Annotated in this window: 61 protein-coding genes and 1 rRNA gene (2 of these 62 running past the window's edge); 15 read left to right on the top strand and 47 right to left on the bottom strand. The window is 42.7% G+C overall.

The window, feature by feature from the left end:
- A 16S ribosomal RNA gene (locus tag CWC29_RS14935) occupies positions 1-68 on the bottom strand; it reaches 1,465 nt to the left of the window's first position.
- A 611-nt stretch (positions 69-679) separates the two neighbouring features.
- Here CWC29_RS14935 and CWC29_RS14940 point away from each other — a divergent pair.
- Positions 680-1,147 carry an RNA recognition motif domain-containing protein gene (locus tag CWC29_RS14940; protein ID WP_128725435.1) on the top strand — a complete coding sequence of 156 codons (468 nt, stop codon included), beginning with the start codon at positions 680-682 and terminating at the stop codon, positions 1,145-1,147.
- Here the strand turns inward: CWC29_RS14940 and murI are convergent, their stop codons facing one another.
- Together murI and CWC29_RS14950 are read right to left on the bottom strand one after the other, a co-directional pair.
- Positions 1,148-1,924, bottom strand: a complete 777-nt coding sequence (murI, locus tag CWC29_RS14945; RefSeq protein ID WP_138522160.1) for a glutamate racemase — start codon at positions 1,922-1,924, stop codon at positions 1,148-1,150.
- Between the two features lie 63 nt (positions 1,925-1,987).
- Complete coding sequence (locus tag CWC29_RS14950; protein WP_138522158.1) at positions 1,988-3,115, bottom strand: DUF5610 domain-containing protein; 1,128 nt, start codon at positions 3,113-3,115, stop codon at positions 1,988-1,990.
- Between the two features lie 164 nt (positions 3,116-3,279).
- On the opposite strand from CWC29_RS14950, the gene trmA reads away from it, so the two are divergent.
- Positions 3,280-4,374 carry a tRNA (uridine(54)-C5)-methyltransferase TrmA gene (gene trmA, locus CWC29_RS14955; protein ID WP_128725432.1) on the top strand — a complete coding sequence of 365 codons (1,095 nt, stop codon included), beginning with the start codon at positions 3,280-3,282 and terminating at the stop codon, positions 4,372-4,374.
- A gap of 10 nt (positions 4,375-4,384) precedes the next feature.
- On the opposite strand, the gene CWC29_RS14960 is transcribed toward trmA, so the two are convergent.
- From CWC29_RS14960 to ccoG, 5 genes are read right to left on the bottom strand one after another with little or no spacing between them, the layout of a single operon-like run.
- Entirely contained in the window at positions 4,385-4,843 is a 459-nt protein-coding gene (locus tag CWC29_RS14960) for a DUF523 domain-containing protein (RefSeq protein ID WP_128725431.1), read from the bottom strand.
- 48 nt (positions 4,844-4,891) lie between these two features.
- On the bottom strand, positions 4,892-5,521 hold the full coding sequence (locus tag CWC29_RS14965; RefSeq protein WP_010604382.1) for a thiol:disulfide interchange protein DsbA/DsbL: 630 nt from the start codon (positions 5,519-5,521) through the stop codon (positions 4,892-4,894).
- Between the two features lie 18 nt (positions 5,522-5,539).
- Positions 5,540-6,163: a thiol:disulfide interchange protein DsbA/DsbL gene (locus CWC29_RS14970; RefSeq protein ID WP_128725430.1), complete on the bottom strand. Its 624-nt coding sequence runs from the start codon at positions 6,161-6,163 to the stop codon at positions 5,540-5,542.
- Positions 6,164-6,179: 16 nt separating this feature from the next.
- On the bottom strand, positions 6,180-7,154 hold the full coding sequence (locus CWC29_RS14975; RefSeq protein ID WP_138522156.1) for a serine/threonine protein kinase: 975 nt from the start codon (positions 7,152-7,154) through the stop codon (positions 6,180-6,182).
- 44 nt (positions 7,155-7,198) lie between these two features.
- Positions 7,199-8,656 carry a cytochrome c oxidase accessory protein CcoG gene (gene ccoG, locus CWC29_RS14980; protein ID WP_138522154.1) on the bottom strand — a complete coding sequence of 486 codons (1,458 nt, stop codon included), beginning with the start codon at positions 8,654-8,656 and terminating at the stop codon, positions 7,199-7,201.
- A gap of 249 nt (positions 8,657-8,905) precedes the next feature.
- Between ccoG and CWC29_RS14985 the strand changes: the two genes are divergently transcribed.
- Positions 8,906-9,265: a hypothetical protein gene (locus CWC29_RS14985; RefSeq protein ID WP_235956582.1), complete on the top strand. Its 360-nt coding sequence runs from the start codon at positions 8,906-8,908 to the stop codon at positions 9,263-9,265.
- On the top strand, positions 9,265-9,468 hold the full coding sequence (locus CWC29_RS14990; protein WP_128725426.1) for a hypothetical protein: 204 nt from the start codon (positions 9,265-9,267) through the stop codon (positions 9,466-9,468). Before CWC29_RS14985 ends, CWC29_RS14990 begins: the two co-directional genes overlap by 1 nt.
- A 3-nt stretch (positions 9,469-9,471) precedes the next feature.
- Here CWC29_RS14990 and CWC29_RS14995 read toward each other — a convergent pair whose 3' ends face one another.
- From CWC29_RS14995 to gspC, 13 genes are all read right to left on the bottom strand, one after another.
- Positions 9,472-10,041: a UPF0149 family protein gene (locus CWC29_RS14995; protein ID WP_017219430.1), complete on the bottom strand. Its 570-nt coding sequence runs from the start codon at positions 10,039-10,041 to the stop codon at positions 9,472-9,474.
- A 106-nt stretch (positions 10,042-10,147) separates the two neighbouring features.
- A complete protein-coding gene (locus CWC29_RS15000; RefSeq protein ID WP_138522152.1) occupies positions 10,148-10,906 on the bottom strand; it encodes a type II secretion system protein N in 759 nt (252 codons plus the stop codon).
- 2 nt (positions 10,907-10,908) lie between these two features.
- Positions 10,909-11,382: a type II secretion system protein GspM gene (gene gspM / locus CWC29_RS15005; RefSeq protein WP_138522150.1), complete on the bottom strand. Its 474-nt coding sequence runs from the start codon at positions 11,380-11,382 to the stop codon at positions 10,909-10,911.
- Positions 11,379-12,584, bottom strand: coding sequence for a type II secretion system protein GspL (gspL, locus tag CWC29_RS15010; protein ID WP_138522148.1), 1,206 nt, complete (start codon positions 12,582-12,584; stop codon positions 11,379-11,381). The genes gspM and gspL overlap by 4 nt, the downstream gene beginning before the upstream one ends.
- The gene (gene gspK, locus CWC29_RS15015; RefSeq protein ID WP_138522146.1) at positions 12,581-13,582 is read right to left on the bottom strand and encodes a type II secretion system minor pseudopilin GspK; all 1,002 of its coding nucleotides are present in this window, start codon (positions 13,580-13,582) and stop codon (positions 12,581-12,583) included. The genes gspL and gspK overlap by 4 nt, the downstream gene beginning before the upstream one ends.
- Positions 13,579-14,217, bottom strand: coding sequence for a type II secretion system minor pseudopilin GspJ (gspJ, locus tag CWC29_RS15020; RefSeq protein ID WP_128725420.1), 639 nt, complete (start codon positions 14,215-14,217; stop codon positions 13,579-13,581). The genes gspK and gspJ overlap by 4 nt, the downstream gene beginning before the upstream one ends.
- Positions 14,217-14,594 (bottom strand): type II secretion system minor pseudopilin GspI, encoded by a 378-nt coding sequence (gspI, locus tag CWC29_RS15025; RefSeq protein ID WP_128725419.1) that lies wholly within the window; start codon positions 14,592-14,594, stop codon positions 14,217-14,219. Before gspI ends, gspJ begins: the two co-directional genes overlap by 1 nt.
- A complete protein-coding gene (locus CWC29_RS15030) occupies positions 14,591-15,184 on the bottom strand; it encodes a prepilin-type N-terminal cleavage/methylation domain-containing protein (RefSeq protein WP_128725418.1) in 594 nt (197 codons plus the stop codon). Before CWC29_RS15030 ends, gspI begins: the two co-directional genes overlap by 4 nt.
- Positions 15,185-15,187: 3 nt before the next feature.
- Positions 15,188-15,613 (bottom strand): type II secretion system major pseudopilin GspG, encoded by a 426-nt coding sequence (gene gspG, locus CWC29_RS15035; RefSeq protein ID WP_275669069.1) that lies wholly within the window; start codon positions 15,611-15,613, stop codon positions 15,188-15,190.
- Positions 15,614-15,677: 64 nt separating this feature from the next.
- Positions 15,678-16,904 carry a type II secretion system inner membrane protein GspF gene (gspF, locus tag CWC29_RS15040; protein ID WP_010378505.1) on the bottom strand — a complete coding sequence of 409 codons (1,227 nt, stop codon included), beginning with the start codon at positions 16,902-16,904 and terminating at the stop codon, positions 15,678-15,680.
- Positions 16,904-18,391 carry a type II secretion system ATPase GspE gene (gspE, locus tag CWC29_RS15045; RefSeq protein WP_174171065.1) on the bottom strand — a complete coding sequence of 496 codons (1,488 nt, stop codon included), beginning with the start codon at positions 18,389-18,391 and terminating at the stop codon, positions 16,904-16,906. The genes gspF and gspE overlap by 1 nt, the downstream gene beginning before the upstream one ends.
- 91 nt (positions 18,392-18,482) lie before the next feature.
- Complete coding sequence (gspD, locus tag CWC29_RS15050) at positions 18,483-20,549, bottom strand: type II secretion system secretin GspD (protein WP_128725415.1); 2,067 nt, start codon at positions 20,547-20,549, stop codon at positions 18,483-18,485.
- Between the two features lie 27 nt (positions 20,550-20,576).
- Complete coding sequence (gene gspC / locus CWC29_RS15055) at positions 20,577-21,461, bottom strand: type II secretion system protein GspC (protein WP_128725414.1); 885 nt, start codon at positions 21,459-21,461, stop codon at positions 20,577-20,579.
- A gap of 275 nt (positions 21,462-21,736) precedes the next feature.
- Here gspC and hslR point away from each other — a divergent pair, with 275 nt between their 5' ends.
- From hslR to CWC29_RS15075, 4 genes are all read left to right on the top strand, one after another.
- A complete protein-coding gene (gene hslR / locus CWC29_RS15060) occupies positions 21,737-22,147 on the top strand; it encodes a ribosome-associated heat shock protein Hsp15 (RefSeq protein ID WP_010378496.1) in 411 nt (136 codons plus the stop codon).
- An 11-nt stretch (positions 22,148-22,158) separates the two neighbouring features.
- On the top strand, positions 22,159-23,004 hold the full coding sequence (gene hslO, locus CWC29_RS15065) for an Hsp33 family molecular chaperone HslO (RefSeq protein WP_128725413.1): 846 nt from the start codon (positions 22,159-22,161) through the stop codon (positions 23,002-23,004).
- A gap of 263 nt (positions 23,005-23,267) precedes the next feature.
- A complete protein-coding gene (locus tag CWC29_RS15070; protein ID WP_128725412.1) occupies positions 23,268-24,806 on the top strand; it encodes a phosphoenolpyruvate carboxykinase in 1,539 nt (512 codons plus the stop codon).
- 158 nt (positions 24,807-24,964) lie between these two features.
- On the top strand, positions 24,965-25,159 hold the full coding sequence (locus CWC29_RS15075) for a hypothetical protein (protein WP_128725411.1): 195 nt from the start codon (positions 24,965-24,967) through the stop codon (positions 25,157-25,159).
- Between the two features lie 36 nt (positions 25,160-25,195).
- Here the strand turns inward: CWC29_RS15075 and CWC29_RS15080 are convergent, their stop codons facing one another.
- The 3 genes from CWC29_RS15080 to ompR are packed head-to-tail and all read right to left on the bottom strand — an operon-like array spanning position 25,196 to position 27,984.
- Positions 25,196-25,921 carry a hypothetical protein gene (locus tag CWC29_RS15080; RefSeq protein ID WP_235956583.1) on the bottom strand — a complete coding sequence of 242 codons (726 nt, stop codon included), beginning with the start codon at positions 25,919-25,921 and terminating at the stop codon, positions 25,196-25,198.
- A 24-nt stretch (positions 25,922-25,945) separates the two neighbouring features.
- Positions 25,946-27,259, bottom strand: coding sequence for a two-component system sensor histidine kinase EnvZ (gene envZ, locus CWC29_RS15085; protein WP_128725410.1), 1,314 nt, complete (start codon positions 27,257-27,259; stop codon positions 25,946-25,948).
- 5 nt (positions 27,260-27,264) lie between these two features.
- Positions 27,265-27,984: an osmolarity response regulator transcription factor OmpR gene (gene ompR / locus CWC29_RS15090; RefSeq protein WP_010378483.1), complete on the bottom strand. Its 720-nt coding sequence runs from the start codon at positions 27,982-27,984 to the stop codon at positions 27,265-27,267.
- A gap of 214 nt (positions 27,985-28,198) precedes the next feature.
- On the opposite strand from ompR, the gene greB reads away from it, so the two are divergent.
- Both greB and CWC29_RS15100 read left to right on the top strand, forming a co-directional pair.
- Positions 28,199-28,684 carry a transcription elongation factor GreB gene (greB, locus tag CWC29_RS15095; RefSeq protein ID WP_128725409.1) on the top strand — a complete coding sequence of 162 codons (486 nt, stop codon included), beginning with the start codon at positions 28,199-28,201 and terminating at the stop codon, positions 28,682-28,684.
- 83 nt (positions 28,685-28,767) lie between these two features.
- Positions 28,768-31,080, top strand: a complete 2,313-nt coding sequence (locus CWC29_RS15100) for a Tex family protein (protein WP_128725408.1) — start codon at positions 28,768-28,770, stop codon at positions 31,078-31,080.
- A gap of 116 nt (positions 31,081-31,196) precedes the next feature.
- On the opposite strand, the gene CWC29_RS15105 is transcribed toward CWC29_RS15100, so the two are convergent.
- The 3 genes from CWC29_RS15105 to bioH form a co-directional block, all read right to left on the bottom strand.
- Entirely contained in the window at positions 31,197-32,081 is an 885-nt protein-coding gene (locus tag CWC29_RS15105; protein ID WP_138522144.1) for a putative metalloprotease CJM1_0395 family protein, read from the bottom strand.
- Positions 32,081-32,389 carry a hypothetical protein gene (locus tag CWC29_RS15110; protein WP_010378475.1) on the bottom strand — a complete coding sequence of 103 codons (309 nt, stop codon included), beginning with the start codon at positions 32,387-32,389 and terminating at the stop codon, positions 32,081-32,083. Before CWC29_RS15110 ends, CWC29_RS15105 begins: the two co-directional genes overlap by 1 nt.
- A gap of 104 nt (positions 32,390-32,493) precedes the next feature.
- Positions 32,494-33,225, bottom strand: coding sequence for a pimeloyl-ACP methyl ester esterase BioH (gene bioH, locus CWC29_RS15115; protein WP_138522142.1), 732 nt, complete (start codon positions 33,223-33,225; stop codon positions 32,494-32,496).
- A gap of 57 nt (positions 33,226-33,282) precedes the next feature.
- Here bioH and CWC29_RS15120 point away from each other — a divergent pair, with 57 nt between their 5' ends.
- Positions 33,283-33,954 (top strand): ComF family protein, encoded by a 672-nt coding sequence (locus CWC29_RS15120; RefSeq protein ID WP_138522140.1) that lies wholly within the window; start codon positions 33,283-33,285, stop codon positions 33,952-33,954.
- An 86-nt stretch (positions 33,955-34,040) separates the two neighbouring features.
- On the opposite strand, the gene CWC29_RS15125 is transcribed toward CWC29_RS15120, so the two are convergent.
- Positions 34,041-36,563 (bottom strand): M14 metallopeptidase family protein, encoded by a 2,523-nt coding sequence (locus CWC29_RS15125; RefSeq protein WP_138522138.1) that lies wholly within the window; start codon positions 36,561-36,563, stop codon positions 34,041-34,043.
- Between the two features lie 145 nt (positions 36,564-36,708).
- Between CWC29_RS15125 and nfuA the strand changes: the two genes are divergently transcribed.
- Complete coding sequence (gene nfuA / locus CWC29_RS15130) at positions 36,709-37,284, top strand: Fe-S biogenesis protein NfuA (protein WP_138522136.1); 576 nt, start codon at positions 36,709-36,711, stop codon at positions 37,282-37,284.
- Positions 37,284-37,562 (top strand): hypothetical protein, encoded by a 279-nt coding sequence (locus CWC29_RS15135; RefSeq protein WP_138522134.1) that lies wholly within the window; start codon positions 37,284-37,286, stop codon positions 37,560-37,562. Before nfuA ends, CWC29_RS15135 begins: the two co-directional genes overlap by 1 nt.
- A gap of 10 nt (positions 37,563-37,572) precedes the next feature.
- Here the strand turns inward: CWC29_RS15135 and CWC29_RS15140 are convergent, their stop codons facing one another.
- The gene (locus CWC29_RS15140; protein ID WP_138522132.1) at positions 37,573-38,841 is read right to left on the bottom strand and encodes an MATE family efflux transporter; all 1,269 of its coding nucleotides are present in this window, start codon (positions 38,839-38,841) and stop codon (positions 37,573-37,575) included.
- Between the two features lie 27 nt (positions 38,842-38,868).
- On the opposite strand from CWC29_RS15140, the gene CWC29_RS15145 reads away from it, so the two are divergent.
- Complete coding sequence (locus tag CWC29_RS15145) at positions 38,869-39,912, top strand: polysaccharide deacetylase family protein (RefSeq protein ID WP_138522130.1); 1,044 nt, start codon at positions 38,869-38,871, stop codon at positions 39,910-39,912.
- A gap of 33 nt (positions 39,913-39,945) precedes the next feature.
- Here CWC29_RS15145 and CWC29_RS15150 read toward each other — a convergent pair whose 3' ends face one another.
- The 13 genes from CWC29_RS15150 to CWC29_RS15210 all read right to left on the bottom strand — a co-directional run bounded on the left by CWC29_RS15150 (position 39,946) and on the right by CWC29_RS15210 (position 52,283).
- Entirely contained in the window at positions 39,946-40,974 is a 1,029-nt protein-coding gene (locus CWC29_RS15150; protein ID WP_128725400.1) for a protein-glutamate methylesterase/protein-glutamine glutaminase, read from the bottom strand.
- A gap of 9 nt (positions 40,975-40,983) precedes the next feature.
- Positions 40,984-41,598, bottom strand: coding sequence for a chemoreceptor glutamine deamidase CheD (gene cheD / locus CWC29_RS15155; RefSeq protein ID WP_010378457.1), 615 nt, complete (start codon positions 41,596-41,598; stop codon positions 40,984-40,986).
- Complete coding sequence (locus CWC29_RS15160; RefSeq protein ID WP_138522128.1) at positions 41,585-42,415, bottom strand: CheR family methyltransferase; 831 nt, start codon at positions 42,413-42,415, stop codon at positions 41,585-41,587. Before CWC29_RS15160 ends, cheD begins: the two co-directional genes overlap by 14 nt.
- 49 nt (positions 42,416-42,464) lie before the next feature.
- The gene (locus CWC29_RS15165; protein WP_138522126.1) at positions 42,465-45,152 is read right to left on the bottom strand and encodes a methyl-accepting chemotaxis protein; all 2,688 of its coding nucleotides are present in this window, start codon (positions 45,150-45,152) and stop codon (positions 42,465-42,467) included.
- Between the two features lies 1 nt (position 45,153).
- Complete coding sequence (locus tag CWC29_RS15170; protein ID WP_128725397.1) at positions 45,154-45,675, bottom strand: chemotaxis protein CheW; 522 nt, start codon at positions 45,673-45,675, stop codon at positions 45,154-45,156.
- On the bottom strand, positions 45,672-47,756 hold the full coding sequence (locus CWC29_RS15175; RefSeq protein ID WP_138522124.1) for a chemotaxis protein CheA: 2,085 nt from the start codon (positions 47,754-47,756) through the stop codon (positions 45,672-45,674). Before CWC29_RS15175 ends, CWC29_RS15170 begins: the two co-directional genes overlap by 4 nt.
- An 18-nt stretch (positions 47,757-47,774) precedes the next feature.
- Positions 47,775-48,137 carry a response regulator gene (locus tag CWC29_RS15180; RefSeq protein ID WP_128725395.1) on the bottom strand — a complete coding sequence of 121 codons (363 nt, stop codon included), beginning with the start codon at positions 48,135-48,137 and terminating at the stop codon, positions 47,775-47,777.
- Between the two features lie 9 nt (positions 48,138-48,146).
- Positions 48,147-48,419, bottom strand: a complete 273-nt coding sequence (locus CWC29_RS15185; RefSeq protein WP_128725394.1) for an STAS domain-containing protein — start codon at positions 48,417-48,419, stop codon at positions 48,147-48,149.
- 155 nt (positions 48,420-48,574) lie between these two features.
- A complete protein-coding gene (locus tag CWC29_RS15190) occupies positions 48,575-49,168 on the bottom strand; it encodes an SCO family protein (RefSeq protein WP_128725393.1) in 594 nt (197 codons plus the stop codon).
- Complete coding sequence (cyoE, locus tag CWC29_RS15195) at positions 49,165-50,064, bottom strand: heme o synthase (RefSeq protein WP_128725392.1); 900 nt, start codon at positions 50,062-50,064, stop codon at positions 49,165-49,167. Before cyoE ends, CWC29_RS15190 begins: the two co-directional genes overlap by 4 nt.
- A complete protein-coding gene (locus CWC29_RS15200; protein WP_128725391.1) occupies positions 50,048-51,061 on the bottom strand; it encodes a COX15/CtaA family protein in 1,014 nt (337 codons plus the stop codon). The genes cyoE and CWC29_RS15200 overlap by 17 nt, the downstream gene beginning before the upstream one ends.
- 9 nt (positions 51,062-51,070) lie before the next feature.
- Positions 51,071-51,562: a transmembrane cytochrome oxidase associated protein gene (locus tag CWC29_RS15205; RefSeq protein ID WP_128725390.1), complete on the bottom strand. Its 492-nt coding sequence runs from the start codon at positions 51,560-51,562 to the stop codon at positions 51,071-51,073.
- Entirely contained in the window at positions 51,555-52,283 is a 729-nt protein-coding gene (locus CWC29_RS15210) for an SURF1 family protein (RefSeq protein WP_128725389.1), read from the bottom strand. Before CWC29_RS15210 ends, CWC29_RS15205 begins: the two co-directional genes overlap by 8 nt.
- 12 nt (positions 52,284-52,295) lie before the next feature.
- Here CWC29_RS15210 and CWC29_RS15215 point away from each other — a divergent pair, with 12 nt between their 5' ends.
- Positions 52,296-52,592: a DUF2909 family protein gene (locus tag CWC29_RS15215; RefSeq protein WP_128725388.1), complete on the top strand. Its 297-nt coding sequence runs from the start codon at positions 52,296-52,298 to the stop codon at positions 52,590-52,592.
- Here the strand turns inward: CWC29_RS15215 and CWC29_RS15220 are convergent.
- The 5 genes from CWC29_RS15220 to lexA all read right to left on the bottom strand — a co-directional run.
- On the bottom strand, positions 52,498-53,373 hold the full coding sequence (locus CWC29_RS15220; RefSeq protein ID WP_128725387.1) for a cytochrome c oxidase subunit 3: 876 nt from the start codon (positions 53,371-53,373) through the stop codon (positions 52,498-52,500). The genes CWC29_RS15215 and CWC29_RS15220 overlap by 95 nt on opposite strands.
- Positions 53,363-53,941 carry a cytochrome c oxidase assembly protein gene (locus CWC29_RS15225; RefSeq protein ID WP_128725386.1) on the bottom strand — a complete coding sequence of 193 codons (579 nt, stop codon included), beginning with the start codon at positions 53,939-53,941 and terminating at the stop codon, positions 53,363-53,365. Before CWC29_RS15225 ends, CWC29_RS15220 begins: the two co-directional genes overlap by 11 nt.
- A complete protein-coding gene (ctaD, locus tag CWC29_RS15230; RefSeq protein WP_128725385.1) occupies positions 53,941-55,515 on the bottom strand; it encodes a cytochrome c oxidase subunit I in 1,575 nt (524 codons plus the stop codon). Before ctaD ends, CWC29_RS15225 begins: the two co-directional genes overlap by 1 nt.
- Complete coding sequence (coxB, locus tag CWC29_RS15235; RefSeq protein ID WP_128725384.1) at positions 55,515-56,657, bottom strand: cytochrome c oxidase subunit II; 1,143 nt, start codon at positions 56,655-56,657, stop codon at positions 55,515-55,517. The genes ctaD and coxB overlap by 1 nt, the downstream gene beginning before the upstream one ends.
- 359 nt (positions 56,658-57,016) lie before the next feature.
- Positions 57,017-57,254, bottom strand: the 3' end of a protein-coding gene (lexA, locus tag CWC29_RS15240) for a transcriptional repressor LexA (RefSeq protein ID WP_128725383.1). It continues 377 nt past the right edge of the window; 238 of the gene's 615 nt are visible here — the last part of the coding sequence; its start codon lies off the right edge, out of view; the stop codon is at positions 57,017-57,019.

The following is a 57,254-nucleotide window of genomic DNA, read 5'->3' on the forward strand; positions in this document are numbered from 1 at the left end:
CGCTCGACTTGCATGTGTTAGGCCTGCCGCCAGCGTTCAATCTGAGCCATGATCAAACTCTTCAATTAAAAGTTTTTTGAAACCTAAGTTTCATGCTCATTGAATTCTGATTTTGATACCTTTCGGTATCGAATTGACTGTGCTGAATAAACTATGTTTATTCTGTTGGTCACTCAGTTCAATTGAGACTCTAAATTTGTTTGCGTCATCTAGCGAACTAGAATCTGCTGTTAGAACTCAATCTGTACGAGTGCCCACACAGATGATTGCTTCATATTTTTAAAGAACGTTTCGAAACATTTCGTTGTTTCGAGGGATGTGCATTCTAAGCATTCCCAATTTTTTGTCAACACTTAATTTTGAATTTCTTTATCAGAAGTTTCGAACTTAAGTTTTACTTGACGCTAACTCGTTGCTGCTTTGCTTTTCAGCGTAGCGCCCCGTGTCAGTGGGGTCGCATTATAGGGCGATCCGATTTTAGTGCAACCCTTTTTTCGATCTTTTTGATCATTCGAACAAGAATCAACCAAAAACCGCTTTTTAGCATAAAAACCATACAAAAAAGGACAAATCTTACTATCAGAACTATATTAATTATTGCGAAGTTTAATTAACTCGTTAAGATAGCTAACTCACTTGTTAAATTAATGTTTAACCTTCTTTCAATTGGTATATTTATATGAAGTCTTTTGATCATAAAGCAATTTTGATCACTTTGGTTATTGCAGTAGCGAGCTTTTTCATTGTTGATCTTGCATTAAGCTCTACTCAGTTCGACGCTGCTCTTATGCTTGCCGTAGGTATTATCATCGGTGGTGTAATAAGCCAGTTTTTAAAAAGTGATACACAACAAGAAAAACAATCAAACTTATCAACCACTACATTATATGTAGGTAATCTACCGTATCGAGCCAACGAACATGTTGTCCGCGAGCTTTTCGAAGAGCAAGGGCAAGTATTTTCAGTTCGTCTACTTAAGGATAAAAATACAGGCAAACGTCGCGGTTTTGGTTTTGTTGAGATGTCTAAGCAAGATGCGGAAAAGGCTATTACTCAACTCAATGAGCGTGAATTTCAACAGCGTACATTAAAAGTAAGAGAAGCAAAGCAAAAGCCTGAAGGTGAGATGGATCACTCACCTGCTTAATTAATCTTTATTTAAATTAATAATAGAGATTGCTTCTTTATTACCTATTACTGGTGCCGTTGCATAGAAACGCACTTCCGATGCACTCGGCACCTTTTCCCCTACTACTATTTGACTTTCCAACAATGACAATGCGCGATTAGCTATTGCCTTGCCTGAATCAACCAGCTCAACATGCTTATGTAAGCAATTCTTGATATCGTGAGCTATCAAAGGAAAATGTGTACATCCTAACACTAACCTATCAACAGTGACTGGAATGTTAAGCCGGACTATTTCCGCGCAAAGTGCCTCTTTATCCAACTCGTTATGCCAATAAAAGTGCTCAGCGATCCTAACAAGCTCCGTGGAATGCAAAGTTTCAACTTTACAACCTGAGGTAAAATCCATGATGAGCTTATGTGTATAAGCATTATTTGACGTTGCCGGTGTTGCCAATAGTGCGATGTGCTTGGTCTTTGAACTAGACGCCGCAGGCTTAACAGCAGGAACAACACCTATAATTGGAATATGGGTATGTTTTCTGGCTTCTTCTAATGCGTATGTTGAAGCGGTATTACAAGCAATAACGATAAGATCAACATTGCCCAAGCATTGCTGTTGCCAACAAATCAGTCCCTTGATACGTGATTTGATTAGCTCTTGAGGCTGAAGGCCATATGGGAGAAAAGCGTTGTCCATAACATAGCTGAATGAACCCCCCTGCAAACATGCCTTTAAGTGCGACAGCACACTGGTGCCACCTATCCCCGAATCGAAAACCAAAATATGCGACAAACTTCATTCCTCAAATCAATGGAGCATGAAGTTTGCCACGAGTCCTCGCGAAAATAAACTCGCTTAGCTTGTTTGTTTTTGCTCTACCTGCTCTTTATTTAATTCATTCAGTTTACTAAAAAAGCTACTTGCATAATCCAAAAACTCATTTAGTCTCGACTGGCCTTCATTCATCCAAGCAAGCAAGTTTGGCAACTCATTATCAGCATTGAGTCCCTTAGCTTGCTCTTGTACATCTGCTAACTGCTTATTCAGTGGCATAAATGCCTTCTCTAACTCTTTCATTGGATTGCCTTGCTGATATTGAGCAATCGCAGCAGACGTTTTACTTTGTCTGAGATCCATCGTGAAATTAGTGATCTGATCTGAATTTAAACTAAGCGACTTTGCTAAATCGAACGCTTCATCGTATTCACCACCGAAAAAAGAGTCACTGACATTACGGATATCTTCCATCATATCGTTAATAGCTTGCTGCTCCTCTTCGTTCAACTCACCATTTACCTTAATTGAGAAACTGACTTCGTGAGAAGACTTAGTGCCATATGCCATGCCATAATCATTACCTTTTTGAGCAACACTCGCAGCGGCTCCCTGAGAATATGCATCGGAGAATGAAATAACGACTTCATCTCCTTCAGCTGTTGTAAATGCATATTCAGCCTGATTAGAGAGGCTCGCAAACTGCGCGGCACTGATCGCTAATGCTTTTGGCGACTTTTCTTCAAACAGCTCTTTTTCAAAATCATCTAAACCTTTAAAAATCCCTTCTCGTGATTTTTCAATACCATCTTCGATGTCGGAATTAAAAGCCCCCATGCCTTTTAACTCTTCGCTGGCTTCATCTATCCCCTGAAGCACGCCCTTACGTGCCCCATCGAGCATGGATTTCAACTCGTCATCATTTTTGCCGTCGACTTTGGCTTTCTTCACTGCACCCTGAACAAAATCGAGTACATTTTTGACAATAGATTCAAAATCAAATAATGGCTTGTCTTTTTTGTCTTGTGTCGGCTTCTCAATCCCCAACGCTTCTGCAAGCTTATCATCAAGAATTTTTGCAGCTAATTTGGATTTATCACCCGCATAGCTGTCTGAATTAATTTGGATATTTGGTCCTATCCCTTTGCTCTTTCCAGGCTTATGCTGCATCGCTGGATTGAGCAACTGATTTAATTGCCCGATTTTCATGGTATGCCCTCCAATATATTAGTTAGATTATCGGCATATTTGCGCAAAGCTAAAGTATAATGATTAAAAAAACAGCAAACCAGATGCATCAGTGATGCTAGACTGGACAAATTAGCAACGCTCCCTAAAATAGCGCCTCTTAATTCAACATAGATGGTTTTAGCATGGCAGTAATAAAAATTGATGATTCAGCATACGAGCAACAGTTAGCGGATAAAGCTGAGCGTATCACAACACAATTTGCACCGTTTAATGCACCTGCACTTGAAGTGTATGAGTCTGCATCTCGCCATTACCGCCAGCGCTGTGAATTTAGAGTATGGCATGATGGTGAAGATCTGTTTCACATCATGTTTGACCAGCAAACAAAAGAAAAGATCCGTGTTGATAGCTTTGATCCTGGTGCGCCGCTTGTCAATGAAATGATGCAAGTGATGATACACCAGCTAAAAGACAACGAAATATTGCGTCGTAAGCTGTTTCAAATCGACTATCTCACGACGCTGAGTGGGGAAGTACTGATCAGCTTGCTTTATCACAAGCAGTTAGATGAAGCGTGGCAGACTGCCATGCAGACATTAAGAACCGAGTTGCAGCAAACCTACAAAGTTGATTTTATCGGTCGTGCTAGAAAACAAAAGGTTGTGTTTGGCAATGACTATGTAACTGAAAAACTAAGCGTTAACGGTAAAGAATATATTTATCAGCAGGTTGAGAACAGCTTTACGCAACCGAATGCGGAAGTGAATCAGAAAATGCTAGCTTGGGCACAGTCTATTAGTGAACCGCTAAGCAACGATCTACTTGAGCTTTATTGTGGTAACGGTAACTTTTCAATTGCATTGGCAGGCTCATTCAATAAAGTGCTGGCTACTGAGATTTCTAAATCATCAGTAAAGTCTGCACAATTTAATATTGCAGCAAATAAAGTCGATAACTTAGATATTATTCGCATGTCGAGTGAAGAGTTTACACAAGCCATGAAAGGGCAAAAGTTTTCTCGATTAGATGGTATCGATTTACAGTCCTATGATTGCCAAACGATTCTCGTCGATCCGCCTCGTGCAGGTATGGATGAATTGACCTGTCGATTAGTTAGCAACTACGACAACATTATTTATATCTCATGTAATCCAGACACGTTAGAACGTGATTTAGCCTTATTATGTGAAACACATAAAATCGCACGTATGGCGATTTTCGATCAGTTCCCTTATACCCATCATATTGAATCTGGCGTTTACTTAGTGAGAAAGTGATCTCTAACGATTAACGACTGGCTGCCATCGCTGTGATAAGTGCTGGCAGTTGAGTTTCGCTAAAGACTTGAATACCGGATTGCCGTAATAAAGACGCAGTCAGCCCCTGCCCTACTATTTTTTTACCTGTATGACTACCATCGTAAATCAGATTGCTGCCGCAAGACGGACTGGACTCTTTTAACAACGCAAACTTTATATCGTGCTGTAGGCAAGCCGCTAGCGCTTTTTTAGCACCGAGTTCAAACGCGGAGGTAAAATCATCGCCATGTTTACTCAAAACTTTACCATCTGCTATTTCAGCCGATGGGCGAGGTGTTGGTAAACCACCAGATACTTCGGGACATAGCGGTAAGACCCAATTTTTTTGCCGCCAATACTGCAAGGTATTGTCTTGAAGGCTTTGTGAAGAAGCGTCATACCTCACTGGATAACCTAATAAGCAGCTAGAAACTAAAATTTTAAACATAAAAAAGCCCCGCAATAATTGCAGGGCTAGTCTAATACAAATTAGATTTTATTTCTTTGCTAAATAATTCACCAAAGCTGCAATTTGCTCTGGCTTAGTCGTACCAGATTCACGAAGTAATAGCTTGTATTTACCGTTTACCACGAACATTGGTACCCCTGTTAGCGCGCCTTTATCAGAAAGAGTCTTCTGCATACGTTGCATTTTTGAAGCTTTAGTACGAACAGAGAAACTGGCATAAAGTTTATCAAACTTCTCTTCTTCAACACCTTGAGCAATAAAGATATCTTTTACATCAGCAAGTTCATTGATTTTTGCACGCTTGCCATGGATATGATTAAACATGGCTGCAACTATCTTGTCTTTTTGTGGCAGCACTTCAGCAGTTGCAAGTGCTTGTGCCAACACCTGTTGGATCTCAGGCTCTCTTGGACCGACAAAATCTATATGGCTTTTTTTAAACTTAACACCCTCATCCAGCTTTGGTTTAACGTCAACGATTAAATTTTCCATTGCGTTACAGGCTGGACAATAAAAAGAAAAATATTCCATTACCTCAGGCTTTTTCGTGCCGCGCTCGGCAATAACTTCATAATGCACACCTTCTTCAAATGGTGCAGCCTGAGCAAGAAGAGGAAGCATTAGTGCAACCGCTAAGCCTTTTAATACTTTCAACATACTAACTTTCTCCAGTCCTTATTTTTTTAATAGATATGCGATCAATTCATCAAGCTGTTCTTGGCTCTTGATACCTTTCATTTCGATTCTGTATTTGTCGTTTACGATAAAAGTTGGAACGCCTGTAAGCGCCCCCGCTTCAGAAAACTTTTCTTGTGCTTTAAGCATGTTATTTTCAGCACTCACGACTGGCATACTCGTGACGGCCTGATCAAACTTTTCAGCAGCAATCCCATTTAGCTCCATTAGCGTTTTTAAATCTTTAATGTCTAACAGTTTGTTTCCTTCAACATGAATAGCATTAAAAATCTTCTCAGCAATCACATCCTCTTTGCCTTCTTGCTCAGCAATAATATAGGCATAGCTAAGATTGCTCTGCGTTTCTGTAGGAATACCACGTAGGAAGTTTACATGGCTTTTTTCAAAGTACGCTCCCTCAGGTAAGTTCTTTTTAATCGCTTTAGCAATTGGCTCAAAGCGGAAACAATGAGGACAGTAAAAAGAGAAAAATTCAGTAACTTTCTCTGATTTACTCTGTTCGGTTGTTAAGGTTGTGTAGTGCTCACCCTCGGTAAAGTCTGAAGCCATCGCAGCAATGGGCAAAAGTAATGCGATAAGTGCGACTTTTAATTTTTTTAGCATGTTACTCTCTCTAATTTTAAGGAAATAGGCTCAAACTTGGTTCATCTAATGCGGCAAATTGCTCTTTTAACGCTAGGATCTGTTGTTCCCAATATTTGTCTGTCGCAAACCAAGAAAAGTTCCGTTCGAATGCAGGATCCTGCCAGCGTTGGGCCACCCAAGCCATATAGTTAACCATTCTCATGGCGCGTAGCGGCTCAATTAACGCAAGCTCTTTTGCATCAAACGGCATAAACTCTTCGTAACCCACAAGCAGGGTATCTAATTGTACTAATTGCTCGTTGCGGTCACCATTTAACATCATCCACAAGTCTTGTACCGCTGGACCTTGCTGACAATCGTCAAGATCCACCAACATCAATTGGTCTCTAGACCACAATAAATTTCCAGCATGACAATCACCATGAAGCCGAAGCGTTTTGGCAACTTGATACTTTGAGGTTGCTTTGTTAATAACTTGCTCAAGAATAGTAACAAATGGAGTATGTAGATGACTAGGCACTAACTGGCTTTTTAGCAGTGTTTGTTGTGCATCAACCAAAAACCGCTGAGTGTTGAGCTGTGGTCTATGTTTGAATGCTCGCTCAGCCGACAGACAATGCAAGCGCCCTAGGTAGCGACCTAAAATTTCTAAGTGATCTAGATTATCGAGCTCGAACTGGCGTCCACCAACACTTGGAAACAACGTGTAGCGATAACCTTCATAAAAATGCAGACTACGCTCGGCAATAAGTAAGGGCGCCACAACTGGCACTTCGGCTTCTTTTGCTGCCAGCGCGAATTCATGCTCTTCAAGAATTTGTTCATCCGTCCAACGCGCTGGGCGGTAAAACTTCACCACATAGCGCTTGCCATCCTCAGCGCCAAATTGATAAACACGGTTTTCATAGCTGTTTAAGGCCAATAATCCCGTTGTCGGATATATCTCAAGTGCCTCAATCGCATCTAAAATAAGATCCGGTGTCAGTGCATTAAAACTAAAATCATTCATAATATTTATAAAAAAGCGAGGTTTTATACCTCGCTTTTACCTTATTATCTTCCTTTGAAGAAATTGGTCGGCTGCGCCAGCCGCTCTTCAGGATCATCTTGGTTAATAAGCACAAACTCAAATTCAGTCACTGGCTTTTTCAAATCATATGGATCAATCACAACAGAGAGTGGCACATCTAATGTCGTGCCTGCAGCTAAGTGTACCTCTTGTTTACCGATCACCTGATAATTACTTAGACCCGTTATTGCAATAGAAAATTTCTGCTCAACTTGCGCTTTGTTTATCACTTTCAGGGTATAGGTATTTTCTACCAACCCTTCAATATTGACACGATAAAGCTGATTTCTATCACGAATAATATCAAGATCCATCGGTTTACGCATCGCAATGTTCGCAACTAATGCTCCCGTGATGACGACTAGAATCATTAAATAACCGATTAATTTACCACGTACTGGTTTAGTCTTTTCGCTAGATGATTCTAAATTGCGCTCTGTAGTGTAAGCAATCAATCCGCGTGGGTAGTTCATCTTATCCATAACACCATCGCAGGCATCGATACACGCACCACAATTGATGCATTCATATTGCAAGCCATTACGAATGTCGATACCGGTAGGACAAACCTGAACGCACAGGTTGCAATCAATACAATCACCTAGACCTAGCGCTTTTGGATCTTGTTTGCGTCCTCGAGGACCTCGACTTTCACCTCGTTCGCTATCATAGGCGACGGTAAACGTGTCCTTATCAAACATGGCTGATTGGAAGCGAGAGTAAGGACAGATGTGTAAACACATGATTTCTCTCATCCAACCGGCATTACCATAAGTGCAAATGGTAAAAACGATGATGCTAATGACGGAATAAAAGCCTGCAGAAAAAGTAAGTAAATCAGGGAGCAAAGAGCGGATTGGGGTAAAGTAACCAACAAAAGTGATTGCGGTATACAGTGAAAAGAGTATCCAGCTGCCGTGTTTTGCAGTTTTCCGCCAAAACTTATCAAAATCCATCGCTCTCTGATCTAGTTTTTTCCGCTGGTTTGCCGTTCCTTCAAACTTTTCTTCAAACCAAATAAAGATAAACGTCCAAACAGTTTGCGGGCAGGTGTAGCCGCACCATACCCGACCATAGAAGGTAGTCACCAAGAACAGAGCAAATGCCGCTATCATTAGAATAAAAGCAAAAATAGTGAGATCTTGTGGCCATAGAGTCATGCCAAAAATATTAAACTTCTGCTCAAAAATATCGAACAACACCGCCTGATGACCGTGAAAGTTTAACCAAGGCAAAGCCATAAATGCCAACATACCAATAAAGCCGATACGCCTTCTTAGCAGTTGGTGTAGGCCTGATACCGCCCGGACATAGATGCGATTGCGAGGATTAAAACGATCGGGCGTAGAGCTATTGAGCGATTTCCCTTCAGTGCCAGCTGTTGGCTTTTGAATTTTTACTTCAGACGGTATATTTTTAACCTTGATTCTTTCGTTCTCCATGGAAGCTCCTTAGTGCTTTGGAACGAGATGCACTTGCTACAGTGACCTTGAAAAATACAGGCTAAACTATTGCAATGTGCCCCATGACATAGTTTAGCGCTTACTATTATACGCTTTGAAACTCTATGATTAATAGTAAGTTGAGCTAAAACCCACCATAAATGATGAGAGACTTGTTGCGACCTGACAGACAAGTTTATTACACTAGGAACAAGATTTTTGTTAGCTAGATCAAATCAGCGTCAGATTATGAAAAAATTCTTAGTATTAGCCATTATAGTCGTTGCTCTGTTTACTGTGGATCATCCATTGATTAAAGAGCCAAGAGATAGATTGCTAGGTCAAGGCGTTGAAGTACTCAGCGAGTCCAGCAAAGTACAACGCAGCACGGCCGCAAGAATCGCCAGAGCCAATGTCGTAAAGACGATTACTATGACAGATGATGAAAAGCGCTATATTGACGAAGCCTTGGCAACAGATGAAAAAGTGAGACTTTTCCATCTCAAGTATTGTAAAGAAAATGACTATAACTTGTATTTTTATGGCCCTGAACTGGTAAAAATCTGTGAAATTGCAGAGCAAGCTATTCAAGAAGCGAAGGGGTTATAATGGATTTTAGTCAATTAAATAAAAAGTCGGCAAAATCCTTTAATGATCAAAAAGCGCTTATCAAAAAGCTTAGCCAAGGACGTGTTGTCAATTGCCCAGACTGTCAGCAACCCATTGTGCTCAGTCTAAGTCAATCGACATCAAATAGAGCTGTGGCTCAATGCCAACAGGGTTGCACATTTATCGAGTTAGATCTCGCATAAAGATTATTCAAATAGTCCGCTATTCACCGCGGCAACTTCGACTAACTCAGCATAAGATGCGGCAAACTCATCAGCTAATTGCGCCTGAGTCAGTTGAAACTCGGTCAGTGACTGTCCTACTTTGTCACAATAAATAGTTAGTTGTTGCTCGCCAAGTGCAAAAAGCCCAAGTTGTTCTGTGCTCACTTGCAAAGCTTGTTTGATATCGTCGGCGAGCGGACTGGACATCAATTGCTCATAAAAGGGCGTCGCCGCCATTAAAAACCCTTCGGCCCAATTAATTTTTTGCTCAAGTGGTGTTTCACCGTTCCAAGGCAATTGAAATTCAGTTTCGTATACCTGCTCTGAAATCTCGTGATGTAAAGCCATCAATGCAAATGCAATACTCTCATCTAGTTCGGGATCTGCATTGGTTAAAGTCTTAAGCCACTTATCTACCTCGATACCGTTTGGGTCTATACAGGTAGCAAATAAATATCCTTGTAAAAAAGCAATATCAATAGAAAGTTTGCGCGCAGAAAAGTAGTTCTCTAGATTCAACTGATCCGCTGCGGTAAAAGAGAAGTCGTGCATAGTGTTGCCTTGAACTTAGGCGCCATATCAGCGCCTATAAAAATGCTTTTATATTAATAACTAACCTGAGATTAGATTAACTAAAGTCTGATATGACAGAAGTATATTATAAATTTACTGGGTAGCGACCTTCGCCATCCGGTCTACCTAAAAACTTAACCGCATCATGTACTTCTTTTGGTAGACTTGCATCTGGCTTAATGTTACCAGAAACGCGAAATTGAAAATTGGCAGCCAGTGTTGCATCGGCCTGTAAACCCAGGCGGTTTTCAGGGTCTACAACCACAGCTATGTCTCCTGACTTACAATCGAGCTGACCACTGAGATCACCAATACTAAACCAACCATTCATGCCTTTCACGTCAATATTTGGACTACTTATCTCACCATTTAGTCCATCACAGTAAGGTGCACCACTTTGGTACTTCTTCACATTGACGATAACACGCCCTTTGGCATCAACCGGTAATGGCAAGGTTACTTGCTCCATAGCTTGTTCAACACTGAAACGAAGTGAGGCATTATTTACCGTCACTGATTTACTTACTAAATTCGATGAGAAGGTGGCTTTGCCCGAGATCTCATTTTTATCTCTCGGATTACCAAACTGTAGGTTGCCTGCAAGATTACCCATTAATAACGATGACGGTTCAAGCTCCCACTTAACCTGATTCAATTGAACGTTATTGAATCTCACACCGCTCACTTGACCATGCCAAACAGAGCCATTTACTGCACCTAGCTGCAAATTAGCTGGCAATTGGCCTTTAAAAACTTGCAGCAATACTGCTGCTGGCATAGTAAACGCACTAAAAATAATAAATGCGAGTAAAAAAATAATGAGTAGAGATAGTGTTTTTTTCATAATTATTTCTCTAAAACCAAGCGACTAACACGCACAAAGCCAGGTAAATTCCCTTGTGTAAGGTCAAGATTTTCTACTTTTACGCCATGCTTATTTGTCAATTCATCTATCCAAGCAACGAGTTTATTAAATTCCACATCATCGATGGTTAAACGCAAACTTTCGCCACTAGGTTGCATTTTGCTGATATCAATTTGAAAACGGCCACGAGTGTTATTGACTATCTGGCTGATATTACCGCCGCTGATCACCTGTGCAGGACTACTAGTTTTCAGCTTATTAACACTTTGACCAACCCAATTTACGAGTTCGTGATTACGTTTTAGCTTAGCTTCGGCATCACTGACAGCCTGATTTAGCGGTTTGAATATGCCCATTATCAGAACAAAAACGACAAAAATAACGCCAGCAACGATCAACAATTTTTGTTCTTGCTCTTTTAAGCCACGCCAGTAATTAACTGCTTGCTGCTTCATGCTGCACCTCGAATACGAATTTCACCCACCACAAAGTCGCCATCATTGTTCAAGGCACCCTGTTCAACGCTCACACCACGTTGCTCTAAAATTGCTTTAACCTGACCAAATACTTGGAACTCTTTTGCGCGCGCTCTAATTCTGAGTTCATTCCTACGTTTGTCATAACGCAGCGTTTCAGGGGCAAAGGCATCAATCTCTTCATAAATCGCCACAAAGTGATTCGTTAATTCGAGCAAACCGCCCTGTTCCGTGCCAGATAACGCATCAAGCTCATTCTGGATCTGCTTTTTCAATAAGTGTGGACGCACTACTTTATTTGGAAATGCCTGTTGATACATAGTGACCGCTTGGGTTTCTAGCTGATTAGCTTGATGACTTATCACATACAGCTGTGTGCCTTTAATTGCGATAAAGCTTACTACTGCCACGCTCGCCGCTATTAGGCCACTGCGCCAATCTCGCCACCACTGCGGCTGCTTTTTCTTGGCAGCAAACCGCCCTTGACGCAAATTAAAGTCAATACTTGATAGTGATTTCGCGAAGATGGCTAAAGGTAAGTCGTAATCTTGCTGTTGCGCAGTAAGCGTTATCGTTTTTGAGAAATCACTTGCTGGGCTAAAATGCGCTAACCGTTCAACACCTGCAATGGCGAGGTACTCATTGACCCAGCTAAGTTCAGCAGTGCCAATTTGCCAAGCGTTGTGTTTGAATAGCCATTGCTGACCCAACTGCACGGCACTAGTCATCTCTTCATGAAGGGGCAAACATAGAGCATCCGGTAATGCTTTATTTATACTTATCCCTGCATCATCGAAAGTACTAAACCAGCTTTGTAGCCAATTGTTATCACAAATCGCGACATCAATTGTATGTGTGTCGGCTCTCATGCCCGGCTTACCAATTGCGATAAACAGCGCATCAATGTCGGTCGCAACGTGTTCCTCAAGCATAAACGGTAAGGCTTGTTCTAGTTTCCTATTCCATTTTGCTGGTAACTCAAGTGTGCGTAACTGCACCGCTGTCGCTGGTAGTAACAAAACAACCGGTCTTGTATGCGCTTTTTCAGCGAGGGTGCCAAGTTGTTCACTCCCTTCAAGTTCACCACTGGCAATAATTTGTTGTTGTTCTGTTGACCACACTAACCAGTGTATTGTCGCCTGGTGTGACTGATCCACACGGATCAATAATTGTTCTGTCACTCTACGCCTCCAAATTTACGAGCAAGCACGTACGCTTTACCATCTTTTGTTTCTATAATTGATGTGAGAGAAAAGCGTCGCTCATCAAACACAGCAGTTGCTCGCAACTGAAAATAATTGCTGTTAATCGTAAAAATTTTGGAAGTCTTGTTAGGGTTTTTGACCCCTTGATTCGCGACTTCCGTGTAAAATTCGTTGATATCTGTAAAACCTTTTTTTGGTCTTGCAGAAATAATAGCTTCAGCACCTGATTTCGATAAACCTGGTATAAGCGCACTGAGTAAAAGTGCTTGCTCTGGCAGTATCGTATTGACGTTTACTGCGAGCTCCTCACTCCCAGGGATCACACAAACGTAAGGCTTAATCTTTTCCATCACCAGCGGATTAAAGCCCTTAATTACTCGTAGCTCACTAACAGACGCCATCAAATTATTAGCCGTTAAATAAGGCGTCTGATTAGACATATATTCGTCTTCCTCTGCCCCGGAGCGGTAAGTAATGCTGTCTTCATCAAGCCAATCGTAGACACTATCAGCAAGGGCTTCCTCGCTTTCGTTACTCGGCAAATCCTCAATATTCTTCAAAAGCTCCAATAGCGCAGCATGGGCTGGGTTAGTATTCTTTCCACCAACCTGCTTACTACCTTGGTCATTTCCATTCGTTTGTGACTTTGCTCTCAAAGCATTTAGGTTTAGGCATGCCTGTAAGTCTGTAACTTTACCGCTCAACGTACCATGGTCAACAGGGTAAGGCACTTCTTCACGGGCCCAAGGCTGGTCTAGATTAACGGTATCAGGATCATCTTTTTTCGCTTGTATCAACGCTCTTTTAACCAACTCCTCAGCGCCATAGCTATACCACTTGGCTTGTTGCTGAGTTTGAATATTCGAGGCCTTTTGTACCTGCACCATTAAACTACTCGCCATTTCAGCTGCAATTGTCGCGGCCAAAGCGACAATAAAAAGCACTATAACGAGCGCCGCACCGTGCTGCTTCATGGCTGTTGTCCCTTGTCGTCAACAACGCCACTACCTGGCGTTAAAAATAAACGGCTAATCGGATCTGAGTCTTTTCTTTGTAATGTCACTCTAACCGCTTTAGGTAACGATTTAGACTTCCAATCAGCTTGCCACTTTTGCTTGTCATCCAAAAATTCAAACTTTAATTCTTCGACGTCTTCCAAAATAACTTGAGCACGAGGCTCTGTCCCATCTAGTTGATCAACGTATATCCGATAAATACGTTCAAGCTTGTCATCGATAACCCGGTAGCCCACAGCCTGGAGTTCGGAGCGTGGTAATAAACTAATAGGGTTAGTCCAACCATCACGAACAAAAGCGATACCATCATATTGGCTCTCAAGCTCATAACGGCCATGGATGATATAAGTTGGGCTAAAATCCCCAGCTTCATTTCTGACTTCTCGCTTAGTGATCTGATTAAAATCCTGATCCATCAAGCGGAAAGTTGTTTGTAAACCTTCAATTTCGGCTATTTTTTCCGCTGAAGCCGCTTGAGCCTTCAGCGTTGAATCTAAAATCTGATGCGTTGCCGTTACCACTACCGCTAGAATAGCCAGTGCCAACAAGACTTCTATAAGCGTGAAACCACGCTGTGGTGTATGCACTGTCACTACTTACTCCGGTACATAAAAGTGGTGATGTCATACACTGAATTTTTAAGTTCTGGCTCACGAAACACATGAACAGTGAGTTTTACAAAGCTGGGATCTGTGGTCTGTTGGATATGCTGTTGCCAATACCATGTAACCCCTGCCATTTCCTCTTCGCCTTTGTTACCATTCTTCCCATGCCAGTCATCGCCTTGTGCACGTAAAAATACCAAGCGATTTTCTGCTACCCATGACGCATAGGTTTGCTCCTCAAGCGAGCTGATATGATTTATATGTTCGCTCGTTGCTTGCATTGCGGCAATACCAGCAACGGCGCAAATACTTAGTGCAACCATGACTTCAAGCAAGGTAAAGCCTACGCTTTTTCTAGCGTTCATTCTTCAGGTTCCCGCTTAAGCCCGACTGGCGCCATAAACTCACCTTCAATGAAAAATATGGGCTCTTGCAGATCTTTATTTTCCACACTTAACCTAAATGCGCTGACTTCACCGGAAGATAAAATAAGTACTTGCGGGATCTTAAGCTTTTTAAGTTCAAGTAAATTGTCGTCGTCACCACCACTCATCAGCTCTCGCCAATTCGCTTGCTCAAGTAAGTTATCTTGAGACCATGGCAGATCTTCTAGGATCAATTCCACTTTGTACTGCTCAGGCAGCTCAATTGGTTTGTAGATATCGTCGGCTTCGAAAGTTCGCCACTTCTCACCGTCAAAAACCAAAAACTCAATCACACCTTTATCTAAGTGAAAACCAAGTTCAACCTGATTAAGTACCGCAAATTCTGAGGCGAGATTAACCGTTCCCTGCACACGCATAGCCATGGTTTCCAGCTCTTCCTCATCACTATCACTGACAGTATAAGTAATGAGGTTTACTGAAAAAGCAATGATCACCAAGACGATAAGGACTTCAAGTAAACTGAAGCCCTTTGCCTTAGCTAATGCCGGTTTGTACAAGGTGGCTAACATAGATTAACGTTCGTCTTCCGAATCCCAGTTACCAATATCATCGTCGGTTCCAACTTCGCCATCAGGGCCCATTGAAAAAATATCGATTTGACTCATTTCGCCTGGGCTTACTAATTGGTAAGGGTTACCCCATGGATCTTCTGGAAGCTTAGAAATGAAGCCACCTTCAGGGAAACGCTTCGGTACAGGGTCAATATTTGTTTGCGTTACTAGAGCTTCTAGACCTTGCTCTGTGGTTGGGTAGCGCTTGTTTTTTAACTTGTACATCTTCATTGCGTCTTCAATCTGACGAATATCTAGACGTGCCTTTTCTTTTGCAGCTTCTTCTTGTTGGCCCATCACGTTAGGCGCAACGATAGATAAGATCATACCGATGATAACAAGTACCACCATCACTTCTAGTAGTGAGAAACCTGATTGTTTTTTCACAATGTTTACCTCAATGCTGTTATTGATGACCATGCAAAAACATGCGATGGCCTTTCCTTTTTGACTACAATCCTACGGCTTTGTTCATCGCCATAATCGGCTGAAGAATCGCCATAACTATAAACAGTACAATAATTGCCATCGTCGCTATCATCGCAGGTTCTAGCAACTTCAGCGAGACATTTACCATACTTTCAAATTCTCTTTCTTGGTTATTCGCTGCACGCTCAAGCATCTGCTCTAATTCACCCGACTTCTCACCGCTGGCAATCATATGCAGCATCATAGGTGGGAACATTTTAGTCTGTTGCAACGACGCTCTAAGGCTTGCACCTTCACTCACCCGAGTCGCTGCTTCTGCAACAGATGCTTTGATTTTTTCGTTCTCAAGTACTTGGCCTGATATCTTCATACCCTCAAGCAGTGGAACAGAACTCGATGAGAGAATACTTAAGGTACGCGCAAATCGTGCAGTATTCACGCTGCGAGTTACCTTACCAAGACCCGGTAAACTCAACAACTTGCTATCATACCAAAAGCGGATCTTAGGTTTTTGTAATGCTTTTTTAATCGCGTAGGTACCAATGACAACCACTGCCAACGTGATCATCCAGTAGTTTTGTACAAAATTACTGGCAGCCATAACCCACTCAGTTGTCCAAGGCAGTGCTTGCTTAGACTTCTCAAAGGTCTTCAAGATCTTTGGTACTACCGTCCCTAATAGAATGGAAACAATCGCGATAGCAAAGATGACCAAAATAATGGGATACACCATCGCTTGCGTAATTTGGCTACGCATATGTTGGCGCTGCTCAGTGTAATCGGCCAAGCGATTTAGTACTTCATCTAAGTGCCCCGACTTTTCTCCAGCGGCAACCATTGAGCGGTACAAGTGATCAAATACGTGAGGAAATTCCGACATTCCATCTGCAAGCGTATAACCCTCAACGACTTTTGATCTTACCGCCATCAGCATACGCTTTAGTCTTGGCTTTTCACATTGCTCCGCTACCGCCATCACTGCTGCTTCAACAGGTAAAGAGGATTGGATCAAGGTCGCCAACTGACGCGTGATCAAGGCAAGATCTGATACCGAAGGACGATAGCCTTTAAAAAGCGTAAAACCACCACTACTTTGGTTTTTATCTTTCTCAGCAGCAGGCAAAACTTCAAGTGGCATCATGGCTTTTTCTCTCAGCATCTGCCTAACTTGCTTTGCCGTATCCGCCTCTAAAATTCCTTTCTTCTCTTTGCCTTTACCATCTAAAGCGCGGTATTCAAACGCTGCCATTAGCCTTCCTCACGCGTTACACGCATTACTTCTTCTAAGGTTGTTTGACCAGCGAGTACTCGCGAACAGCCATCTTGTCGGATGCTTGGTGTACGCTTACGAATATACTTCTCTACCGCTTGCTCACCTTTACCGTTATGAATCAGTTCACGGATAGGCTCATCGACAATGAGAAGCTCATGAATACCTGTCCGACCTTTGTAACCATTGAAGTTGCATTCTTCACAGCCGACCGCACGGAAGATTTGCGTGCCACTGTCTTTGGCCACACCCAGTAGCTCACATTCTCGTTCATCCGCCAAATGCGCTTCTTTACAATTAGGGCAAAGCGTTCTTACCAATCGTTGTGACAGCACGCCTAGTAGTGATGAACTTAACAGGAACGGTTCAACCCCCATGTCTTCCATACGCGTGATAGCACCAGCGGCCGTATTCGTGTGCAGTGTGGATAATACCAAGTGTCCGGTCAAAGAGGCTTGAACACCAATTTGTGCGGTTTCTAAATCTCGGATCTCACCAACCATCACCACGTCTGGATCTTGACGTAGAATCGCACGTAAACCTCGAGCGAATGTCATATCCACTTTTGGATTTACTTGTGTTTGACCAATGCCTGGGATCTCATATTCAATCGGATCTTCAACCGTTAGAATATTGCGGTCCTTAGAATTGATTTGGGTCATGCCTGCGTACAAGGTCGTACTCTTACCTGAACCCGTTGGACCGGTAACCAATATAATACCGTGCGGTTTAGCAATTATCTCTGCAAATGCGTCGCGGTTTGCTTGAGTCATGCCCAGATCTTCGAGATCTAATCGCGCATTATTTTTGTCTAGTAGACGCAGTACCACGCGCTCACCAAAGCTTGATGGCATCGTTGATACACGTACATCTACAGCACGTCCCGCGATCCGCAAACTGATACGGCCATCTTGCGGTACACGTTTTTCTGCGATGTCGAGCTTAGCCATTACTTTGATACGAGACACTAACAATGAAGACAGTTTCCGGTTTGGCTTCAATACTTCTTTCAGTACACCATCAACCCTAAAGCGAATAACCAGTTCTTGCTCGAAGGTTTCGATATGGATATCTGATGCGCCTTCTTTTATCGCTTCACTCAACATAGCGTTGATGAGCTTGATGATAGGCGCGTCATCATCCGCAGCAAGCAGGTCTTCTGTTTGTGGTAATTCTTCAGCAAGCGAGAACAAGTCCATCTCGTTGCCAATGTCTTCCATCATCTGTTGTGTTTCTGAACTGTCTCTTTGATAAGACGCTTCAAGCATATGCTCAAAACGTTCTTCATCTAATGCTTCGAGATGTAATGTTTTGCCTGCAACGCGACGTACTTCCATTAGCGTTTCGAGATCAAGGGTACCTTTATGGAAAAGCTTAGCTTGATCGCCATCTGGACTAAGTAGTACGCCTTTTCGACGTGCAAACGAAAATGGCAAACGTAATGTGATTGCGGGGACAGGCGGCATTTCAGCCACCTCATCTAGTATTGGCTCTGCGCTTTGAAGCTGCGCTGCCATCTCTTCAGCCTCAGCTCCTAAATCCGGCGTGACTTTCTCATCAATCATTTTCACGCTCTTTTTTGTTTTGTTCTTTTAAGAACTCTTCATACGTCGGTGGCAGAGTCAACTTGTCATCCCACTTTGGTAGGATTGGCGTATTTTCAAATGGCATCAACTCGATACCGTCTTCTCTTTTCTTATACTGCTCACCACGAATGAAGTTATATTTGGAATGACTGATCTCATTCATGCTACGGCTATCGCGCACAATAGTTGGGCGAATAAATACCAACAAGTTGCGCTTCTCTTTATTTGAGCTTGTCGATCTAAATAGATGTCCCAGTACTGGAATATCACCCAATAAAGGTACCTTAGATACCCCTTCGTTTACTGTTTCGTCAATTAGGCCGCCTAAAATCACCATACCGCCATCATCTGCAATAACGGTAGTGTTAATGGCACGTTTCGCAACCCGAATATCCACCGATGTTGCACCTTTCACGCTTGATACTTCCTGTTCAATGGTAAGCTGAACCGCAGAACCATCATTGATTTGCGGAGTTACTTTGAGCTTAATCCCTACTTCTTGACGATCAACGGTTTGGAATGGGTTTGAGTTATTATCATTTGCCGTAGAGCCAGTAACGATTGGTACTTCTTCACCGACAATCATGGAAGCTTCTTCATTGTCCATTGTTGTCACAGACGGCGTGGCCAGAATGTTCGAGTTAGAGTCCGTCGTTACAGCTTGAATAATTGCACCCCAATCATTCTTAACAATACCTGCGGCTAAACCATTAATGCCACCAAGTACTTTTGCTAATCCTGTGTAGTCACCTCGCTGAGTCTCAACTGTGTTCGAAACCTTGTTATCATCACTACCAACGATCGTACCTTTCACCTCAATATCTCGAGCTTGTTGCGCTGCGACGGCTAAAGACCCAATTGGCGCTACTTTACCATCGTTAAACTGTAACATACCGCCTTTCTCTGAGATCCACTGTAAACCAAGGTTAATACCGTCAGCTTCTGAAACCTCAACAATAATTGCCTCAACCAACACTTGCGCTCGGCGAATATCCAGTTTTTTTATCACTTGGCTAAGCGAACGCATGGTGTCCGGCTGCGCTGTGATCACCAGTGAATTTGAATCTTCATGCGCCTCAATGCTAGTTTCATTTTTGCTGCTACTGCGAGTTCTCGCCTGCTGACCTGCCGCTTGCTCTTCTTCAATCGATTTACTCACGCCTTGAAGAACTTTAACCAGATCTTCCGCTTTAGCGTAATTAAGGTAAAAAACCTGAGTGTTGCCTTGAGATTGCAACTCATCGTCTAAACGCTTGATAAGCTCTGCAGCTCGGCTACGTGCTTGCGACTCACCGCTAACAATCACACTGTTGGTACGAGTGTCTGATACTATTTTCGGGATAAGGAAATCCGGTACACCACCTTTGCCTGAATCTTGGAAAATCTTTTCAACGACTTTAACTACATCTTCAGCAGTAGCATGCTTCAATTTAACGATATCAACACGCTTATCACCTGCTTGATCAACCGTTTTAATAATATCAACTAGACGGTTCACTGAGGATGCATGACCCGTTAGCATCATCACGTTTGCTGAATTCAGGTTTGTTACATGACCTCCATCTTTTTGGTCACTAAATTGACGAATAAGTGGACCAAGCTCTTGCACGCTGACATTTCTCACACGAACAACACGCGTTACCATAACGTCACCGTTACCTAGCTCCTCACCAGATACCAAAGGCACGTTCGACTTTTTACCATCAGAACTACGAACCACCTTAAGCACACCACTATCCATTTCAATAACTGAATAGCCATACACTTCAAGCACGTTTAAAAAGAATTGATAATACAGTTTTTCATCCATCAACTCATAACTGCGGACATTGATATTACCGCGTACGTTAGGATCTATGATGATGGTTTTATTCAGCTTATCACTGACGATATTAATGAATTCATTAATATCTGTACCTTTGAAGTTCGCGGCATATTCAACCGCAGAAACAGAAAGTGAAATACCAGCAGCAATCAAGAGCGTTGCATACTTAGCTAACCCTTTTTTGGTTTTTGTGAGGTGTAGCTTTTTACCCATTATTCTAAAACTCCAAAATTAGTAACTTTACAGGCTAAACTGAACATCCATCACTTGACCGTCTCGCTCGATAGTGATGTTTGCATCTGTGCTGGTTCTAAGTTCATTTATAGCTGACATAGCCTGTTTCATATCCGTAAGCTGAAATCCATTTATCGCGATTGCTAAATCATTCGATTGCAGTCCCACCTGTTTAAATAGGTCGGGATCTTTGCCTGGTGTAAGTCGATACCCAACCAATTCACCATTGCGCCGCTCTGGAGAGATTTTTATATAATCAAATAACTTTCCAGGGTCGCTAAGTAACTCTTGACGTCGATTCGCTAATTCACTGGCAGCAGGATTTGGCGCAGTATTAGTATTAACAATTTGCTTAGCCCTAGATGGCATCGCAACTGTGCGACTGAACTCTAATCCATCCAACATCAGCGTTTCAAAACGTCCACTAACATCCAAAATCACACGATCAGGTAATACTCGGGCAAGCTTCGCGCGAGTTCCTGTAATTGATGCATCCACAGAGTAGGTCTCTTGGCGGCCTTGAGATTCAATAATAGCAAGACCAGCGCCATCGTCTTGGCTAACCGCTACAATCCCAGTGAGCCTGACATTTAGCGTAGTTTCTGGCGCATCAGAAACCACAGGTTGCGGCTTGATATCAGGTTTAGCATTTGCTTCCCCGAACAAGTTTTGAGTGACAATTCCTTGGCTAGTAATACCGCTACTTGATTGACTATACAGTTGTGATGCTGGGAGCAGAGGCTGCGTTTGCGGCACTGGCCATAACAACCAAAATAATTGCGAAAAGAGAAACGCAACGTAAACAACCGACAGGACAACAAGGATACGACTCAATTTTGCGTGAGGTAAACTAAGCCAAAACTTCTGGAGCTGTTGTAACTGTAATTCCATATAATACTTTTCTTATTCTCTGAACGCCCCAGTGTACCGCCTCGACATTTTTTCAACAAGCGTGCAATTGTTAAACTTTTAATTAAATAGGTACACCCTAGGCCAATTAACTGAATCTAAACTTAACCTTGGAACATAGATACACATATTAGTTCATTTTTTAGGTAAAGTGCGATTAACTCACAAGTTTAGTGCCTGCCATCTACTTTGTTTGCATAACGAAATATGCTAAATTTGCTAGGTTAAATTTCACACTGGCAAATAGTTAACGAATTGTGACAAAACTCCAACAGGAAAACAACCAATCCGAACAGAAAGTTCGTATTGATAAGTGGTTATGGGCTGCTCGCTTCTACAAAACACGAGCACTTGCTCGCGATATGGTCCAAGGTGGCAAGGTACATTACAACGGTCAGCGCTGTAAACCAAGTAAAACGGTTGAAGTTGGCGCCGTGGTAAAGTTAGCCCAAGGATATGAAGAGAAAGAAGTCACCATACTCAAAATCATGGAAAAGCGACAAGCCGCTCCTATTGCTCAAACTCTCTATGAAGAGTCTGAAGCAAGCATTGAAAAACGAACTCAAAATGCGTTGGCGCGCCAAAACAACAGTTTGTTTGCGCCTCGTCCTGCCACTAAGCCGGACAAGAAACAACGCCGTGAATTACTTAAATTGAAATCAAACTAGGATTTTCATTGATGCAGACTGATTTACTTCACCGTTATATTTTCGACAAGTTAGACGTACGTGGTGAGCTTGTACAAATAGAACAGACTTTTACTGACATCATTAGCGGTCACGACTACCCAGAGCCTGTGCAGCAGCTATTAGGCGAGTTATTGGTTGCAACCAGTTTGCTTACCGCTACGCTAAAGTTTGAAGGTGACATTGCTGTTCAGCTTCAAGGTGATGGACCAGTAAAATATGCGGTGATCAATGGTAATCACAAACAACAGATGCGTGGTGTAGCAAGACTGCAATCTGAGGTTTCAGGATCATCTGTACCTGAGCTAATGGGTAAAGGGTATATGGTTATCACCATTACACCGACAAAAGGCGAACGCTATCAAGGCATAGTTCCACTTTCTAAAGCATCACTTGCCGAATGTTTAGAAGAATACTTCGAGCAATCCGAGCAGTTGAAAACCCGTTTATGGTTCGCAACAAGCCTAGTTGGCGATAAAGTAAAAGCTGCAGGTCTATTTTTACAGGTACTGCCTGTCAATAAAGAAAAGTCTATCGCCGACTTCCAACATCTAGAAGCACTAAGCGACACGATTAAAGATGAAGAGCTACTAGATTTGGACGCGAATACCGTACTAACAAGACTGTATCACGAAGACAATCCTCAACTTTTTGAACCACAAGCTATCTCGTTTGTATGTGGATGTAGTCGTGAAAAAACCGAAAATGCGCTGGCCAATGTTGGGCTAGAAGCCTTAATGGAAGACATACAAAAACACGGTGAAGTTAATATTAGTTGTCATTACTGCTTGAAAAACTACATTTTTAACGAGCAAGATATTAAATTACTATTTAATTAAGTTTCGCTTTAGCCCTTAATTACAAAATGAAACCGCCATTTTTGGCGGTTTTTTTATGGCTATTGAGTGATACCGGTGTCATAAAACATATAAAAATTATGACACCGGTATCATTGAAATTATTCAAGTTTTTTGACGTTTTTATGTAATTTTAAGCACTCTAAAGGCTCGAATATCTCAATTTCATCTGTTACTATAAATTTAGCTAAGGGCAAGAGTACCCCAGAGCTATCCCGTTCAACTCTCACTTTTTAGGTATAAACATGACTTCAAGCGCTACTCGTTTTGTCGATTTAACCGCAGCTGAACTTGTCGAACACGCTATCCGTCGTGGCGAGGGCACTTTAGCCGCAAATGGAGCTTTTGTTGCAAAAACTGGTCGTCGTACTGGACGTTCACCAAACGACCGTTTCATCGTGAAAGAATCAAGCACAGAAAATGACATCCAATGGGGTAACGTAAACCGCCCATTCGAAAGTGCTAAGTTTGATGCTTTATGGGCTCGCGTAGAAGCGCACGTTCTTGAAAATGACCACTTCGTCTCTCACTTAGAAGTCGGTGCGGACCCTGAGCATTATTTACCAGTCGTTGTAACGACGGAAACTGCCTGGCACCACATTTTCGCTAAAAACATGTTTATCGAACCTAACTCTTATAACAAAGCTGATTTACCTGAATGGCAGGTGATGAACGTACCTTCTTTTGTTTGTGATCCTGAGCGTGATGGCACAAACAGCGATGGTACCGTTATCATTAACTTTGCACAGCGCAAAGTACTTATCGCAGGTATGCATTACGCCGGTGAAATGAAGAAGTCAATGTTCTCTGTACAGAACTTCTTACTACCAGCAAAAGGCGTACTACCTATGCACTGCAGTGCAAACGTAGGTGAAGGTGGCGACACGACGCTATTCTTTGGTCTATCAGGAACAGGTAAAACCACGCTTTCTGCGGATCCTAAGCGTTTTCTTATCGGTGATGATGAGCACGGTTGGGCGCCTGGTAGCGTATTCAACATTGAAGGCGGTTGTTATGCGAAATGTATCGACCTGTCACAAAAGAACGAACCAGTTATTTGGGATGCAATCCGTTTCGGTACTATTTTAGAAAACGTCGTACTAGATGAAACGCGTACTCCTGATTATACCGATTCAAGCTTAACGCAAAATACGCGTGCAGCTTACCCACTTGAGCATGTTGAAAAACGTAAAGTTGAAAACCGCGCAGGCGAGCCTCGTGCAGTTGTATTCTTAACTTGTGACGTGAGTGGCGTATTACCTCCTGTTTCAATCCTAAGCGAAGAAGCTGCGGCTTATCACTTCCTTAGTGGCTACACAGCGAAAGTAGGCTCAACTGAGATTGGTTCAACCTCTGATATCGAATCAACTTTCTCGACTTGTTTTGGTGCTCCTTTCTTCCCTCGCCCAGCAGGCGTGTACGCTGAGCTACTAATGAAACGCGTGCGTGAGTTTGGTGCTAAAGTTTACCTAGTAAACACAGGTTGGACTGGTGGTCCTTATGGTATTGGCAAACGCTTTGACATTCCAACAACTCGCGCCGTGATTGACGCAATCGTGAACGATACATTAGAAGGCGTTGAGACACAGCACATTGAGGCACTAAATTTAGATGTACCAGTGGCAGTGGAAGGTGTTGATAGCAAGCTACTTAATCCAGTAAATACATGGCAAGATCAAGCTAAGTATGCGGAATATGCAGCTAAGCTTGCAGCTGATTTCAAAGAAAACTTCGCTAAATACGATGTTTCTGAAACGATCAAAGCAGCAGGTCCTCGCGGCTAAATCTAAGAAAGATTCCTTTATCAAAAGCGCCCCTTGTTTGGGCGTTTTTTTGTGCCCATTTTACACATGAATATCTTTCAACAAACTTGGTATTAACATTTAGGTACATACATGCTTATATATTGCTGATTATTTAAACAACATATATAAGGAAAACCATGAAATTAAAATTAAAGAAGAAACAACTAAAATCGCTGCAAGCGAAAGATCTAAACAATCAGGCGACCAGAAAGATTGCTGCCGCGGGCGCGACTTTTGGCTCTAGGATTGATTGTGGTAGTTGGCAAATTTGTGATACTCACCCTGCGATTTGTGAATCAATGGGACTTTGCCGTTCAGCAGATATCTGCTAGATATCAAACCCGTTAATAGGGCGGAAGTCCGCCCTATTACGACGTGCTCCAAAGCTTATTTAACACCAACTTTTTAAAGGTTAATACAAATTGTTTTATCGAGATTGGAATGATAGTCACAAGCGCAATTCCCTTATCAAAGTCGGGATTAACACTGCAGTAAAGTGCAATCTCAGTTTTGCTGCTTTCTCTAAAGCGTACAATTTCAGCCTCACTATAATTGGTTTTACGCCCAACAACCTTCAAACATCTTAAACCATTATAAGAACTTACCAAGCCACTCGGGTTGATAGTGTCATAGAGCGTTGCTATCGCGCTATTTTGAGACAAGTTATTCGGATAGACTTCGGCGATATTTTTTGCCATAGCCCTAAACATAGCGGGACTGAGCATGGTATCTGCATATAACAGTTTTCTACGTGGGTTACGTATATAACGTTTTAATACCTCGATAAGAGAAAATCTAAAGGTACTGTTTTTCCCTCTAAAGTCAGGCAAAAAAGCAGCTGAAGCGCCAACAATACAAACGTCATTATTGCTATCATCAAAGGTCAATAAGCAATAGCCGACAATATCCCCGCCTGATAAAAACAACCGAAGTCTGCGCTTTGTACTTTCACCTTTTTCAAAGTACAGTGCAAAGTAATGCTCTACCTCTACATTGGAAAAGCTTGTCGCTATCACTCGCTTCAATTGGTTTAAATACAGTGTATCTAACATTCCCTTTTGATAGCTTAAATCCCTATGCTTTATTGTGCTCAACTTGCTCGCCCACTCTTTTGAAAATCATGCTTGCTCAAGCTTTCCCCGATAAGCAGGCAAAGAAACCTCCGCGATCAGACCACCACCATCTCGGTTTCGTAATCTTACTTTACCGCCATGTGTGGTCACGATACGTTTGATAATGGCAAGCCCTAAGCCACTTCCCTCACTCCCTCTAGCCTGATCTCCCTGTTTAAATGGTTCGAATACAGACTCTAACTCTGACTCCGGGATACCAGGTCCTCTGTCCATTACTTTTACGATAACAGCACGGTGCTTGGGGCTGTATTCTGTTGTCACCTCAATATCTTGTTCAGAATAACGGATCGCATTTTCAATCATATTAGTGAACACCCGCTTTAACGCGACGGCATTCATCATCACCGCAGGTAAGTATTCCTCTGCTTGCAAGTGAATTGGTCGCTGATGCTGCTGCTCTGCATGAACGACTTCTTCAATAACCGTGTTAACGTCATCAGCCGACATTTCTGCACCGTTGTGATGACGGAGATATTCGATAAATTGGTCAATAATCGCATTCATATCTTCAATATCATCGATTATTCCCTCACGCAGGTAGTCTTCTTCATCCGACATCATTTCAGTTGCTAGACGAATTCGAGTTAAGGGTGTACGTAAATCGTGTGAAACACCAGCCATTAACAGTCGTCTATCACTTTCTAGGTCTGCGATCCCCTTAGACATTTTATTAAATGCCCGAGTCACCTCTATGACTTCAGTAGACCCTTCTTCAACAAGACGGGTTGAAAAGTCCCCGACGCCTACTCGACTAGCAGCAATTTGTAGTGATTTTAGCGGTTTATTTAGATGCCGAGCAAAAAGCCAACCCCCTAACACACTTAAGAAACCAATACTGGAGAGGTAGAAAACTAAAAACTCCATTTTTGTTTCACTGAGTCCGCTCAGCGGCACTCTTACCCAATACCCTGGCGCTTGTGGTGGCTCAACCCAATAAACAACCGGATCTCCTTGGCTTATCCTGACTCGCGCAGAGCCATTAAGTTGCTCCGACATACTACGAGACAGCAATGTATATTCTTTGGCCTGCCCCAGCCCATTTACATACGCCTCTCTTTGTGTCATCACCTCAATGCCGGTTATCTCAAAAAATTTGCGAGATAGTGTATTGTCAACTTCAACACCATCTTCCCAATCAATGAAGACCGTTTTAACCTGCTTAGCAAGCATCAGGTTCACTTGTTCAAAGGTTGGTTTGAAGACGTATAAGGTAACAGTAATGTAAGACACGACTTGATTTATCAATAGCAACGCGCCAACAAAGAAGACAGTTTGACCAAATGCACTACGAGGTAACATGCTGGCTACTTCACGCCATCTGGCACAAATACGTACCCAAGACCCCACACCGTTTGTATATAGCGAGGATTTGACGCGTCATCTTCAATCATACGACGCAAGCGCGAAACCTGAACGTCAATGCTACGCTCAAGTGCGCTATAATCACGCCCTCTAGCAAGGTTCATTAACTTATCTCGACTAAGCGGCTCTCGCGGGTGACTCACCAGTGCTTTAAGTACCGCAAACTCACCTGAGGTAAGTGAAATCGTCGCTTCCCCATGTTGCATCTCTCGCGTCGCTAAATTAAGGGTAAAGTTACCAAAGCTCACTTCGTTTTCTTCTGCCGCAGGTGCACCTGGTACTTCTTTGGCACGACGACGGAGAATGGCTTTTATTCGCGCCAACAGTTCTCTTGGGTTGAAGGGTTTTGGAATGTAATCATCCGCGCCAAGCTCAAGGCCAATAATACGGTCAACTTCGTCACCTTTCGCCGTCAACATGACAATTGGGATCTCATTCTCTTTTTGTCTTAAACGACGACAGATGGAAAGGCCATCTTCTCCAGGAAGCATCAAGTCTAACACCATCAAGTGAAAGTTTTCGCGTTCAAGTAATCTATCCATTTGTTCAGAATTGGCTGCGCTGCGGACGATAAATCCTTGCTCAACGAGATAACGTTCTAACAGACTGCGTAAACGCATATCGTCATCAACTACGAGCACTTTGGTGGTTTCATTTCCCATTTATATTTCTTCTATTTATTAATTTACTAAAGCTTGCTGATCTGCGACATTTCGTGCACAAATCATCATCCTGTTCATTTAACGCTCATGGCGATAATGGACCATGATATTATTATGCTTAAATATAATTGAATTTGGTGCTTTTCGACACCATACATTGATACTAGATTGTTACCGAACATTACAAGGGTTTAACCCAAAATACCTGAGAAACATGAAAACGAATTTGATCACGCCCGAAGGATACCGCCAACTGCAGCAAGAACATGATCATCTGTGGTTTGAAAAGCGCCCAGAGATCACCAAAATTGTGAACTGGGCTGCGAGTTTAGGCGATCGCTCCGAAAATGCCGACTACACCTTCAATAAACGCTTATTAAGGCAGATAGATAGACGGGTGCGCTTTTTACGAAAGCGTATGCCCGAACTAAAAGTCGTGGAATACAGTCCCGAACAAGAAGGTAAAGTATTTTTTGGCGCTTGGGTAGAAGTGGAAAGCGAAGAAGGCGAGGTTCGTGCATTTCGTATTGTTGGACCTGATGAGATATACGAGCGCAATGACTACATCTCCATCGATGCGCCAATGGCTAGGGCCTTACTAAGCAAACAAGTCGATGATGAAATTACGGTCACCACACCGCACGGCCAAAGACTTTGGTATATCAACCAAATCGAATATCGCAGAAACACCGAACAATGATAACATTGAACTAAATTTTGTTTGCCAAAGATGAGTATTATCTAGGCAGCACAGACCGATTAAGAAGAGTATAAGGATTTTGCATGAGCAATATCACACAACGTTTAGCAACTGAGCTTAACGCCAGAGAACAGCAAGTTAACGCTGCTATTAGTTTGCTAGACGAAGGGGCAACCGTTCCATTTATTGCACGTTACCGTAAAGAGGTAACGGGTGGCTTAGATGACACTCAACTGCGTTTGCTTGAGCAAAGGTTAGGTTACTTACGAGAGCTTGATGAACGTCGCGAGTTTATTTTAAAAACCATCGATGAGCAGGGTAAACTTACTGCTGAGTTAAATGCAGAAATAAAAGCCGCCGACAGCAAAACCGTACTCGAAGATTTATATCTCCCATACAAACCAAAGCGCAGAACAAAAGGCCAAATCGCGATAGAAGCAGGTTTGGAACCCTTAGCTGACGCTTTATTTGCAGATCCAACATTAGACCCAGAACAACAAGCGGCCCCTTTCATTGATGAAAGCACAGGCGTTGCTGACAGCAAAGCGGCTTTAGATGGCGCTAAATTCATTCTCATGGAGCGTTTTGCAGAAGACGCTAAACTACTTGCTAAGCTCCGAGCACACCTTAAAGACAACGCGCAAATCGAAGCAAGAGTCATCGCAGGTAAAGAAGAAGCAGGAAGCAAATACCGTGACTACTTTGAACATAATGAGCTGCTAAATAAAATTCCATCACACCGCGCGCTGGCGATGCTACGAGCACGTAACGAAGGCTTTTTGCAGTTATCTATCAACCCGGAACCAAGCGCAGAAGACGCCGCTCAATTTTGTGCACAGATCATTGCTGATCATTATAACCTCGCGGTCTCTGGTAAAGCTGCTAGTGATTGGTTGATGGGTGTGGTCCAGTGGGCATGGAAGATTAAAATCGCCCTGCACTTGGAAAACGAATTCTTAGGGTCAATGCGTGAAAAGTCAGAGCTAGATGCTATCGAAGTTTTCGCGAAAAACCTAAAAGATCTGCTGATGGCTGCGCCTGCTGGTGCTAAAGTGACAATGGGTATCGATCCGGGACTGCGCACAGGATGTAAAGTCGCCATTGTCGATGCCACAGGTAAACTGATTGCAACGAGTACTATCCACCCCCATGCCCCTCAAAACCAGTGGGATAAGTCACTAAAGACACTAGAGCAAATGTGTCGCCAATACAAAGTTGAGCTTATTGCCATCGGTAACGGAACCGCATCTCGCGAGACCGACAAGCTGGCCGCAGAACTGCTAAAAAGCGCTACCGAATTAAAACTCAACAAAATCATGGTGAGTGAAGCTGGCGCGTCGGTGTACTCTGCGTCTGAGTTTGCCGCAAATGAGTTTCCAGATCTTGATGTATCTCTACGCGGCGCAGTTTCCATCGCAAGAAGACTGCAAGACCCGTTAGCAGAGCTTGTGAAAATCGAACCTAAATCAATCGGTGTTGGCCAATACCAGCATGATGTTTCTCAAAGCCAGTTAGGTCAAACACTAACGGCAGTGGTCGAAGACTGCGTAAACTCGGTAGGTGTTGATGTGAACACTGCATCGATACCGTTATTAACGCGCGTCTCGGGTTTGAATAAAACATTAGCCAGCAACATCGTAAAGTACCGCGACGAAAATGGCTCTTTCACGGATCGCAAAGCGCTTAAAAAAGTTGAGCGATTAGGACCGAAAGCATTTGAACAAGCGGCTGGTTTCTTACGTATCGCCAATGGAGATGATCCACTGGATGCATCGGCAGTGCACCCAGAAGCTTACCCTGTTGTCAAAGCGATCTGTCAAAAACAAAATCTAGAAGTGAATTCCCTTATCGGTAATCGCGAGGTCTTGAATGGCCTTGTGGCAAACGACTATGTAGATGATAAGTTTGGAGTACCAACGGTCACTGATATTATCAAAGAATTAGATAAACCAGGCCGAGACCCTCGCCCTGAATTTAAAACAGCGCAGTTTAAAGCAGGTGTTGAGACAATCACAGACCTAAAAGTCGGTATGATTTTAGAAGGGGTGGTCTCTAATGTCGCCAATTTTGGGGCTTTTGTGGATGTAGGTGTACATCAAGATGGACTTGTTCACATTTCAGCACTCACGGATAAGTTTATTTCCGATCCGCGTGAAGTCGTTAAAGCGGGAGATATCGTTAAGGTCAAAGTGATTGAGGTTGATGTGCCTCGTAAACGCATTAGCTTTACCATGCGCCTAAACGATGACATATCTCAAGTTCCAGCGCAAAAGCAGAGCGCAAAAAAACATCAAGGAAAACCGGCGCCTAAGTCTTCTAAGCCAAAGTCACGAGATGCGGGTAATGCTGCGATGGGTAATGCGTTTGCTGAAGCCTTCGCAAAGCTGAAGAAGTAATCTCAACAGAACAGTGAACAAAGAAAAGCGCGGCCTTGGTCGCGCTTTTCGTTTGTCGGGGGTTTTAACTCGTTTTCACTGCAATGACCCGCGGAGGAGAAGGCCAATACCTACGGTTAAATTTGCACTGATAGCGATGCGGGTTGGTTAGGCATCGCTACATGTTGATAAAAATTTGAGATCCTGAGCGATCTTGCTTGGATTTCAGGGTCAGCTTCAATTGGCATCGCAACAGCGTAAGGATCTGCATCCTGCTTAAGCTTAGCTTGCTCCTCTTCACTCTCTGCTTTTGCCTGCTCACCACTCAAGCGGCGAGTTTGAATGTTTTGTACCCGCTTGCTATCACTTTGCTCTTCACCACTGATAGAAGCTTTTGCCAACTCAGCCTGCGCCGCCGAGAGTTTTTGAGTCGCATCCGCCGCGATAGCTCTGTCAGCGCCAGATGGTTCTGCTGGTGCTAACGCTGCCGCTCTCACCGTTTGCATTTTTTCAATCGTGCCCTGCGGGTCCCCTTCAAGCGGCGCAACGTCGATCATTACCTCACCGCCGATAGCGTAGTTATTGCCATCAGGACCACGCTGATATTCATAACTCGGAGAACCAGCATATTGCCCACCTACTCTGGCATGAGCCTGCTCATGTAATCTTACTTCCCTATCTCGAGCTTTTAATTCTTGAATTACCTGCTCATCTTGCTCGGCTTGCTGCTGCTCTTGCTCACTCTTATCTTTTTCTTGGCTTTCGCCTTTTTCGCCTTCCTCTTCGCCTTGAATGGTTTTGCTTTGCTCTGTTTTACCATCAGAACCGTAAACTTTTGCATCGTCTACGTCAGAAGAGCGGCCTTTTTCTGAATCGGAAAGGTTGCGGTTTTCAGTAAATGAGGGATTAGTTGGCGCAGGTTTTGGGATCGCTTCACGCAGCTGGTTATCGCGTACAACCGTTTCGGTGTACACGTTGGCAGTGTTTAAATTCATCGCCGGTGGTGGCGTTACTATGTTCATTACACTTTAATATCAATCAACGTACCTAGCACTTCATCTGCAGTGCGAATAGTTTGTACATTGGCTTTCGCGTTAAACTCTTCAACTTTTAAGGCTACCACGGATTCGGTCAAGCTTGGGGTTTCGCTCACAGGAGCCGTCACAGCTTCACCGGCGCTGGCACCCTGCAACTGCCGCCCAGATGCACGTTCAGAATCGCTTTGTTGATCGATGGCAGCGCGGTTAATATCAGCACTTGCTTGGGCAATCCCCTGAGCTGCGCGGTTATAACCGTCGATTCCATTATTTAACACATCACCTATTGGCATATTCGCACCTAGATAAACCTTTTCTTACTGACTAATTATTGCGCAAAATATCAACAAAGAAAAGTAAAAGCGGCAATTTTTTGCCGCTTTATTGTTCCAAATATCTAAATAATTGATTTAAGGAGTGATAAAAAGGCTTCTTTATGAGAGATAAAAGGCGCATGAGAGGCTTTTGCAAGCGTATGAGCCTTAAAATTTGGATTGAGTACCTGCATTTTCTCTACAGCCGCTTGTGGCACAAGAGAGTCTAAACGGCCGAATATGCCTATTGTGGGGAGTTGCAGCCGTGAAAATTCATCACGTAAGTCCTGCGATTTCAATATCTCCAGTCCACCAGCTAGTGCTTTCGCCTCCGCTTCCGGCAGTGTACCCAGTAACGCTTTAAGTTGTTTGATGTCTTCTCTGGCATGTTCACTGCCCATCGCTTGAATAGCTAAAAACCTTTCTATCGTTTTTGCGCTATTGGTTTGCAGTTGAGTCTCAAAGTTGTTTAGCACCTTAGGGGCTATTCCGGGCCAATCAGCTTGCTCACAAAAAAATGGCGTTGAAGCGACCAAAATAACCTTGCTAACTTTGTCTGGAAAATGAGCAGCTAAATACAATGCAAATAAGCCGCCCAAAGACCAGCCTATCAACACGCTTTGCGGCATCAGCTGCTCAGCAATAAGTAAAGCGTTACGCTCAAGAGAATAATCCCCCTCGGCGCTTGGTGTACCACCAAATCCAGGAATATTGACCGCTTTAACTGGCGTTGTAGGTGCTAAAGCTTCCTCGCATAACTGCCACACCGCTTTGTTCATCCCCCAACCATGGAGCAGCATAACTTCATTTTGCATTTATCTGTTCTCTATACCAAACTTGACGCCATGATAGCTAACCCGGGATGGAAAGCAATGATCCAACTTAATCGGTTATTACCTAAGAAGTGGTGTCAGCCTTGTGTATGCTGTGAACAACGCACAACAGAAACCTTGCTTTGTCCACACTGCTTACAAGCCTGCTTAGACTTTATGGATCAAGAGATTAACCTACTTAATTACCCCAATATCCAACGCATGGTTAGCCTTGAAGACTGCGATGGGTTAACCGTGGCAAGTTGGTATCGCACGCCTATAAACACATGGTTGCAAGGAGTAAAGTTTAACCACAGTAAAGCGTATCAATGTGCCTTAAATCTGCTGGCTCAAACACTATGGCAGCGCTTCAGTGAAGAAAATGGCTTCCCTGTAGACCTTGTTTGTTGTTTGCCACTACACCGAAGACGGTTAATCCGACGAGGTTACAATCAAGTTGAGCAAATTTGGCAAGGGCTACCACTCACCCAAACAATACTCAAAAGAACAAAGCACACCAAGCCGCAATCTGAGCTGACCAAAGCTAAACGAAAACATAATTTAAACAATGCCTTTGTACTCAACCAATCTGTTGAAGGAAAAAATATCATATTGCTTGAGGATGTGATCACAACGGGCGCGACCATGAATGCAGCGGCAAAAGTGTGTAAACAAAACGGGGCAAAAATGGTGTGGGCGATGGCTATCAGCCTCACACCATTCGACGCTTAAAAAGCGTATTATTTGCTTGATATCACGACAATAGATATCAATCAAATCGCTAAAAATCTCACTGCACAGATAAACTTATCTGGACCTTATATGCCGTGAGCAAAGAACAACGCGTTATTTAGCAGTCGGCTAGAACCGAACCAAAAGCCACGAAATACCGGGTTATCAGTCATTCCTACAGCCACTCCACGTCCAGACTTTGACGCAATCAAGACTGAGGAACCTGCGATCTGCTCAACGTTAGTATTATCAGCATACCCTGCCAATAAAGGCTTTTTAGTATACGTCAACGACTCGATAAATGGCTTATTATTACGATGCATCACCCAAGTGCTATTTTTAAAGACAGGTAATTCCCGGTTCTCAAAGCCAAAAGACAAGGGGTGGCTTAAATCCAAACGCGCATCAAAAATCGCGCCGGCAATCCGCTGTTTTGCTGAAAGGCTATCTTGATCTGCAAAGGTAAGATTTTTGCTGTCAAACTGGGCTCGCATTTCTTTGCTTGAAACCATTTCAGCGTCTAGTAGCTGCTGTTCGATTAGCCACTGCGCACCTCGCTTTTGTCCCCAAATCACACCGCCTTTAGCAACCCAACTCAAGAGCTTAGCTTTGCTCTTGTCACTTAAATCTCCATATTTACCATCAGCCAATAAAATGTGGGTATAGCGCGTAAGATCGAGTTTCTCGATATGCAGCTTTTCCACAATCGACGGGGCAAGTTTTAAATGCCTATCCAAATGATACCAAAGCTCACCCGCTTCATATTGACTTACACCCGCACCACCTATGATGAGGACTTCTGGCTTTTGCAGCTGCAGCATCTGTCTTGACCCAAAATCGACGCCACTTTGTGTCATGCCTGTAGTCACACTATATACTGGAAGTGAAAGCTCTCTGGCGATTGTTTCAAGCTGAGTAAACCAGTCCGCTTGCTGCTGAATACCACTTGCTATCACCAATGTCCCGGCCTGAAAGTCATGAGAGCCTGAGGTGGTTGATGCTGAAAATGGTGACATTGCAGCTGCTACTTTCACTCCAGCCTGTAAGAGGCGATTTGCTAATTGTGGCGCCAGGTAATGATGCCATTCTATGGTGTAAGCATAACTTCCTGCAACGGGAGCCAATAGATTTGAGTCAGAGCTCGATTCACCTTGAAGCTTTAAACCCCAGCCACTTTTTACTGCGGCAAAATCTAGATCATAAGCATGCGGCATCGTCCAACCTGAAACATCGTAGAACGTGTTGTCCTTAAAATGCGTCTGTGTGCTAAATAGTGCTTTTATCAAGCGATATTGCGGCTGGGCTAGTGGAATGTATAAATCCCCTTGCTGATATTCGGTGTCATCAACCTCTTTAGCTTTTGAGAGATATTTCACCCCTATCTGATGCTGTTTCAATAAATCCACAAACGCTTGAAAGCGATAACTATCTTTGCCCCGTGCAACAACGTAGCCGTTGATTTCATCTTTACTCGCAAGCTCGTTCGCTTGTTGATAAAACTGCTGCTGATAATCAAGTAAAGCGCGTCGATGCGTCGTGCTAGCTTGGAATGTTGAGAGACTCGTCGTGACCTGGTTTTTAATCGTTTCAGGAAAACTCAACACGCCATACTGAGTTTCTTGTGCATGCCCTCTACTACTTGCCTGTTCGAACAAAATGCCAACCGCACCATTTACATCGGGGTACGTGGAGCCTTTGCCATAATAAAAGTCATCAAAGCTCTCTTGGGTAAAATATAACTCCCCTTGTGCATCAAGGGCTTTAGCATGAAACTTACCAATCTCATTGGTTAGCGTTACGTTTTGTAGTGGGGTAATTGGATGAGTCCTTGATGGGATCCCAGGTTGAAAAAAATACGTACTATTTGGGCCCATTTCATGGAAATCGGTCAGTACGTTAGGTTTCCAACGGTGGAATGCTTTGATCCGTGCTTTTGACTCGGGATGTTGTAGTAGTAACCAATCACGATTGAGGTCAAACCAATAATGGTTAGTGCGACTAGAAGGCCAGGACTCATTATGCTCACGATGTGCAGGATCGGTTGATAGAGACATGCTCTTATTGGCGTTTGCCCATGTAGCAAAACGTGATAAGCCATCAGGGTTCAAGGCTGGATCTAACAATATCACTGCATTATCAAGGAGCTGCGTAACAGACTCGCCCTGCGCCGCAGCTAAATAATATGCCATAAGTACCGCGGCATTGCTTCCTGAAGACTCATTACCGTGCACACTATAGCCCATCCATATCACAACAGGCTGGTCTGAACGGTTTTGGCTACTGCTCAATGAAGCAATATGATCTTGCTGAATACGCGCCAAGTTTTGTTGGTTGTGTGGCGAGCTCGCTTTTAGGAGTAGCAAAGGACGCCGCTCATGGCTAAACCCGATTGTTTCGACACTCAATCTTGGGCTTTCACTTGCAAGGGTATGTAGATAATTAACGATTTGATCGTGGCGCAAATGCCACTGCCCAACTTCATATCCAAATGCTTGTTTTGGCGTAGTTATTGTGGGATTAAATTTTACTTCATCGCCAAAATAATAGGCAATGGGCTTGGCCTGCAAGCTAAAGCTCAACAGCACGATAATACAGCTTATTAACCGCATGATAATGTCCTTTAATTCCGATTACTTTTCAAGCTAACAAGCGCACCGTCGATTGCCAAATTTTTACGCCGAACACTAGCGACAACACGACGAGGAGAGTATGATACGTATTAACCGAGTAATTTAGTCAAGTATAGAGCGAATTATGATCCATATTTCAGATTCTGCCCAAAGCCATTTCGCGAAACTATTAGCCGATCAGGCTGAAGGCACTAATATTAGAGTTTTCGTGGTTAATCCAGGCACCTCTCAAGCTGAGTGTGGCGTGTCATATTGCCCAGCCGATGCCGTTGAACAGAGCGATATCCGCTTACCATTTAATGGTTTTGAAGCCATCGTTGATGAAGAAAGCGCACCATTTTTAGAAGAAGCCGATATCGACTTCGTTACTGATAAAATGGGGAGTCAGTTGACGCTTAAGGCACCAAATGCCAAAGCTAAACAATTACGTGACGATGCGAGCCTTGCTGAGCGCGTAGAGCACATGCTTGTGACAGAAGTAAATCCACAACTGGCCAATCACGGTGGTCAAGTTAGCCTAGTAGAAATTACCGCAGATGGTATTGCAGTTCTTCAATTCGGCGGTGGTTGTAACGGCTGCTCAATGATTGATGTCACATTGAAAGAAGGCATCGAAAAAGAGATGATCGCTAAGTTTGAAGAAATCAACGGCGTACGTGACATCACAGAGCACGCGCGCGGCGAACACTCTTATTATTAATGAGCAAAACCCTCATTTATCGCTTAGGGTCTCACCCTAAGCGAAGTCTCAAGTTCTTCCTTCTTGGCCTTGTTATTGTGCTACTCGCAGGCGCTTTTATCGCACTGGGTTATTATCAAGATCATCGCTTTCAAATCGCAGGTTTAGTACTTTTGCTTCCTGGTTTGTGCTGTGCCTTTTACGGCTATATTGGCATTTTTGCCAATCGCTTTTCTCAAGTGATAGAAGCCAGAGAAAAACGCCGCCAATCCCTAAAAGATAACGACCCGTTTGCTTAACACAGCCCCATTATTCGAGTAAAGCAGCCTCTCGAGTGAGCTGATGATATTTATATGCCAAGGTCAATCCACGCAACCCCATAAAACAACTCATCGCAAGCCAGAGCGCATGGTTACCGAGTGGCAATGCTATCAAAAAAGGCAAGAAGAAACCGAAGACCGCAGACACTAGCATGCTATTTCGCATTTCTTTAGCACGAGTAAGCCCAACAAAGATGCCGTCAAACAAGAAGCAACTCATGGCAATCATAGGTAATAGGACTAACCAAGGTAAGTAAGTACCTGCCAACGTAATTACCTCCGTGATATCGGTTAATAAGCTAATGATCCAGCCACCAGCTAGATAAAAAATAGCACTATATAAAAGCGCAAATGCAGCCCCCCAAAACAGGCTTACTTTTACCCATAATTGCAATTGCCCCAACGAGCCTTGTCCTTTTGCTCTGCCGACTTTAGCCTCCGCAGCATAAGCGATACCATCCATCGCAAAGCTAACTAACATCAAAAAATTCAGTAAGACAGCGTTGGCCGCTAACGTAACCTCACCAAGCCTTGCACCATAGAAAGTCATGAAACTAAAGCAGAATTGTAAGATCAAGGAACGAATAAAAATATCACGATTCAAGGTGAGTAAGCTGAGCCACTGCGCACGCTTTGGTAGAATGAATTTCAACGCAATACCGTGGCGCTTTGCGACCAATGCACTCAAAAACAAGGATAAGCCTAATGCCGAGTAGTCTGCAATGAGTGAAGCCCAAGCCGCACCTGCCACTCCCCACTCAAATCCGACAACAAATAAAATGTCCAAGGCGATATTCACTATATTTGTGAACAGCACCAGGTAAAATGGCCCTCGCCCATAATGCATCCCAAGCATAAAGCCCAGCAGCACAAGATTCAACATTGCTGCAGGCGCACTAAATACACGGATTTGAAAATATAATTTTGCCTGCTCAAATACTTCAGTAGAAGCATTTGAAAGCTGAGCAATAACTTGGATCAACAGAGGAGATAACACAATCAAACTCACGGCAAAGAGTAGCGCGATAAGCATACTGGTATATAGTGAACGTATTAGCTTGTCATGGTCTTGCTGGCCGCTTGATTGAGCGATCACTCCTGTTGTACTCATTCGCAGAAAACTTGCAAGCCAAAATAGTACCGAAATAGCGCTAGAGCCAAGCGCAATCCCAGCCAAAAAATGCGCTTCCCCCATATGACCAATCACTGCAGTATCGACTAATCCTAACAGTGGCACCGTAATATTTGATAGTATCATCGGACCTGCAAGTAGTAAGAGGCTCAGATGTTGCGCTTTATGGCATTTAAGAAATTGATACAACATATTATTTTTGGTTTGGCCCTATTCTCAGCAAATAGTTGGAGTGCGGTTATCTTACAGTATCATCACGTGAGTGAGAAACTCCCGGCGGTTACGAGCGTGAGTGAAGAAACCTTTAAATCTCATCTTAACCATATTAAAGAACATGGTTTTTCGGTGATACCTTTACCACAGTTGCTAGATAGCCTAAAGGCAGGTAAGTCTCTACCCGAAAAAACGTTAGCTATCACCTTTGATGATGGCTATGAAAACAATATCACTGCGGCGGCCCCGATCCTGGAATCTTTTGGCTTTCCCTATACCATTTTCGTCAACCCTCAACTTATTGATGAAAAGAAAAGCTATGTGATGACGTGGGATGAGTTGAGAACATTAGCAAAACGCGGGGCTATTATCGCAAATCATAGTGCTAAGCACGATTACCTCCATCTCAAACTAAAAAATGAAACAGCAGCGCAGTGGCGTGCACGCATTGAGCACGATATCAGATGGTCACAGCACCGTATTAAAGAAGAAATTGGCCACGATTACCCATACCTCGCATACCCCTACGGCGAGTTTAACCATGAATTACAAAAGCTAGTGGCAGAGCTTGGCTTTATTGGTATTGGACAGCACTCTGGTGCGGTTGGTATTTCTTCAGATTTTACACGTATCGCTCGCTTTCCCGCATCAGGAAATTACAGCAGCTTAGAAACATTAAAAACTAAGCTCGAGACCAAAGCGTTCTCTCTACAAAAATTAGATTACCTTGATAGCGTCACGAATAATAAAACGCCAGCAATCACGTTGCATTTTAACAATAAGGATTTTCATCAGAGTCAATTTGCATGCTACGTTTCAGGTGTTGGGCAAGCTGAGCTGACGTGGCTATCAGAAACCAGCGTACGTATCCAAACCCCAAAAGCACTGCCCATAGGAAGGTCACGATATAACTGTACCGCGCCTTCGATCAAAGACACAGGCCGATATTATTGGTTTTCACAACCTTGGGTTATTGAGAAATAACAGCTTTGGGTAGGAACAAGTTCGCTCCTACCCTTACTTTTTAACTGCGCTCAGCATAGTTTCAGTCACCTTACTCAAAGGTACCAGACTTTGTACTGCACCAAGCTCGTACGCAGCTCTAGGCATTCCCCATACCACACAGCTAAGTTCATCTTGCGCAAATGTATTGGCACCAGCGGCTTTCAAAGCTAGCATCGCTTTTGCGCCATCACTGCCCATTCCCGTGAGCATTGCAGCACAAACATGCTTGCCCATTGGTATAAGGGAGTTAAATAGCACTTCAACTGAAGGTTTGTGACGATTAACAGGCTCTGTATCATCTAATCGGCATACATATCCGGTTGTGGTGTGTGCCACCTTCAGATGTTTGTCTCCCGGAGCTATGAACACATGCCCGGGTAATAAAATATCACCATCTTCCGCTTCTTTTACTGATACAGCACAGGTGCGATCCATTCTTTGTGCGAATGAAGTACTGAAAACTGGTGGAATATGCTGAGTGATTACAACAGGTGGCGCGTGTGTTGGTAATCGCATAAGCACTTCTCTGATAGCTTCAGTTCCCCCAGTTGAGGCGCCTATTGCTAAAATAGTATTACGCGAAAATGTATAGTTACGGCCAATTTCTAGTTCACTTTCTTGGCTTGGTGCTTTAAAAGCCCTCACTCTTGCACCAGCCGCTACCCTAATTTTTTTAATCAGCAAATCCGAATAAGACATTAAAGTGTTAGCGACATTACTGGTCGGCTTTGAAATAAAATCAACTGCACCCAATTCTAATGCTTCTATAGTGGCGGGCGACCCCTCCTGGGTTAATGTTGAGATCATCACTACAGGCATAGGCCTTAGACGCATTAAGTTTTTTAGAAAGTTTATGCCATTCATTTTTGGCATTTCTATATCTAACGTTAATACGTCAGGCGAAGTCGATTTAATGAGTTCTCTAGCTTCATAAGGATCTTCTGCGGTGCCAACGACTTTAATACCATCCGCCTGACTTAATATTTCTTTTAGCAACCCACGAATTAACGGCGAGTCGTCAACAATCAGAACTTTGATCATATTTCACACCTAAAATAGCTCAATATCCGTTTTATTGTCTTGAGCCTCTATGTCATGTAAGTAACGCACTTCACGTTGTTCAATTGTGTTATTGTGCATGGTTCGTAACTTTTTAACTTGCGCTTTGCCACTTTGGGGATGGAAGATAACTTTTCTTGGCCAAGGACCACCAACATCTTGTGAAATTAAATTCAGACTTTCTTCTTCCACATAGGCTTGCGCAAACCTGATGTTGCCTTCACCAATATCAGTCATGGCGCTGATGATTTTTCCGCCACCAAAAAGTTTAATTTTTAAATTGCTTCGAGACGCCCCATTTTTGAGTACTTCATTTATCAGATACTCCATTGCCCAATTACCATAGCGGCAATTTAAGTCATCCGCATGCACCTCTCTTAGCGCCTTTGCTCCGGGTAGCATAAAGTGATTCATACCACCTATCCCTAATTTTTCGTCGTATACGCAGGCGGCGATGCAGGAGCCTAGTACAGTCGAAATCAGTTCATCCTGCTTGGATACATAGAACTCCCCAGGAAGTACTTTTGCAACGACTTTAGCGCGCCCAGAATCCCAAAAGCGCTTTACATGTTCGAAGCCTCTGAGAACCGGTCTAAACTCTCTCATTTAACTGGCCTTTTTGATAAATGGTTTTACCTAAATTTTTAAATTCTAGGTGCTCTTTTCCCATCGTCTCGGAATGCCCAATAAGTAAGTAACCATTGGGAACTAACATGTCATGATATTGCTCAAACAACTTATCTTTGGTTTCTTTATCAAAATAAATCAAAACATTACGACAGAAAATAACATCAAATGGCCCCTTCATTGGCCATGGCTCTAACAAATTGAGCCGCTTGAAATGAATACAGGACTGCAATTTAGGCTTCACTTTATACATTGCTCCATCAGCACTTCTAAGAAACCACTTTTTGAGCTTGTCTTCATCTAAGCCCGTAACATTGCTTGCTGTGTACTCTCCTAAGCTCGCTTTGTCCAATACATTGGAATCTAGATCAGTTGCCAGCACTTTGACATCCCAGCCGCCAGGAAAAGCATTCGCAATGGTCATTGCAATACTGTAGGGCTCTTCACCTGTTGAGCATCCGGCAGACCAGATCCTGACTTTTCTATCGTGTTTGTGCCTGGCAATAATTTCAGGAACTATTCTCTTTGCTAAAAAATCGAAGTGATGGTTTTCTCGAAAAAAAGAAGTTAAGTTAGTCGTTATTGCATTAATAAAATGATTAAACTCTACATCTTGGTTTTCTTCTAAAAAAGATAAATACGCCTCAAACGATTTCAATCCATTTGCTCTTATTCGCCTTGCTAATCTAGAGTAAACCATTTCCTTTTTATGCGGTCCAAGTACTATACCGCATGTGTCATAGACCCGAGCTGCGATCTCGGAAAAATCCTTGTCAGTCAACAGAAACTCTCGCATCGTCGTATTCCTTCAGCCCCCCCAAGTAGGGGAGCTCTATTACCTTATCCTAGAACTCTTCCCACTCTTCCGAGTCATCTGCAAAATGATTACTTCTCGTGTTTTGCTGCGGGACCTTTTTGGAATTCGTTGCCCGTTTTGGTAATTGTTTTTCTGGCGCTTTATAGCTTTTCGGTGGCTCAGGTGCTTCCAAGCTACGGTTTGATGATTCATCTAGTGTGAAGAAATTTAATAGTCTTCTCATATCATTAGCTTGTTCAGCCATCGACTCCCCAGCAGCCGATGCTTCTTCAACTAAGGCTGCATTTTGCTGCGTCATTTCATCCATTTGTGACACTGCTTTATTGACCTGCTCAATACCTGAACTCTGCTCAATAGAAGCTTCGGCAATGTCGGAAATCATATTAGTTACTCGCTTAACTGACTCTACGATTTCTTTCAGCGTTTCACCAGACTCATTCACAAGTAGCGTACCGTCTTCGACTTTACTTACACTGTCTCTGATCAGATCTTTAATCTCTTTAGCTGCTGCCGCAGAACGTTGAGCTAGATTACGCACTTCACCAGCAACCACAGCAAAACCTCGACCTTGCTCGCCCGCTCTCGCGGCTTCAACAGCAGCGTTTAGTGCCAATAAGTTTGTCTGGAAGGCGATTTCATCAATAACACCTATAATGTCCGCAATTTTTTTACTCGAATCATTAATTTCAGACATACTTTCGACTGCTCGTGTAACGACTTCACCACCTTTAGTCGCCTTGTCACACGTTTCTTCAGCCAACTCGTTCGCAACTTTGGCGTTATCTGCATTTTGTCTAACAGTGCTCGTCATCTCTTCCATACTAGAAGCAGTTTCTTCTAGTGAGGATGCTTGTTCTTCAGTTCGCTGACTTAAATCCGCGTTACCTTGGGAAATTTCATCAGCACCACTGGCAACTAAATTTGCAGAAGTACGAACTCGACCCAGCACCTCGGTTAACTTATCTGCGGTAGTATTTGCGTCTTTCTTCAGCTTTTCATAAGCCCCACGGTAATCACCTTCAATACGTCTAGTTAAGTTACCGGTTGCCAATGCATCTAACATATCTCCCATGTCTGTAACCGTTTCATCAATTGTGGAGACTAGGCTATTTAAGCCCTGTGTCAGTCTCAGATAGAAGCCATCTTTCCCATCTTCTGATAAACGAGCACTCAAATTGCCACCATTTGCAGACTGAACTAGGCTACTCACTTCTTTCTCAATCGTAACTTCTGTGGTTCTATCTTCCCATTCGACAACAGTACCTACACGTTCATGGTTACTACCAAATATCGGGTTAGCAACTAAACCAAAAGTTCTTCCACCAACAGTAATTTCGGTTTTATACTCAGTTTCGAGTCGAGAAAGCATACTGCGTTGATGACTCGAATTACGGTGGAATACATCAATATTCGCGCCTAGAAGGTGGTTACTATCGAAATTAGGTAAGTCACGTCTTAAATCGCTCTCAGCATTTCTCATCATGTCTTTCACTGCGCGATTCAAGTAAACGATCTCAAACTGCTCATTTGCTATCATCGTATTCGTTGAAACGTTGTCTAATGCCCTTCGGACGCGTAAATTTTCAGCTGCTGCTGCTTTTTCTTCTTTTTCACGAACTAAGCGTTCTGTTTTGTCATCCCATTCCACGACGGTACCAATCCGTTTCCTCTCGTCATCAAATACCGGTGTCGCAATTAAACCAAACGTAAAACCCGCGACTTTAATATCTGTTCGATAGACGTCACTCAGTTTTTCAAGCAAACCTCTTTGGTGACTGGGATTGGTATGGAATACGTCAATGCACTGCCCAACCAGCGTATCCACATCAAAATTCGGTAATGCCTTTCTTAGCTGTGCTTGATTGTCTCTCAACATTCGAACGACAGAGTCATTAACATAAATAATATTCAACCCTTCATCCGCTAGCATTACGTTTGCCTGACAAACGTCCAGCGCGCTAGATATACGAGCATTATGGCTCGCCAAATCCGCCTGCTTTTTCTCTAGCGCTAATTCTCTTGTAAGGTCTTTCCACTCAACTAAAGTCGCGATCCTTTGTCCTTCATCGTCGAAAACAGGTGTGGCGATAAGATCAAAGGTCAATCCTGCCACTTCTATTTGCGCGACATGTGGACGAGTCAAATTAGCTAGGATCCCTCTTTGATGACTAGGGTTTTTATGGAATATGTCAATATTTGCACCAATCAAGCTATCAACGTTAAAACCAGATAACTCTTGCTGTAACCTAGCCTGATTCTTACGCAGCATACTTGTTACTGAATCGTTCAAGTACACAATATTGAGTGCGGCGTCTGCCAGCATAATGTTGGCTTGGCAGACCTTCAAAGCCAGTAACAAACTTTGGCTATGGTCTTGACTATCTGCCGCGTCACCATTTAATAAATTTGCAACCGCTTTGTATAAAGATGATTGACATGACACACTACTTGCATTCAGCAAGCTCGCATCTTTACTTTCTATAGCGGGAATGATTTTTTCAACATCATGTAACTTAACAAGCAGTAAGTTTGCGCTTTGCTTAAGTAGTAGAATTGCCAGTACCACACTGACAGCAGCTATAAACATTGCAACATAGACTTGTGTAGACATATTAATATTCAACATCTGAACACTAACTGCCAAGCCCACAAATATGATGCCACCTGCAATCAGAACTCTATTATTGAGTTGATTTGCTAATGCTTGATCGCTCATGTTATCCCCCGACAACCAATTGCTCGCTATGCTTTACTTCAAGATCCAATATCTTCTTCAAATTCAAAAGTACGACCATTTTTTCACCAACATTAACAAGTCCTTGTACAAATTGACTATTTTCCGAGTCTTGAAAGTCTGGAACATCTTTCGCTGTTTCTTCATCGATGCTGTATACATCAGATACCGCATCAACAACTAACCCCATAATTTTTGTTGCCTCTTTTATTACAACAGAAACAACGATGACAACTGTTAGGGCCCCATAGTCGATCTGTGGTAGGCCGAATCGAACTCTTAAATCTATGACTGGTACTATCGTGCCACGTAAATTTATTGCACCGTTCACATACTGAGGTGAGTTTGGAATAGCAGTAACTTCTTCCCACCCTCTAATCTCTTGTACAGCTAAAATATCCATACCGTACTCTTCGCCAGCCATCATAAAGGTGAGAAATTGTGTGTCCCCATCCCTGTCGGCAAGTATGACTTGCTCATTAATAGAAGCTTTCTCAGTGATCATGACACCGCCTCATCCAGCTCTTGCTCTACCAATAACTCTTGGGTTCCAGGGCGCTTTAAGCCACTTAGTTTGATAAGACCACTAATATCGACAATTAAAGAAACTCTACCATCACCTAAAATTGTCGCCCCTGAGATCCCATTTACTTTCTGATAATTTGCTTCAAGGCTCTTAATTACGACTTGCTGCTGCGCCAATAAATCATCCACCAGCAATCCTACTTTATGATTGTCACTCTCAACGACTACCAGCAAAGTCTTATCTAACTCTTCTATCGCGCCATCATGGTTAAATAGTTGATACAAGCGGAGTATAGGAATGTATTCATCCCTTAGCCTGAGCACTTCTAAACCATTACCGACTTTGCTCACTTTTTTAATTTGTATCTGCAACGATTCGACAATAGAGATAAGTGGAATAATGTAGGTATGTTTGGCGACTTTAACCAATTGGCCATCAAGAATGGCAAGTGTTAATGGCAACCTAATTGTAAATGTCGAGCCAACCCCTTTTGCAGAAGTTACTTCAACGCTACCATTTAATGCTTGGATATTTCGTCGAACAACATCCATACCCACTCCACGACCAGAGATATCACTCACTTCATCAGCCGTTGAAAACCCGGGCCTAAAGATAAGTTCGTTAACCTCTTCGGTAGTCAGCTCGTCTGTGGCTTGAATTAAGCCATTGGCAATTGCTTTGTTTTTTATTTTTTCGGTATTCAAGCCCCTGCCATCATCCATGATTTCAATTACAATATTTCCGCCTTGGTGGAAAGCATTCAGTGTCACTGTACCGACAGGATCTTTTCCGGCCCTTATTCTGTCTTCCGGTGTTTCCAAACCGTGATCCAGAGAGTTTCTTACTAAATGCACCATAGGGTCTGAAATTTTTTCCATCACGGTTTTGTCTAATTCTGTCTGCTCTCCTAGCAGTTTCAGCTCTACCTGTTTATTCAACTTCTGTGACGTATCTCTTACCAATCGGGGAAAACGACTGAATACAAAACTAATAGGTAGCATCCTGATACGCATTACATTTTCTTGTAAATCACGCGTGTTATGGGCAAGTTGAGCGAGACCTTCTTGCATTGCGGCAAGCGTATTTTCTGTTGGCTCTTGCTCACCTAATTGAGTCAACATAGCTTGGGTAATAACTAACTCCCCTACCATATTGATAAGCGAGTCAACTTTATCAATTCCAACACGGATCGAAGTCGATTCTGCAGATTTTTTACTAGTCTCTGGCTTAGCCTTTGCCGCTAAAGGTGCTTTTGTTACATCAATATTTTGAGTCTCTTTGCCCGTAGTTTTTTCCTTATCAAACTCAGGCTCAGGCGTTGCAGAGGCACTCACATCATCTTCAAATAAACCACCGCATAAAGTGACGGAGATTTCAGCGTCATCTTCGACCCACTCAAATATTTCCTTTATCGCTGATTCAGGTTGGCTAGTTGTCAGATATAACCGCCAACTTAAGTAACAATCCTCAGGATTGAAATCATCTATTTCAGGTATCGCATCACAAAACGCGTGAGTTTCTAAATCACCTAGTTCTGATAGCTCACTAAGCATGTAAAGTGGCTCATTACCAGTTTTAAACAAGTGGGGAAGCGGTTTGAAATCAACTTGATAAGTTTGAGATTCTCGCCCTTGAGGTGCGTTATCTACAGTATCTGAGCTAGCACTCTCTTCACCACCTAAAATTACCTCGAATTTGACTTTCAAATCATTCGCGTTTGAAAGATCCGGTGTTTCTTCAGCTTGCAAGGCAGTTAGTAGGGCTCTCAAACAATCAACGGATTGGAGCAATAAATTGACATGTTCAGCGGTTAACTGCCGACGACCATCTCTGATTTGATCGAGTAAGGTTTCCAATACATGCGTGAAGTTCGCGACAGAAGTAAAACCAAACGTTCCGCTACCACCTTTGATACTGTGTGCTGCGCGAAAAATAGTATTGATTGTTTCTGAGTCTTCATGGCCTGGCTGTAAATTCAACAGCTCAGCTTCCATTACGTCTAGCCCTTCAAAGCTTTCTTCAAAAAAGACATCAAAAAATTGGCTTAAATCAATACTCATATCGACGCCTCTCTGTATCTATCTTATGACTTTTTTCAATACCGCTAGTAGTTGTTCAGGGTTGAACGGCTTTACTATCCAACCCGTTGCACCCGCCGCTTTACCTTCTGTTTTTTTATCTAATCCAGACTCAGTTGTCAGCATTAGCAAAGGAGTGAACTTATAGTTGGGTAGACTGCGCAGCTCTTTAATAAGAGTAATTCCATCCATCACAGGCATATTTACATCAGAGATCACAGCATCAAACCCTTGCTGTTTGGCAATAGACAGCGCTTCACTCCCATCTTTTGCTTCTGTGACTTCAAAACCTGCTTTTTTCAAAGTAAAGCCAACCATCTGGCGCATTGACGCAGAATCATCCACAGCTAAAATCTTTTTCATATTCACCTCTTAATTTTCAATACTATGGAATAGATAATGGGTTAATCCCAACTCATTTACCGCCTGCGCTAAAGCCTCACTTTCACCATGCCATACAATTTTATGTTCTAACGAGAGCAAGTGCTTCTGTACGGCACATAGCAGTTGTATAGATGCCGTGTCGGCTCTTTGTACTTCACTGATATCAATCGTGATGTCTGATGTTTCCATAGAGTCTTGGAAAATCTGATGGTACAGGCTTTCCACATGGTTAATCGCCATTTCAGGTGGAAGTTTCAACATGAGCTGAAGACTATCCTTGTAAAAATGAGTAATAAAATTAGCTTAGACCGTGATGGTAAAAATGCCACAAAGATTGATTAAAAATCCGCAAATAATTAACGTGTTAGAGATAACATAGTAGAGCGACACCGAGCTTGAATAGTGCCGCTATAAAATTAATTGATGATCTTTTCTAGATCGGCTAGAAGTAATTTATCATCAATTGTAGGTACAGCTCCTGCTGCATGTGTTGGCTTAAAAATAGCCTCAAGCTGACCTTTTGGATTAATTAATGCTACAGATGCACTATGATCAACATAATATTCTTTCGTCTGTTCCTGATTTATCGCATAAATTAAACCGAGATCTCTAACAAATGGAAATAAGACAGAGTGCTCAGCAGATACCGCTTTAAAATCAGGATCAAAGTGCCTAATGTAGGCTAAACGCTTTTCCTCTGTATCCCTTTCAGGATCGACTGAAATAAACCATACTTGAAGGCTATCTTTGTTTTCTACTGATTGATATACGTGAGTTAATTTCAACAGCGTCATAGGACAAACATCTGGGCAACTGGTGTAACCCAAAAATAGTAAATTCCATTTATCTGTAAAGTCTTGGTTAGTAACTACCTCACCGTATTGATCCTTTAATTCAAACGTTTTGACAGCTTTCGGTTTAGGGTACCAAACCACTTTTTCTGATACATCTGGTGCAGGTCCACAACCAAACAGTATAAAAATAGAGACGATTAAGAGTAACTTTTTCATATAAATGCTTTATCCACAAAAAGTGCAACGAACACTATCAAAAGATGCCAGATAGAGAAATAAAATACGCTCATCGCATACTCTATACTATTTGTTTTCATAAGTTTGGTGGCTTTGTAGATGAAAGCAACATTTGCTATACCAGAGGCCAGCAAATAGATCCAGCCTGACATTCCCACTAAGTAAGGTAGCAAACAAACCAAAGTCAAAATGATGGTATAGAATAGCACGCAGAGTTTTGTAAATTCATTTCCATGCGTTACTGGTAACATAGGAACTCCGGCTTTTTCGTAGTCTCTTTTACGGGCAATCGCCAATGCCCAAAAGTGCGGTGGTGTCCACGCAAAAATGATCATTACCAATAACCAAGGCTCAGCACCGAGTTGGCCAGTCTCACTGACCCAACCTAACAATGGGGGCATTGCTCCCGCTAGCCCTCCTATTACTATGTTTTGAGGTGTTGCGCGCTTTAATAATAACGTATAAACCACGGCATAACCGAATAATGCAGCTAAGGTGAGAAGCGCGCACAGTTGATTGGCGAAAATTGTTAAAAGAGCATAACCGGAAACTGCCAAGCTTATCGCAAAAATTAGAGCTGATGATACAGAAACAGAGTCTGTCGCTAACGGCCGGTTTCGTGTTCGCGCCATCTTTTTATCTATTTCTCTATCTACTATATGATTTACAGCTGCTGCACTACTTGAGAGTAAACCAATGCCAAATAAGCTCATGAATTGTGCCAATAATGTTTTATCACTTTGTGGTGCTAACATCATCCCGACCCACGCAGTGATCACCAACATACATACTACTTTGAACTTACACATGCCAAAATAAGCTTTGAATAGCGTAGTTGCTTTTTGGAGCTCTGGAAAATTAGTTAATTGATACATACTTTCCCCCAACTTTTTGCGCCAGACTGATAAAAAAGCACAATCTAACCATTGCTAATAACACCATAGCCGCCATGAAATTATGGAATAGTGTCAACAGTAGAGGAAACTGGAAATGTACTATTGCAGCCCCCACCAAAACTTGTATAGAGACTAAAGCTAAGACGACAAGCGCTGAGCGTCTGAGTATTTGATTCTGACTAACTTTGAGCAACGGCCAGCACGCTGCAAGTAGCATTAAAACAGTAGTGACTGCCCACACCCTATGGATGAAGTGAATAGATACTCTAGATTCGAACGGTAGCACTCCAAACTCGTAAGTCGCTGAGGCTTCTGGAAGCGTCAATAAACTCTGCCACGAAAAAAGTTGCAGATTGTCACAGAGCGGCAACCCAGTACAATGCGGTGCAGCATAATTGGCGGCAAGCCACCCACCCAACGCAATTTGGATAATCAACACACCAAGAGCCACATAACATAAGCGATAGGTAAGCTTAGTTACGCTAGCAGTAATAGTGTTGTATTTCAGCCTTAGAACCAATAACACCAGCAATGCAAGAATACTAAACCCCCCTAGCAAATGACCCATCACGATGACTGGCTGTAAATTCATAGTCACGGTCCACATGCCGAGTGCCCCTTGAAATAACACGAGCAATAACAGCAAGTAATAATGACGACTAGGACCCTCCGTTTCTCGCTTACTAAACAGTTTCACACATGCAAGTACTAATATAAGTAACCCAAGAAAGCTGGCAAAATAGCGATGGATCATTTCAATCCAAGCTTTTTCTTCTTCCACATCTAAATGTGGAAAGTTGTCTTTGGCTGCCGATAATTCATGACTCTCATTTGGTACCGTTAGAAAGCCATAACACCCAGGCCAATCTGGACACCCAAGTCCTGCATCACTTAAACGCGTAAAAGCACCAAGTGTCACCACTGTTATTGCAACAAAACAGGTAAATACTGCGACTTTTATTCTTACCTTGGACATATTTACCTCCTAACTAGAGCGAGAGTAGTTCAATAGTTTCTTTAGATCACTCAAAAGCCCTTTTTGTACATTTCGCATTGCTTCTAAACTATCTACCGGTGCATACTTAAGTACAAATAACCCTTTATTATCAACCAAATATAGATAATTATCTTCTAGCTGGTTGAGGTGTATCGGTAAAGAAGTTGCGAACTCAATACTTTTTTCATTTTGATCTTGTAATACCACAAGCGATACTTTTTGCTGGTTTTTCCCAAGTGCTAAATACAAATTAGGTAAGCTGTCGAGTAGTAAAGAGCATTGCTTATTGCACTGCTTTGGTCGCTGATAAACAATACTCCATTCGGTCTCTAGCGCTAGCTCTGATTGACGAACCTCCTGACTTAAAAATTCACCATGATTAGTGGTACCATCAGGTATCCAGCCGACTTTTAAAGCAATAAATGCCAACAACACTGGGAGTACGAATAGCCCTATAAACCACGCTGCACTTTTAGACATTTTTAATCTCCTTTTTTGAAAGCTTCCAGCCAATAACCAACGCGGCCAAGGCAATGAGTAACCACTGCAAAGCGTAAGCTTCATGTTTTTGCGGTGACATTACTACAGGCTGATAGTGAGGCTCAGTTCCAGCCAACCTATTTTTAGTCATATAGGCGATTAAAGGTAAAAGAGGTTTATCTGACTCCTTAGATAAGTAATTGACATCAATGTACTGGATCACAGGTTGTCTTGTCGCCTCATCTACTGCAGACTTGGCTAGTGTGAACCGCTTGTTTTCACTAGATTTGATATAAACAGGTAGAGAAACTGTACCGGTTGGAAGAGAAAAAGCGGTAGGTACGCGACTAGCCTGTTGCGGCACAAAGCCTAAGTTAACAGCCAAGTGCTCATCAGTTTTGGAAATTTTAAAAATACCAATCACATCAAAACCAATCCGGCCTTTTACAACTTGGTTATCTAAATACCAAACAGCACCGTCTACAAAGCTCCCTGTTATCGAAACCTCAGCATTAATACTTTGAGTGAGCGGCAGGGGCGTTGCTTGCGGTCCGTTAATTACGTCTTGCGCCTTTTTTCTCTCAATTTTTTGCTGCAGCACATGTTTTTGCTGTGCTCTTTGCAATTGCCAATAAGAAAGTGAACCGCATAAGAGAACAACGATTAACGCTGCCAATATGGGGGTTTTTGATCTACCTTTAAAAAGTGCACCTAAATCCATCGGACACCCCTTATGATTAAAATTATTATTGTTGTATTACTACTGCTCGTTTTTTTTAATTTATTTAAAGCTATGCTGGTCATGCTCAAGTCAGAGCAACAAGAGTCAATGGCGAAGCTATTGCAAAAAAGAGTTTATGCTTCAATAGCTGTGCTACTTATAATTTGTCTTGCAGCTCAATTTGATCTTATAAAACTACACTCTTCACCCGGTGTTACAACACATAAACAAATACAAATAGACATAGCCAAACCACATCAACAAAATGCCAATACCAAGCCCCAGCCTGAAAAGCAAAATGGTTCTTAGCGGTAAAATGCCCCTTCAACACTCTGATCCATATAACGAACAGAATGATCGCGCCAAGTGTGACATGAACCCCATGAAATCCTGTAAGTAAAAAGAATGTGTTGCCGTATACTCCCGACTGCAGAGTTAACCCAAGATCTTGGTAGGCATGAATATACTCTTCCACTTGCAACGTTAAGAATGCAATTCCAAGTAGTACAGTTAGCCCCAAAAACGCCTTTACTTTCGCCCTTTGCTCCTTTTCCAAAGCTACATGAGCAAAGCTAAGGGTTACTGATGATGCTAATAGAATGATAGTATTGATAAGTGGAAGTCCCTGCCAACCCATAGCTTGAGTAACAGTTCCATCTGGTGTTGTGAGCAATGGCCAAACAGCCTCAAATTGAGGCCATAAAACCTCATTTGTACTGGCATTGTTGCTTGCACCACCTAACCACGGAACAGCAATCATCCGTGCATAAAAAAGCGCACCAAAAAAAGCTGCAAAGAACATAACTTCAGAAAAGATAAACCATCCCATTCCCTGCTTAAACGAACGATCCATTTGGGCAGAATATAATCCGGTTTGAGATTCTTGGATCACATTCCTGAACCAACCAAACAGCATATATACCAGCACAGCAATACCCACAAGCAGTAACATTACTCCACTGTTCCCAGAAGAGTTTAGCTGAATAATGGTAAGTGCAGCCCCAACAGCGATGAAAAACAACGCAAAAGCACCGACTATCGGCCATGGGCTTTGCTCAGGTACGTAATATTTTTCTTGTTCATGGTTCATATTTGAACTCCTCTTGAGCGGCTAGCATACTCACCCCATCACTGTCTTGTTTGCTAACTCGCTCTGTAATATCAAACAACGTATATGAAAGCGTGAGTTCCTCAACATCAATGGGAAGCTCCGTATCTACATAGAATCTCAAGACAAATTCAACTTCTTCTTTGCCTTTCATCGGTTGCTGATCAAAACAAAAGCAGGCCATTTTGTGTAGATACTTTGCAGCTTTCCCAGGGGACACTGAAGGGATCGCTTGCAACACACGCTCGTTATCACTCAGATTTTTTGCAATAAACTTCACATCGGTTAGCTTTCCAGGTTGAACACTAACCGAATGTTCAACGGCATCGACCTTAAATGGCGCCTGACTTTGACTATGCGTTGTGAAGCTCACATCTACTTGTCGACTTTGTGCTATTGACTCGCTCTGCCTTGCGACTTCCATGGATGGTTTACCATTGAGGCCAGTGACATCACAAAAAACGTCGTATAGAGGAACCAGTGCAAAGGCAAAAGCAAACATGCCTAGCGTCAACAAAATAAGCTTCCTAAGCAGGCGTCCATGTTGCATTACTTAATCTCCGGAGGCGTTGAAAAGGTATGATAAGGAGCTGGAGATGGTACTTGCCACTCCAACCCTTCAGCCCCATCCCACACTTTTCCAGGAGCCTGTTCCCCGCCTTTTATACATTTATAAACCACTGCAACAAACAGCAGTTGAGAAAGACCAAAAGCAAACCCTCCAACACTAATAATCGCGTTGAAATCAGCGAACTGCAGAGCATAATCTGGGATCCGCCTAGGCATGCCAGCAAGACCAACAAAGTGCATAGGGAAGAACAATACGTTCACACTAATCAAGGAGAACCAAAAGTGAAATTTAGCCAATTTGATATCAAACATATGCCCCGTCCATTTTGGTAACCAATAATATGCTGCGGCCATTATTGAGAACACAGCCCCAGTAACTAACACATAATGGAAGTGAGCGACAACAAAGTAAGTATCGTGATATTGGAAATCCGCGGGTGTGATCGCTAACATCAACCCTGAAAACCCACCTATTGTGAAAAGCACAATAAATGCAATGGCAAACAACATGGGTACTTCAAAACTAATTGCGCCTCGCCACATCGTAGCTACCCAATTAAAAACCTTAACGCCAGTGGGTACTGAGATGAGCATAGTTGCATACATAAAAAACAACTCACCAGCTAAAGGCATACCTGTGGTAAACATGTGGTGAGCCCAAACGACAAACGACAACAATGCGATCGATGCAGTTGCATAAACCATCGATGCGTAGCCAAACAGTTTCTTTCTTGAAAATGTAGGTACTATCGTAGAAATTATGCCGAAGGCGGGTAATATCATGATATATACTTCAGGGTGGCCGAAAAACCAGAATATGTGCTGGAACATCACTGGATCACCACCACCTGCAGCATCAAAAAAACTTGTCCCAAAGAACTTGTCGGTCAGCACCATAGTCACAGCGCCAGCAAGTACTGGCATAACTGCTATCAGAAGGAATGCGGTTATCAACCAAGTCCAGACAAACAAGGGGAGCTTCATCCATGTCATGCCCGGAGCTCTTAAGTTAACAATGGTCACAATCACATTAATAGCGCCCATGATGGAACTAATACCCATTATATGTACAGAAAACACAAAAAATGCGGTATTGTCGTTGCTGTACGTTGTAGAGAGAGGCGCATAAAAAGTCCAACCAAAAGCGGGCCCACCACCTTCCAAAAATAATGACATCAGTAAAATTGCAAACGCGAACGGTAGTATCCAAAAGCTCCAGTTATTCATTCTCGGGAGCGCCATATCAGGAGCTCCTATCATCATTGGGATCATCCAGTTAGCAAGGCCGGTAAACGCGGGCATCACCGCTCCAAATACCATTATTAGCCCGTGAACTGTCGTCATTTGATTAAAAAAATGTGGATCTACAAGCTGCAAACCAGGCTGGAAAAGCTCAGCTCTAATCACCATAGCCATGGCACCACCAATTAGAAACATGGTCAGTGAAAACAATAAATACAATGTTCCAATGTCTTTATGATTTGTTGTAAACAACCAGCGCTTAATACCTTTGGGAGCCGTATGGTGTGAATGTTCTTCTACGATGGCACTCATTACTTACTCTCCTCTAATGCATTTATCTCACGCTGAATTTGGCTGGGTTGAATAACATCACCAGTGTCGTTACCCCAGCTATTTCTTTTATAGGTAATTACCCCTGCGATCTGCTTGATCGTTAATTGCTTTGCGAAAGATTGCATGGCAGTCCCAGGCCGACCTAAAAGCAAAATATCTATATGCTCTTTAACATCTCCTGTGACAACTTTACTCCCTTTCATTGCAGGGAAGACCCCCGGTAGACCAAGCCCTGTAGGTTGATGGCAAGCAGCACAGTAAGCCATGTAAGCTTGTTCACCTACCTCCATCAACTCTTCTTTGGTAAGAGTTTGCTGGGCTACTGCTTGTGACTCTGCTTCTGCTTTTGCTTTTTCTTCCTTAGCCCCCTCCAGCCATTTATCAAATTGATCAGGACTCACAGCCTCGACGACGACGGGCATAAAGCCATGATCTTTTCCACATAATTCAGCACACTGGCCTCTGTAAATTCCCTCATCATTTACCTTAGTCCATGCTTCATTTATAAAGCCCGGATTGGCATCTTTCTTCACAGCAAAATCAGGCACCCACCAAGAGTGAATAACGTCATCAGATGTCATCAAAAAACGAACTTTCCTATCAGTAGGGATAACCAGATGTTTATCTACTTCGAGCAGATAATTTTCATTTTTTTCCTTAAGATCACTGATTTCTTCTTTCGGAGTGGATAGTAAAGAATAGAATTCGACGTCATGTCCCATGTACTCATAGTGCCATTTCCACTGCGACCCCGTAACTTTAATCGTTAAATCAGCTTTGCTAGTGTCTTCCATAGCAATGAGTGTTTTTGTAGCTGGTATTGCCATGCCAATGAGTATCAGGAAGGGAATAGCAGTCCAAAGTATCTCCACTTTGGTGCTTTCATGAAATTGCGCTGCAACAACGCCTTTTGACTTTCTATGTTTTAAAAGCGCCCAAAACATAATCCCAAACACAATCACCCCAATGACGCAGCATATTAGAAATATGGTCATATGAAGCTCGTATACTTGATGGCTAATGTCTGTAACGCCTTGCCTCATATTGTAAGCGCTGTTAGCGAGTGAGGGCATGGCGATTAGCACTGCGATCAATGCTACAACTAATCGACAAATTTTCATTTGACGTCTCCTTCAAGGCGACTCATGGTTGCCTTTTGTTATTATTGGATGACTGTCATATTGCCTATTTGTACATAGACTTACTGCACGACTATTAACCAATTAGTCAAAAAATAAACAAAATGCAAGATTTTTGAGAAGACTGAATTTAGAATCAAAAATGGGGCTACTGGTAGTAAAACGAAGAGTGATGAAAAATTGTGTATAAAGATCAGAAAACTAAAAAATATTGAGATATGGAAAAGTCACGATAATTATCTTACTTTCACACAGTTAGAAAAGTTAATTATTACTTTTTTCACTATATATAGTTAAAGCGAGCGCAACTTGATATTTAACGCTACGCTCGCCCTCATAAACTACATCCAGTCGGCGCTTCTGATCACACCTACGGCTAATCCTTCAATAGAGAAATTTTGATGCTCTAGATCCACTTCGATCGCTTTAAATTCCTCATTCTCAGCATGCAAGAGAACTTTCTTTCCTTTCTTTTCTAAGCGCTTAACAGTCACGTCCTCTTCTACACGAGCAACTATCACTTGGCCATTCTCAGCCACTTGAGTGCTATGGACCGCTAGTAGATCACCATCCATAATC

Origin of the sequence: Pseudoalteromonas galatheae (assembly GCF_005886105.2) — a bacterium.
GTDB classification, from domain to species: domain Bacteria; phylum Pseudomonadota; class Gammaproteobacteria; order Enterobacterales; family Alteromonadaceae; genus Pseudoalteromonas; species Pseudoalteromonas galatheae.

Excerpts from the sequence above, each read along its gene's own strand:
- gspE (WP_174171065.1), bottom strand. The coding sequence starts at position 18,391 with ATGCCGCCTGTCCCCGCAATCACATTACGTTTGCCATTTTCGTTTGCA.
- CWC29_RS15100 (WP_128725408.1), top strand. The coding sequence starts at position 28,768 with ATGAGCAATATCACACAACGTTTAGCAACTGAGCTTAACGCCAGAGAA.
- CWC29_RS15215 (WP_128725388.1), top strand. The coding sequence starts at position 52,296 with ATGATTAAAATTATTATTGTTGTATTACTACTGCTCGTTTTTTTTAAT.
- CWC29_RS15220 (WP_128725387.1), bottom strand. The coding sequence starts at position 53,373 with ATGAACCATGAACAAGAAAAATATTACGTACCTGAGCAAAGCCCATGG.
- ctaD (WP_128725385.1), bottom strand. The coding sequence starts at position 55,515 with ATGAGTGCCATCGTAGAAGAACATTCACACCATACGGCTCCCAAAGGT.
- CWC29_RS15180 (WP_128725395.1), bottom strand. The coding sequence starts at position 48,137 with ATGAAAAAGATTTTAGCTGTGGATGATTCTGCGTCAATGCGCCAGATG.
- greB (WP_128725409.1), top strand. The coding sequence starts at position 28,199 with ATGAAAACGAATTTGATCACGCCCGAAGGATACCGCCAACTGCAGCAA.
- coxB (WP_128725384.1), bottom strand. The coding sequence starts at position 56,657 with ATGAAAATTTGTCGATTAGTTGTAGCATTGATCGCAGTGCTAATCGCC.
- envZ (WP_128725410.1), bottom strand. The coding sequence starts at position 27,259 with ATGTTACCTCGTAGTGCATTTGGTCAAACTGTCTTCTTTGTTGGCGCG.
- CWC29_RS14950 (WP_138522158.1), bottom strand. The coding sequence starts at position 3,115 with ATGAAAATCGGGCAATTAAATCAGTTGCTCAATCCAGCGATGCAGCAT.
- gspD (WP_128725415.1), bottom strand. The coding sequence starts at position 20,549 with ATGGGTAAAAAGCTACACCTCACAAAAACCAAAAAAGGGTTAGCTAAG.
- CWC29_RS15110 (WP_010378475.1), bottom strand. The coding sequence starts at position 32,389 with ATGCCAATAGGTGATGTGTTAAATAATGGAATCGACGGTTATAACCGC.
- CWC29_RS14960 (WP_128725431.1), bottom strand. The coding sequence starts at position 4,843 with ATGTTTAAAATTTTAGTTTCTAGCTGCTTATTAGGTTATCCAGTGAGG.
- gspK (WP_138522146.1), bottom strand. The coding sequence starts at position 13,582 with ATGAAGCAGCACGGTGCGGCGCTCGTTATAGTGCTTTTTATTGTCGCT.
- CWC29_RS15120 (WP_138522140.1), top strand. The coding sequence starts at position 33,283 with ATGATCCAACTTAATCGGTTATTACCTAAGAAGTGGTGTCAGCCTTGT.
- gspF (WP_010378505.1), bottom strand. The coding sequence starts at position 16,904 with ATGGCAGCGTTTGAATACCGCGCTTTAGATGGTAAAGGCAAAGAGAAG.
- CWC29_RS15175 (WP_138522124.1), bottom strand. The coding sequence starts at position 47,756 with ATGAGTATTGATTTAAGCCAATTTTTTGATGTCTTTTTTGAAGAAAGC.
- CWC29_RS15030 (WP_128725418.1), bottom strand. The coding sequence starts at position 15,184 with ATGTTAGCCACCTTGTACAAACCGGCATTAGCTAAGGCAAAGGGCTTC.
- CWC29_RS15185 (WP_128725394.1), bottom strand. The coding sequence starts at position 48,419 with ATGTTGAAACTTCCACCTGAAATGGCGATTAACCATGTGGAAAGCCTG.
- bioH (WP_138522142.1), bottom strand. The coding sequence starts at position 33,225 with ATGCAAAATGAAGTTATGCTGCTCCATGGTTGGGGGATGAACAAAGCG.
- gspC (WP_128725414.1), bottom strand. The coding sequence starts at position 21,461 with ATGGAATTACAGTTACAACAGCTCCAGAAGTTTTGGCTTAGTTTACCT.
- CWC29_RS15140 (WP_138522132.1), bottom strand. The coding sequence starts at position 38,841 with ATGATACTATCAAATATTACGGTGCCACTGTTAGGATTAGTCGATACT.
- CWC29_RS14985 (WP_235956582.1), top strand. The coding sequence starts at position 8,906 with ATGAAAAAATTCTTAGTATTAGCCATTATAGTCGTTGCTCTGTTTACT.
- trmA (WP_128725432.1), top strand. The coding sequence starts at position 3,280 with ATGGCAGTAATAAAAATTGATGATTCAGCATACGAGCAACAGTTAGCG.
- CWC29_RS15125 (WP_138522138.1), bottom strand. The coding sequence starts at position 36,563 with ATGCGGTTAATAAGCTGTATTATCGTGCTGTTGAGCTTTAGCTTGCAG.
- CWC29_RS15075 (WP_128725411.1), top strand. The coding sequence starts at position 24,965 with ATGAAATTAAAATTAAAGAAGAAACAACTAAAATCGCTGCAAGCGAAA.
- CWC29_RS15160 (WP_138522128.1), bottom strand. The coding sequence starts at position 42,415 with ATGCGAGAGTTTCTGTTGACTGACAAGGATTTTTCCGAGATCGCAGCT.
- CWC29_RS15135 (WP_138522134.1), top strand. The coding sequence starts at position 37,284 with ATGAGCAAAACCCTCATTTATCGCTTAGGGTCTCACCCTAAGCGAAGT.
- CWC29_RS15190 (WP_128725393.1), bottom strand. The coding sequence starts at position 49,168 with ATGAAAAAGTTACTCTTAATCGTCTCTATTTTTATACTGTTTGGTTGT.
- ccoG (WP_138522154.1), bottom strand. The coding sequence starts at position 8,656 with ATGGAGAACGAAAGAATCAAGGTTAAAAATATACCGTCTGAAGTAAAA.
- CWC29_RS15210 (WP_128725389.1), bottom strand. The coding sequence starts at position 52,283 with ATGGATTTAGGTGCACTTTTTAAAGGTAGATCAAAAACCCCCATATTG.
- CWC29_RS15105 (WP_138522144.1), bottom strand. The coding sequence starts at position 32,081 with ATGAACATAGTAACGCCACCACCGGCGATGAATTTAAACACTGCCAAC.
- CWC29_RS15070 (WP_128725412.1), top strand. The coding sequence starts at position 23,268 with ATGACTTCAAGCGCTACTCGTTTTGTCGATTTAACCGCAGCTGAACTT.
- CWC29_RS14995 (WP_017219430.1), bottom strand. The coding sequence starts at position 10,041 with ATGCACGACTTCTCTTTTACCGCAGCGGATCAGTTGAATCTAGAGAAC.
- gspI (WP_128725419.1), bottom strand. The coding sequence starts at position 14,594 with ATGAACGCTAGAAAAAGCGTAGGCTTTACCTTGCTTGAAGTCATGGTT.
- CWC29_RS15165 (WP_138522126.1), bottom strand. The coding sequence starts at position 45,152 with ATGAGCGATCAAGCATTAGCAAATCAACTCAATAATAGAGTTCTGATT.
- ompR (WP_010378483.1), bottom strand. The coding sequence starts at position 27,984 with ATGGGAAATGAAACCACCAAAGTGCTCGTAGTTGATGACGATATGCGT.
- CWC29_RS15145 (WP_138522130.1), top strand. The coding sequence starts at position 38,869 with ATGTTGCGCTTTATGGCATTTAAGAAATTGATACAACATATTATTTTT.
- gspM (WP_138522150.1), bottom strand. The coding sequence starts at position 11,382 with ATGAAGCAGCAAGCAGTTAATTACTGGCGTGGCTTAAAAGAGCAAGAA.
- CWC29_RS15205 (WP_128725390.1), bottom strand. The coding sequence starts at position 51,562 with ATGTCTAAAAGTGCAGCGTGGTTTATAGGGCTATTCGTACTCCCAGTG.
- CWC29_RS15150 (WP_128725400.1), bottom strand. The coding sequence starts at position 40,974 with ATGATCAAAGTTCTGATTGTTGACGACTCGCCGTTAATTCGTGGGTTG.
- cheD (WP_010378457.1), bottom strand. The coding sequence starts at position 41,598 with ATGAGAGAGTTTAGACCGGTTCTCAGAGGCTTCGAACATGTAAAGCGC.
- CWC29_RS15170 (WP_128725397.1), bottom strand. The coding sequence starts at position 45,675 with ATGATCACTGAGAAAGCTTCTATTAATGAGCAAGTCATACTTGCCGAC.
- CWC29_RS15200 (WP_128725391.1), bottom strand. The coding sequence starts at position 51,061 with ATGTCCAAGGTAAGAATAAAAGTCGCAGTATTTACCTGTTTTGTTGCA.
- CWC29_RS14975 (WP_138522156.1), bottom strand. The coding sequence starts at position 7,154 with ATGAATGATTTTAGTTTTAATGCACTGACACCGGATCTTATTTTAGAT.
- CWC29_RS14970 (WP_128725430.1), bottom strand. The coding sequence starts at position 6,163 with ATGCTAAAAAAATTAAAAGTCGCACTTATCGCATTACTTTTGCCCATT.
- hslO (WP_128725413.1), top strand. The coding sequence starts at position 22,159 with ATGCAGACTGATTTACTTCACCGTTATATTTTCGACAAGTTAGACGTA.
- CWC29_RS14940 (WP_128725435.1), top strand. The coding sequence starts at position 680 with ATGAAGTCTTTTGATCATAAAGCAATTTTGATCACTTTGGTTATTGCA.
- nfuA (WP_138522136.1), top strand. The coding sequence starts at position 36,709 with ATGATCCATATTTCAGATTCTGCCCAAAGCCATTTCGCGAAACTATTA.
- CWC29_RS14990 (WP_128725426.1), top strand. The coding sequence starts at position 9,265 with ATGGATTTTAGTCAATTAAATAAAAAGTCGGCAAAATCCTTTAATGAT.
- CWC29_RS15225 (WP_128725386.1), bottom strand. The coding sequence starts at position 53,941 with ATGCAACATGGACGCCTGCTTAGGAAGCTTATTTTGTTGACGCTAGGC.
- CWC29_RS14965 (WP_010604382.1), bottom strand. The coding sequence starts at position 5,521 with ATGTTGAAAGTATTAAAAGGCTTAGCGGTTGCACTAATGCTTCCTCTT.
- cyoE (WP_128725392.1), bottom strand. The coding sequence starts at position 50,064 with ATGTATCAATTAACTAATTTTCCAGAGCTCCAAAAAGCAACTACGCTA.
- CWC29_RS15000 (WP_138522152.1), bottom strand. The coding sequence starts at position 10,906 with ATGAAAAAAACACTATCTCTACTCATTATTTTTTTACTCGCATTTATT.